General features: G+C 62.6%; 49 protein-coding genes (1 of these 49 running past the window's edge). 28 read left to right on the forward strand and 21 right to left on the reverse strand.

Annotated features, from left to right (window positions below):
• A protein-coding gene (locus P3C18_RS02540; RefSeq protein WP_275960303.1) for a LysR family transcriptional regulator crosses the window boundary here: on the reverse strand, positions 1 to 308 show its beginning. It extends 586 nt beyond the left edge of the window; only the first 308 of its 894 coding nucleotides appear in the window; it begins with the start codon at positions 306 to 308; the stop codon falls past the left edge of the window.
• 194 nt (positions 309 to 502) lie between these two features.
• Between P3C18_RS02540 and lysM the strand changes: the two genes are divergently transcribed.
• Positions 503 to 940: a peptidoglycan-binding protein LysM gene (lysM, locus tag P3C18_RS02545; protein ID WP_257776685.1), complete on the forward strand. Its 438-nt coding sequence runs from the start codon at positions 503 to 505 to the stop codon at positions 938 to 940.
• 77 nt (positions 941 to 1,017) lie between these two features.
• Here lysM and yrfG read toward each other — a convergent pair whose 3' ends face one another.
• Complete coding sequence (yrfG, locus tag P3C18_RS02550) at positions 1,018 to 1,692, reverse strand: GMP/IMP nucleotidase (RefSeq protein ID WP_275960304.1); 675 nt, start codon at positions 1,690 to 1,692, stop codon at positions 1,018 to 1,020.
• A gap of 133 nt (positions 1,693 to 1,825) precedes the next feature.
• Between yrfG and nudE the strand changes: the two genes are divergently transcribed.
• On the forward strand, positions 1,826 to 2,392 hold the full coding sequence (gene nudE / locus P3C18_RS02555) for an ADP compounds hydrolase NudE (RefSeq protein WP_275960305.1): 567 nt from the start codon (positions 1,826 to 1,828) through the stop codon (positions 2,390 to 2,392).
• Positions 2,389 to 3,210: a 3'(2'),5'-bisphosphate nucleotidase CysQ gene (gene cysQ, locus P3C18_RS02560; RefSeq protein WP_275960306.1), complete on the forward strand. Its 822-nt coding sequence runs from the start codon at positions 2,389 to 2,391 to the stop codon at positions 3,208 to 3,210. Before nudE ends, cysQ begins: the two co-directional genes overlap by 4 nt.
• A 105-nt stretch (positions 3,211 to 3,315) precedes the next feature.
• Here cysQ and P3C18_RS02565 read toward each other — a convergent pair whose 3' ends face one another.
• Positions 3,316 to 5,226 (reverse strand): beta-ketoacyl synthase, encoded by a 1,911-nt coding sequence (locus tag P3C18_RS02565; RefSeq protein ID WP_275960307.1) that lies wholly within the window; start codon positions 5,224 to 5,226, stop codon positions 3,316 to 3,318.
• Positions 5,227 to 5,468: 242 nt separating this feature from the next.
• On the opposite strand from P3C18_RS02565, the gene P3C18_RS02570 reads away from it, so the two are divergent.
• The 9 genes from P3C18_RS02570 to P3C18_RS02610 all read left to right on the forward strand — a co-directional run bounded on the left by P3C18_RS02570 (position 5,469) and on the right by P3C18_RS02610 (position 19,299).
• Positions 5,469 to 7,118: an acyl-CoA synthetase gene (locus P3C18_RS02570; RefSeq protein ID WP_275960308.1), complete on the forward strand. Its 1,650-nt coding sequence runs from the start codon at positions 5,469 to 5,471 to the stop codon at positions 7,116 to 7,118.
• Positions 7,119 to 7,230: 112 nt separating this feature from the next.
• Entirely contained in the window at positions 7,231 to 8,232 is a 1,002-nt protein-coding gene (locus P3C18_RS02575) for an extracellular solute-binding protein (RefSeq protein WP_170048611.1), read from the forward strand.
• A gap of 167 nt (positions 8,233 to 8,399) precedes the next feature.
• On the forward strand, positions 8,400 to 10,016 hold the full coding sequence (locus tag P3C18_RS02580; protein WP_275960309.1) for an iron ABC transporter permease: 1,617 nt from the start codon (positions 8,400 to 8,402) through the stop codon (positions 10,014 to 10,016).
• A 195-nt stretch (positions 10,017 to 10,211) separates the two neighbouring features.
• Entirely contained in the window at positions 10,212 to 11,294 is a 1,083-nt protein-coding gene (gcvT, locus tag P3C18_RS02585) for a glycine cleavage system aminomethyltransferase GcvT (RefSeq protein ID WP_275960310.1), read from the forward strand.
• A gap of 142 nt (positions 11,295 to 11,436) precedes the next feature.
• Positions 11,437 to 11,826, forward strand: a complete 390-nt coding sequence (gcvH, locus tag P3C18_RS02590; protein WP_275960312.1) for a glycine cleavage system protein GcvH — start codon at positions 11,437 to 11,439, stop codon at positions 11,824 to 11,826.
• Positions 11,827 to 12,156: 330 nt separating this feature from the next.
• Positions 12,157 to 14,463: an Orn/Lys/Arg decarboxylase N-terminal domain-containing protein gene (locus P3C18_RS02595; RefSeq protein ID WP_275960313.1), complete on the forward strand. Its 2,307-nt coding sequence runs from the start codon at positions 12,157 to 12,159 to the stop codon at positions 14,461 to 14,463.
• A gap of 182 nt (positions 14,464 to 14,645) precedes the next feature.
• On the forward strand, positions 14,646 to 16,946 hold the full coding sequence (locus P3C18_RS02600) for an Orn/Lys/Arg decarboxylase N-terminal domain-containing protein (protein WP_275960314.1): 2,301 nt from the start codon (positions 14,646 to 14,648) through the stop codon (positions 16,944 to 16,946).
• A 73-nt stretch (positions 16,947 to 17,019) separates the two neighbouring features.
• Positions 17,020 to 18,348 carry a putrescine-ornithine antiporter gene (gene potE, locus P3C18_RS02605; protein ID WP_275960315.1) on the forward strand — a complete coding sequence of 443 codons (1,329 nt, stop codon included), beginning with the start codon at positions 17,020 to 17,022 and terminating at the stop codon, positions 18,346 to 18,348.
• A 45-nt stretch (positions 18,349 to 18,393) separates the two neighbouring features.
• Entirely contained in the window at positions 18,394 to 19,299 is a 906-nt protein-coding gene (locus P3C18_RS02610; RefSeq protein WP_275960316.1) for an amino acid ABC transporter substrate-binding protein, read from the forward strand.
• Positions 19,300 to 19,367: 68 nt separating this feature from the next.
• Here P3C18_RS02610 and P3C18_RS02615 read toward each other — a convergent pair whose 3' ends face one another.
• The 3 genes from P3C18_RS02615 to P3C18_RS02625 form a co-directional block, all read right to left on the reverse strand.
• The gene (locus tag P3C18_RS02615; RefSeq protein ID WP_275960317.1) at positions 19,368 to 19,814 is read right to left on the reverse strand and encodes an NfeD family protein; all 447 of its coding nucleotides are present in this window, start codon (positions 19,812 to 19,814) and stop codon (positions 19,368 to 19,370) included.
• Positions 19,815 to 19,817: 3 nt separating this feature from the next.
• Positions 19,818 to 20,738: an SPFH domain-containing protein gene (locus P3C18_RS02620; RefSeq protein ID WP_275960318.1), complete on the reverse strand. Its 921-nt coding sequence runs from the start codon at positions 20,736 to 20,738 to the stop codon at positions 19,818 to 19,820.
• Positions 20,739 to 20,861: 123 nt separating this feature from the next.
• Positions 20,862 to 22,448 (reverse strand): L,D-transpeptidase family protein, encoded by a 1,587-nt coding sequence (locus P3C18_RS02625; protein ID WP_275960319.1) that lies wholly within the window; start codon positions 22,446 to 22,448, stop codon positions 20,862 to 20,864.
• 160 nt (positions 22,449 to 22,608) lie between these two features.
• On the opposite strand from P3C18_RS02625, the gene P3C18_RS02630 reads away from it, so the two are divergent.
• Positions 22,609 to 23,277 (forward strand): murein L,D-transpeptidase catalytic domain family protein, encoded by a 669-nt coding sequence (locus P3C18_RS02630; protein ID WP_275961563.1) that lies wholly within the window; start codon positions 22,609 to 22,611, stop codon positions 23,275 to 23,277.
• Between the two features lie 14 nt (positions 23,278 to 23,291).
• Here P3C18_RS02630 and P3C18_RS02635 read toward each other — a convergent pair whose 3' ends face one another.
• Both P3C18_RS02635 and rpiA read right to left on the reverse strand, forming a co-directional pair.
• Positions 23,292 to 25,076, reverse strand: a complete 1,785-nt coding sequence (locus P3C18_RS02635; protein WP_275960320.1) for a type II/IV secretion system protein — start codon at positions 25,074 to 25,076, stop codon at positions 23,292 to 23,294.
• A gap of 117 nt (positions 25,077 to 25,193) precedes the next feature.
• Positions 25,194 to 25,868 (reverse strand): ribose-5-phosphate isomerase RpiA, encoded by a 675-nt coding sequence (gene rpiA / locus P3C18_RS02640; RefSeq protein ID WP_275960321.1) that lies wholly within the window; start codon positions 25,866 to 25,868, stop codon positions 25,194 to 25,196.
• A gap of 159 nt (positions 25,869 to 26,027) precedes the next feature.
• On the opposite strand from rpiA, the gene ilvA reads away from it, so the two are divergent.
• Entirely contained in the window at positions 26,028 to 27,542 is a 1,515-nt protein-coding gene (ilvA, locus tag P3C18_RS02645) for a threonine ammonia-lyase, biosynthetic (RefSeq protein WP_275960322.1), read from the forward strand.
• Positions 27,543 to 27,568: 26 nt separating this feature from the next.
• Entirely contained in the window at positions 27,569 to 28,009 is a 441-nt protein-coding gene (locus P3C18_RS02650; protein ID WP_275960323.1) for a DUF2269 family protein, read from the forward strand.
• A 223-nt stretch (positions 28,010 to 28,232) separates the two neighbouring features.
• Here P3C18_RS02650 and P3C18_RS02655 read toward each other — a convergent pair whose 3' ends face one another.
• Positions 28,233 to 28,886 carry an HAD family hydrolase gene (locus P3C18_RS02655; RefSeq protein ID WP_275960324.1) on the reverse strand — a complete coding sequence of 218 codons (654 nt, stop codon included), beginning with the start codon at positions 28,884 to 28,886 and terminating at the stop codon, positions 28,233 to 28,235.
• Between the two features lie 155 nt (positions 28,887 to 29,041).
• Between P3C18_RS02655 and P3C18_RS02660 the strand changes: the two genes are divergently transcribed.
• From P3C18_RS02660 to P3C18_RS02670, 3 genes are read left to right on the forward strand one after another with little or no spacing between them, the layout of a single operon-like run.
• Entirely contained in the window at positions 29,042 to 29,521 is a 480-nt protein-coding gene (locus P3C18_RS02660; RefSeq protein WP_090251327.1) for an RNA pyrophosphohydrolase, read from the forward strand.
• A gap of 18 nt (positions 29,522 to 29,539) precedes the next feature.
• Positions 29,540 to 31,819 carry a phosphoenolpyruvate--protein phosphotransferase gene (gene ptsP, locus P3C18_RS02665; RefSeq protein WP_275960325.1) on the forward strand — a complete coding sequence of 760 codons (2,280 nt, stop codon included), beginning with the start codon at positions 29,540 to 29,542 and terminating at the stop codon, positions 31,817 to 31,819.
• Positions 31,820 to 31,832: 13 nt separating this feature from the next.
• Positions 31,833 to 32,702, forward strand: a complete 870-nt coding sequence (locus tag P3C18_RS02670) for a hypothetical protein (protein WP_275960326.1) — start codon at positions 31,833 to 31,835, stop codon at positions 32,700 to 32,702.
• Between the two features lie 149 nt (positions 32,703 to 32,851).
• On the opposite strand, the gene P3C18_RS02675 is transcribed toward P3C18_RS02670, so the two are convergent.
• Together P3C18_RS02675 and P3C18_RS02680 are read right to left on the reverse strand one after the other, a co-directional pair.
• Positions 32,852 to 33,598, reverse strand: coding sequence for an NRDE family protein (locus P3C18_RS02675; RefSeq protein WP_275960328.1), 747 nt, complete (start codon positions 33,596 to 33,598; stop codon positions 32,852 to 32,854).
• Positions 33,599 to 33,601: 3 nt separating this feature from the next.
• On the reverse strand, positions 33,602 to 33,970 hold the full coding sequence (locus tag P3C18_RS02680; RefSeq protein WP_275960329.1) for a hypothetical protein: 369 nt from the start codon (positions 33,968 to 33,970) through the stop codon (positions 33,602 to 33,604).
• Positions 33,971 to 34,091: 121 nt separating this feature from the next.
• Here P3C18_RS02680 and P3C18_RS02685 point away from each other — a divergent pair, with 121 nt between their 5' ends.
• From P3C18_RS02685 to P3C18_RS02695, 3 genes are read left to right on the forward strand one after another with little or no spacing between them, the layout of a single operon-like run.
• Positions 34,092 to 34,874 carry a sulfite exporter TauE/SafE family protein gene (locus P3C18_RS02685; protein WP_275960330.1) on the forward strand — a complete coding sequence of 261 codons (783 nt, stop codon included), beginning with the start codon at positions 34,092 to 34,094 and terminating at the stop codon, positions 34,872 to 34,874.
• Positions 34,875 to 34,883: 9 nt separating this feature from the next.
• Positions 34,884 to 35,687 carry a prolipoprotein diacylglyceryl transferase gene (lgt, locus tag P3C18_RS02690; protein WP_275960331.1) on the forward strand — a complete coding sequence of 268 codons (804 nt, stop codon included), beginning with the start codon at positions 34,884 to 34,886 and terminating at the stop codon, positions 35,685 to 35,687.
• Complete coding sequence (locus tag P3C18_RS02695) at positions 35,684 to 36,478, forward strand: thymidylate synthase (RefSeq protein ID WP_275960332.1); 795 nt, start codon at positions 35,684 to 35,686, stop codon at positions 36,476 to 36,478. Before lgt ends, P3C18_RS02695 begins: the two co-directional genes overlap by 4 nt.
• 104 nt (positions 36,479 to 36,582) lie before the next feature.
• Here the strand turns inward: P3C18_RS02695 and P3C18_RS02700 are convergent, their stop codons facing one another.
• Positions 36,583 to 37,950, reverse strand: coding sequence for a DUF3482 domain-containing protein (locus tag P3C18_RS02700; RefSeq protein WP_275960333.1), 1,368 nt, complete (start codon positions 37,948 to 37,950; stop codon positions 36,583 to 36,585).
• Positions 37,951 to 38,046: 96 nt separating this feature from the next.
• The gene (locus P3C18_RS02705) at positions 38,047 to 39,441 is read right to left on the reverse strand and encodes a DUF2868 domain-containing protein (protein WP_275960334.1); all 1,395 of its coding nucleotides are present in this window, start codon (positions 39,439 to 39,441) and stop codon (positions 38,047 to 38,049) included.
• A gap of 171 nt (positions 39,442 to 39,612) precedes the next feature.
• Between P3C18_RS02705 and P3C18_RS02710 the strand changes: the two genes are divergently transcribed.
• The 3 genes from P3C18_RS02710 to P3C18_RS02720 all read left to right on the forward strand — a co-directional run bounded on the left by P3C18_RS02710 (position 39,613) and on the right by P3C18_RS02720 (position 42,169).
• Entirely contained in the window at positions 39,613 to 40,788 is a 1,176-nt protein-coding gene (locus tag P3C18_RS02710; RefSeq protein ID WP_275960335.1) for a GGDEF domain-containing protein, read from the forward strand.
• Between the two features lie 64 nt (positions 40,789 to 40,852).
• Positions 40,853 to 41,365 (forward strand): dihydrofolate reductase, encoded by a 513-nt coding sequence (locus tag P3C18_RS02715; RefSeq protein ID WP_275960336.1) that lies wholly within the window; start codon positions 40,853 to 40,855, stop codon positions 41,363 to 41,365.
• A 156-nt stretch (positions 41,366 to 41,521) separates the two neighbouring features.
• Entirely contained in the window at positions 41,522 to 42,169 is a 648-nt protein-coding gene (locus tag P3C18_RS02720) for a YitT family protein (RefSeq protein WP_160085839.1), read from the forward strand.
• Between the two features lie 46 nt (positions 42,170 to 42,215).
• Here the strand turns inward: P3C18_RS02720 and ilvD are convergent, their stop codons facing one another.
• From ilvD to P3C18_RS02755, 7 genes are all read right to left on the reverse strand, one after another.
• Positions 42,216 to 44,063, reverse strand: coding sequence for a dihydroxy-acid dehydratase (gene ilvD, locus P3C18_RS02725; protein ID WP_275960337.1), 1,848 nt, complete (start codon positions 44,061 to 44,063; stop codon positions 42,216 to 42,218).
• Between the two features lie 265 nt (positions 44,064 to 44,328).
• Positions 44,329 to 45,675 (reverse strand): magnesium transporter, encoded by a 1,347-nt coding sequence (gene mgtE, locus P3C18_RS02730; RefSeq protein WP_275960339.1) that lies wholly within the window; start codon positions 45,673 to 45,675, stop codon positions 44,329 to 44,331.
• Positions 45,676 to 45,953: 278 nt separating this feature from the next.
• The gene (locus P3C18_RS02735; RefSeq protein ID WP_275960340.1) at positions 45,954 to 46,808 is read right to left on the reverse strand and encodes an ABC transporter permease; all 855 of its coding nucleotides are present in this window, start codon (positions 46,806 to 46,808) and stop codon (positions 45,954 to 45,956) included.
• Positions 46,809 to 46,941: 133 nt separating this feature from the next.
• Positions 46,942 to 48,174 (reverse strand): ABC transporter permease, encoded by a 1,233-nt coding sequence (locus tag P3C18_RS02740; protein WP_275960341.1) that lies wholly within the window; start codon positions 48,172 to 48,174, stop codon positions 46,942 to 46,944.
• Positions 48,175 to 48,228: 54 nt separating this feature from the next.
• Positions 48,229 to 49,302, reverse strand: a complete 1,074-nt coding sequence (locus tag P3C18_RS02745; protein WP_275960343.1) for an ABC transporter substrate-binding protein — start codon at positions 49,300 to 49,302, stop codon at positions 48,229 to 48,231.
• 26 nt (positions 49,303 to 49,328) lie between these two features.
• A complete protein-coding gene (locus P3C18_RS02750) occupies positions 49,329 to 50,441 on the reverse strand; it encodes an ABC transporter ATP-binding protein (protein WP_275960344.1) in 1,113 nt (370 codons plus the stop codon).
• Positions 50,442 to 50,716: 275 nt separating this feature from the next.
• Complete coding sequence (locus tag P3C18_RS02755; protein ID WP_275960345.1) at positions 50,717 to 51,913, reverse strand: class I SAM-dependent rRNA methyltransferase; 1,197 nt, start codon at positions 51,911 to 51,913, stop codon at positions 50,717 to 50,719.
• 185 nt (positions 51,914 to 52,098) lie between these two features.
• Between P3C18_RS02755 and P3C18_RS02760 the strand changes: the two genes are divergently transcribed.
• The 4 genes from P3C18_RS02760 (at position 52,099) to P3C18_RS02775 (ending at position 54,876) form a co-directional block, all read left to right on the forward strand.
• Positions 52,099 to 52,911 carry an HDOD domain-containing protein gene (locus P3C18_RS02760; RefSeq protein ID WP_275961564.1) on the forward strand — a complete coding sequence of 271 codons (813 nt, stop codon included), beginning with the start codon at positions 52,099 to 52,101 and terminating at the stop codon, positions 52,909 to 52,911.
• A 74-nt stretch (positions 52,912 to 52,985) separates the two neighbouring features.
• Positions 52,986 to 53,798: a bifunctional DNA-formamidopyrimidine glycosylase/DNA-(apurinic or apyrimidinic site) lyase gene (mutM, locus tag P3C18_RS02765; protein WP_275960346.1), complete on the forward strand. Its 813-nt coding sequence runs from the start codon at positions 52,986 to 52,988 to the stop codon at positions 53,796 to 53,798.
• Between the two features lie 84 nt (positions 53,799 to 53,882).
• The gene (locus tag P3C18_RS02770; protein ID WP_275960347.1) at positions 53,883 to 54,461 is read left to right on the forward strand and encodes a lysophospholipid acyltransferase family protein; all 579 of its coding nucleotides are present in this window, start codon (positions 53,883 to 53,885) and stop codon (positions 54,459 to 54,461) included.
• 76 nt (positions 54,462 to 54,537) lie between these two features.
• Entirely contained in the window at positions 54,538 to 54,876 is a 339-nt protein-coding gene (locus tag P3C18_RS02775) for a multidrug transporter (RefSeq protein ID WP_275960348.1), read from the forward strand.
• Between the two features lie 73 nt (positions 54,877 to 54,949).
• Here P3C18_RS02775 and ggt read toward each other — a convergent pair whose 3' ends face one another.
• Positions 54,950 to 56,647, reverse strand: a complete 1,698-nt coding sequence (gene ggt / locus P3C18_RS02780; protein ID WP_275961565.1) for a gamma-glutamyltransferase — start codon at positions 56,645 to 56,647, stop codon at positions 54,950 to 54,952.
• Between the last annotated feature and the right edge of the window lie 40 nt (positions 56,648 to 56,687).

The following is a 56,687-nucleotide window of genomic DNA, read 5'->3' on the forward strand; positions in this document are numbered from 1 at the left end:
AAACCGGCCAGCGGCACCACGCCCAGGCGCAGGGTGCCGACCAGCTGGCCACGGCAGGCGGCCGCTTCTGCATACAGGCCATCGTGGGCGGCCATCAGGCTGCGCGCCCAGGCCAGAATGCGCTCGCCCTCGGCACTGAAACCCTCGAAACGCTGACCACGGCGGACCAGCTCCAGGCCCAGCTCGTCTTCCAGCTGACGCAGGCGCATCGACAGGGTCGGCTGGGTGATATGGCAGCGCGCGGCGGCTTGGCCGAAGTGGCGGGTTTCATCCAGGGCGATCAGAAACTTCAGCTGTTTGATATCCACGATGAATCCTTCAACGCCCTGAGTTTTGCCGATTCTAGCAGGCAGTGGAGTACGTTCTTGAGCTGAATACGGCCTATGGCGCGACCTGCAGCGACAGCGCCGGGTCTGGCACCTTTGTCACGAATCCGGGTCTAGACTTCTGGCTCCGGGCGGCGTCGCCCGGCCACTTTCCAAGGAATCAAGAGGAAGCGTTTATGAGTCTGTTTGCCTTTGTTAAAGAAGCCGGGACCAAACTCTGGGAGTCGCTGGTCGGTCAGGAGGCCCAGGCGGCCGAATCACTGACCGCGCATGTGGCCAAGGTGGGCTTGGGTAACCCGAATATTCAGGTCAGCGTCGAGGGTGAGAAAGTCATCGCCCGTGGCGAGGTGGCCAGCCAGGAAGAGAAGGAGAAAATCCTGCTGGCCCTGGGCAACGTCGCTGGCGTCGCTGAAGTGGAAGACCATATCAGCGTAACCACGCCGGCCCCGGCGGCACGTTTTGTCACGGTGAAGAAGGGCGATACCCTGAGCGCGATTGCCAAAGCCGAATACGGCAACGCCAATGCCTACCCGAAAATCTTTGAAGCCAACAAGCCGATGCTCAGCCATCCAGACAAGATCTATCCGGGCCAGGTGCTGCGTATTCCCGAGTAGGTGACACCTGTGGGAGGCGCTGGGCGGCACCCCGCTTCAGCGGCGACAGTCGCGGCTAAAGCCCCTCCCACAAATTATCAGTCGCTTCCCTCAAGGTTGCGCAACAGCTCCCGATAATCCTCGACCGCCGCAAACTCCTCGGTGTCCTTCGGCCCCGCCTGGCTATCGGGCTGGCGCACGGCGAGCAGGTGGCTGACGCCAAAGCGGCCGGCGCTGCGCAGGATTGGCAGGCTGTCATCGATAAACAAACTGCGCGCAGGTTCGAAGCTGATGTCCTGCTGCAGGGCGTGCCAGAACTGCTGGTCTTCCTTGGGAAAGCCATAGTCGTGGGAGCTGATCAGCCGGTCGAAGTAGGGCGCCAGTTCGATGCGTTCCAGCTTCAGCGATAGCGAATCGCGGTGCGCGTTGGTGATCAGCACCACCTGTTTGCCGGCCTGGCGCAGGGCCTGGATAAAGGTGTCGGCGTCCCGGCGCAGGGCGATCAGGTGCGCCACTTCGCGTTTGAGGTCACGGATCGACAGGTTCAGCTCGCGGCTCCAGAAATCCGTGCAGTACCAGTTGAGCGTACCGGCATGCTCGCGAAACAGCGGCAGCAGTTCAGCTTCGGCCAGCGCGCGGCTGACGCCATGGTGCTCGGCATAGCGCTGCGGCAGGTGCTGCAACCAGAAGTGGTTGTCGAAGTGCAGGTCGAGCAGGGTGCCGTCCATATCCAGCAGGACGGTGTCGATGGCGTTCCAGGGCAAGGCAGGCATGCGCAGTTCTTCTGGTAGATGCGCAGGCGGTCGCGATTTGCGCCGTGGGCGTCGTGATCGCGCAATCTCCTACGCAGATAATAGGAAAAGCCGCGCTATGATAACCCGCTATGTCCTGCCCAGGAGCCGCCCCATGCGTCAGAAACCCACCGTACTCGCCCGCGAAATCGTCGCCAGCAGCCGCCTGTTCCGCGTTGAGGAGTTGCAACTGCGCTTCAGCAACGGCGTGGAACGCACCTATGAGCGGTTGGTGGGCAAGGGTTCCGGCTATGGCGCGGTGATGGTGGTGGCGATGGTCGATGCCGAGCACGCGCTGCTGGTCGAGGAATACTGCGGCGGCACTGATGACTATCAGTTGTCGCTGCCCAAAGGGCTGATCGAACCGGGCGAGGACGTGTTGGACGCGGCCAACCGCGAGCTGAAAGAAGAAGCCGGCTTTGGCGCGCACAAGCTTGAGTTGCTGGCCGAGCTGAGCCTGTCGCCGGGTTATATGAGCCAGAAGATTCAGGTGGTTCTGGCCTCGGACCTCTATGAAGAACGCCTGCCCGGCGATGAGCCGGAGCCGATGCGTGTCGACAAGGCCAGCCTGCGCGAGCTGTCGAGCCTGATCCAGCATCCGCAATTTACCGAAGGCCGCGCTCTGGCCGCGCTGTACCTGGCCCGCGATGTACTGACCCAGCGTGGGATCTTTAAGCCATGAGCCATCCACTGATTCCTGCAGTCATTGAGCTGGTGCGCGAAGCCGGCGCGGCGACCCTGCCTTTCTGGCGCGCCGATGTAACGGTGAATAAAAAAGCCGACGCCTCGCCGGTGACCGCCGCCGATATGGCCGCGCACCATATCCTCAATGATGGCCTGCTGGCCCTTGCTTCAGATATTCCGGTGCTGTCTGAAGAGGCGGCCGATATTGCCCTGAGCGAGCGCGGGCAGTGGAGCCGCTGGTGGTTGGTCGATCCGTTGGATGGCACCAAGGAATTTATCGCCGGTAGTGAGGAGTTCACCGTCAACGTTGCGCTGATCGAGCAGGGCCGCGTGGTATTCGGCGTGGTCGGCATTCCGGCCACCGGCCTGTGCTATTACGGCGGCGCAGGGCTGGGTGCCTGGCGCGCCGATGCGGCGGGTGTCAGCGAGGCGATCAGTGTGCGTCTGGCCCCGCAGGAGGCCTTTACCCTAGTGGCCAGCCGACGCCATTCCAGCCCCGCGCAAGAGGCCCTGCTGGCCGGTTTGAGTGAGCGCTTTGGTGATCTGCAACTGGCCAATGTCGGCAGCTCGCTGAAGTTCTGTTTGCTGGCCGAAGGCAATGCCGATTGCTACCCGCGTTTGGCGCCGACCTCGCAGTGGGACACCGCGGCGGCGCAAGGCGTGCTGGAAGGTGCGGGTGGTGAAGTGCTGACGCTCAAGGGCGAGGCGCTGACCTATGAGGCGCGTGAGTCGCTGCTTAATCCGTACTTTCTGGCTCTGCCAGCGGCCGCCGCTTGGCGCGCCGAGCTGATTCAGCTGGCCCGCGCGCTGGATTAAGCGACGAGTCTAGCGTTGTGGGCAGGCACAATCGCGGCTAAAGCCCCTCCCACAAATCGCGGCGCTATATGGCCCGTAGCCCGGAGTATTCGGCGATGGCTCGGCTTAGTCGAGCATATCGCCGAAGCGCTCATCCTTCTTGAACACCAGCGGCTGGGCGAAGCCCGGCACCTTGATCTGCTCGGCGCTGATCTCGATCTGCTGGTCGTCGATCAGGTCGTTACCGAAGTTATAGATAATCCCCAGATCCCCCAGCAGTGCTTGCGCGTCGTAGGCTTGCGCTTTGCTGCGGGTGGCCTCGCGGCGTTGTAGGTAGGCGGCGAACGCGGTTTCACCATGACGCTTGCGCAGCATACGTTCGGCCACATGCGGGGCCAGCAGCAGGGCGCTGGCGTTGTTGCCGCCAAAACCCTTGGAGTTGATTACACACAGATCCAGCTGCTCGGGGGCGCGTGAGCGGTCGGCGGTGGCGAAGCTCAGGTGCTGCTGGTGCACGTCTTCGGCCACCGCGTCGATGGTCTTGATCCCCGGGATAATGCCGTACTTGAAGCTGCCCAGAGCGGAGATCACCTGATCGCCACTGGCGGTGGCCAGGGAGTGGCCGACAAAGGCTTTCACCGCTGTCACCGGCCATTGCTCGATGGCGAAGGCGCTGGCCACGCGGTCGAGGATTTCCGATTCGGTCACGCGGTTGGCCGGGGTGCTGGAGCCGTGGGCATGCACAAAGCTGCGCTCGCGTACCGCGTCGATGCCCAGCAGTTGCACGGCGCTGGCCACGGCCTTGGCCACGGTCAGGTAGTTGCCGGGGCCGGGTGCGGAAATGGACTTCTTGAAACCGTCGGCGTTGATAAACACATCCGGCACTGCGCCGTGGATATCCGCACCCAGCTCCAGGGCTAGTTCGTCATCCATCAGCACGACGAACTGGCAGGCTTCAGCCAGGGTGAAGCCACAGTTTTCGCCAAACGGGCGGCTGGCGCGGCGGAAATCAACGGTGTCGTTGCCTTCGATCTGCCGCAGGCCGTCCTCGGTGGCCAGCGCGCCCATGGCGCCGTAACCCTCGATACATTCCTGATTGATCGGTGCTTCGCTGTTACCAACGATGGCCACCCGCGCCTTGCCCGAACTGATCAGCTCGATGCCTTTCTGCAGGTTATAGAGGAAGGTGGCGCAGGCGCCGGTGACGCTGCCTGTGGTGCCGACGCTGCCCAGCACATAGGCGTTGATAAAGTCCGCCGGCATGGTGTTGAGGCCCAGGGCCAGCTGCTTGGCGGTGACGCGACCGCCCTTGAGGCGCGACTGCATCAGGCCGCCGAAGCCGTTCTCGTCGAGCTGGCTCATGATGCTACCGGCGAATACCGCGACTTCGTCGGGGGCCACGTGCTGCATGATGGTCTGCCAGTCGATGCCGGTGGCGCGCAGCGCATCGGTGACGCCGACGATGGTCATGGCCAGACCGCGCGGATGGAAGCGTGCGTTGTACAGCTCGCTCGGTTCGAAGCCGGTGGGCAGCTGGCCGGCGGATTTCACCGGCAGGGCGCGGTAGCTGTCGACCTTGAATTCACAGTTGTCGTGCAGGGTTACCAGCACTTCGCTGGCGTTCAGCTCGTCCACCGTCCAGTCGCTCGGCAGTGGCTCGGGCAGGTGCTTGCGCAGGGTGATAAAGCTCAGCGGCTGGCCGGCAGTGGCGCTGATGTCGATGGTTTTTTGCCAGTGCGCCGCGTCGACATCCAGGTGCTGTTTCTCGATGCGGCGCACCAGGGTCGAGGCGAGAATCTGCTCGGCGAAGCGGCTGTCGATCTCGGCCAGGCTTAGGGCAGTGCCGGCGTCATCCTGATAGCCGCCATCGACCACCTTGACCAGCTTCATCATCACCGCCAGGCCAGCGAGGGTCTGCTGGCGCGCGGGCGTGTCCATGGACTCGATCACGGTACGGCGGAAACCGTGGTGGAAGGAGCTGCGCCCAGCCGCGTTATAGCCACCAAAACCAACGATCACAGGTAAACGTGAAGTCACTCGATAACTCCTTGAAAAGAGGGCGCCAGACAAGCCGAGATAAAACTATGGAGGCCTGTCACGCAGTCTAGAGCGCTCTGCGGCGGTTATTACGCCGCGATCAAGCGCCCAGCATGGCTGTTCGGATGCCTATGCTGACGTGATTGCTGACTTGCAAGTCACGGTTTCGACCAAGGTAGCGCATCGCTAAAACCTTACGGCTGCTATGGTCTCTGCGCACAACGCCCAGCTGGAGAACAACAATGCACAGCGTCAATCCCTACGAATACGGCATGCCCCGCGATGCGGCAAATTTTCAGGCGCTCAGCCCGCTGAGCTTTCTCGAGCGCGCCGCCAGCGTCTATCCGCAGCGCCTTGCGCTGGTCAATGGCAGCCTGCGCCAGACCTGGGGCGAAACCTACAGCCGCAGTATTCGTTTGGCCTCGGCCCTGGCCCAGCGCGGCATCGGCCTGGGCGACACGGTGGCGGTGATCGCGCCGAACGGCCCGGCGATGTTCGAGGCGCATTTCGGCGTGCCGATGTGCGGCGCGGTGCTGAATGCCATCAACACCCGTCTGGATGCCGAAGCCATCGCCTTTATCCTGCAGCACGGCGAAGCCAAGGTGCTGCTGGTGGATAAGGAGTTCGGCGAACTGGCACAGCGTGTGGTCGGTCACTTGCCACAGCCGCCGCTGGTGATTGGCATCGACGATGCGGAATATACCGAGGGTCTGCTGATCGGCCAGCTGGAATACGAGGCGCTGCTGGCCGAAGGTGACCTGGACTATGCCTGGCAGTTGCCGGCGGACGAGTGGCAGGCGATCTCGCTCAACTACACCTCCGGCACCACCGGCAACCCCAAGGGCGTGGTCTATCACCACCGCGGCGCACACCTGAACGCGCTGTCCAACGCCATGTGCTGGGACATGAGCCGCTTCCCGGTGTACCTGTGGACGCTGCCGATGTTCCATTGCAACGGCTGGTGCTTCCCCTGGGCGCTGGCCGCCTATGTCGGGGTCAATGTGTGCCTGCGCCATGTGCGCGCCGAGGCGATTTATCCGGCCATCGCCGAGTATGGCGTCGACCATTTCTGCGGCGCGCCCATCGTGCTGAATATGCTGGCCAACGCCGATGACGCGCTGAAAGCCCTGAAAACCCGTCCGGTAAAAGTGCTCACCGCCGGCGCCGCACCACCCGCAGCGGTAATCGAGGCCATGGAAGCCTTGGAGTTTCGCGTTACTCACGTTTACGGCCTGACCGAAACCTACGGGCCCAGCGTGGCTTGCGAGTGGAAAAGTGAATGGGACAGTGAAAGCCCGGAACAGCGTGCGCGCCTGAAATCCCGTCAGGGTGTGCGTGCGCCGCTGCTCGACGGCCTGATGGTAGCCGACCCCGATACCCTGCAACCGGTGCCGAAAGACGGCCAGACCATCGGCGAAATCATGATGCGCGGCAATGTGGTGATGAAGGGTTACCTAAAGAACCCCTCAGCCACCGCAGAGGCCTTTGCCGGTGGCTGGTTCCACTCCGGCGACCTGGCGGTGTGGCACGCCGACGGTTATGTGGAGATCAAGGATCGCAGCAAGGACATCATCATTTCCGGCGGCGAGAACATCTCCTCCATCGAGGTGGAAGACGTGTTGTATCGCCATCCACTGATTCTGGAAGCGGCCGTAGTGGCCATGGCCCATGCCAAATGGGGCGAAACGCCCTGCGCCTTCGTCACCCTCAAGCCGGGCGCCGAGTTGACCGCCGAGGAAGTCGTCGCCTTCTGTCAGCAGCGCATGGCGCGTTTCAAGGTGCCGGGCTGCGTGGTGTTTACCAGCCTGCCGAAAACCAGCACCGGCAAGGTGCAGAAGTTCGTGCTGCGCGAGCAGGCCAAGCAGTTGGCCGCCCAGCAGGCGGTGGCATAAAGGAGGGTTGAAGGCACTTGTTACAGGTTTAAATGGATAGCGAGTTGAGAAGCTAAATGTCATTCACTACTATTTGGCACCTTAACTCGTCTATACCAAGAGGCACTACACCATGCAGGTAAGCAAAGGCTTGTTCGCCGCACTCTCTCTCACCGCGCTCGCCAGCACTGCGCAGGCCGCCGATGAAGTGGTGGTTTATTCCTCGCGTATCGACGAGCTGATCAAGCCGGTATTCGATGCCTACACCGCGAAAACCGGGGTCAAGGTCAAGTTCATCACCGACAAGGAAGCGCCGCTGATCGCCCGTCTGAAAGCCGAAGGTGCCAACACCCCGGCTGACCTGCTGATCACCGTAGACGCCGGCAACCTCTGGCAAGCCGAGCAGGAAGGCGTGCTGCAGCCGACCAAATCCGAGCTGATCACTGCCAATATCCCAGCCCAGTACCGCTCCAGCACTGACAGCTGGACTGGCCTGTCGCTGCGCGCGCGGACCATCTTCTACTCCACCGAGCGGGTTAAACCGAGCGAGCTGAGCACCTACGAAGCCCTGGCTGACAAGAACTGGGAAGGCCGCCTGTGCCTGCGTACCAGCAAGAAGGTCTACAACCAGTCGCTGACCGCCACCCTGATCGAAACCCATGGCGCGGCCAAAACTGAAGAAATCGTCAAGGGCTGGGTCAACAACCTGGCCACCGACGTGTTCGCCGATGACACCGCGCTGCTGCAAGCCATCGACGCCGGCCAGTGCGACGTTGGCATCACCAACACCTACTACTATGGCCGCCTGCACCAGCAGCAGCCTGACCTGAAAGTGAAGCCGTACTGGCCGAACCAGAACGACCGTGGCGTGCACGTCAACCTGGCCGGTGCCGGTGTGACCAAGTACGCGCCAAACGCCGAAGCCGCGCGCAAGCTGCTGGAGTGGATGACCACCGAAGAAGCGCAGACTATCTTCGCCGGCGTCAACCAGGAGTTCCCGGCCAACCCGGCGGTTGCACCGTCCAAGGAAGTCGCTGCGTGGGGCACCTTTAAGGCTGACTCGATTGCCACCGAAGTCGCCGGCAAGCGCCAGGCTGAAGCGACCATGTTGATGGATCGCGCTGGCTGGAACTAAGCGCAGATCGTCAGCAGCTAGTGCGTAGGATGGGTTGAGCGCAGCGATACCCATCGCATCCAACACGATGGGTATCGCCGCTACGCGCCTCAACCCATCCTACGCCGTTATACTCGACGCCCCGGCTCAGTCCGGGGCGTTGTGTTTTCCAGTTTTGAGGACTTTGCGTGGCCCATCCTGCCCAGCGCCGCTGGTACCCCATCGCCTTTGCCGTTGCCTTGCTGGTGCTGCTGCCGCTGAGCGTGCTGATGTTCAGCTGGCACGAGGTCGACCAGCAGATCTGGGCGCACCTGTGGCAAACCCAGTTGCCGCGCCTGCTTGGTAATACCCTGGTGTTGGTCCTCGGAGTTGGCGTGGGTGTGACGCTGCTTGGCGTGAGCCTGGCCTGGCTTACCAGCCTCTGCGAGTTCCCCGGTCGGCGCTGGCTGGACTGGGCGCTGATGCTGCCATTTGCCATTCCCGCCTATGTGCTGGCGTTCGTGTTTGTCGGCCTGCTGGATTTCGCCGGCCCGCTGCAGACTCTGCTGCGCGAGTGGTTCGGCAGCGGGGTGCGTTTCCCCCGGGTGCGTTCCACCGGCGGGGTGATCATCGTTCTGGTGCTGGTGTTCTACCCCTACGTTTACTTGCTTGCGCGCAATGCCTTTCTGGCCCAGGGCAAGGGCTTGATGGAAGCCGCGCGGGTGCTCGGCTTGAGCCCGTGGCGAGCGTTCTGGCGCGTAGCGCTGCCGATGGCGCGCCCGGCGATTGGTGCCGGCCTGGCGCTGGCAATCATGGAAACCCTGGCGGATTTCGGCGCGGTCTCGGTGTTCAACTTCGACACCTTTACCACGGCCATCTACAAGACCTGGTACAGCTTCTACAGCCTGACCAGCGCCACTCAGCTGGCAAGCCTGCTGCTGCTGGCGGTGATGCTGGTGCTCTACGGCGAACGCCGCGCCCGCGGAGCCGTACGCCCGGTGAATGAACGGCCGCGCGGCAAGGCGCTGTATCACCTCAAGGGCGGTCAGGCGTTGGCCGCCAGCGCCTGGTGCGGCCTGGTATTCGCCTGCGGCTTTGTCATTCCGGTGCTGCAGCTGATCGTCTGGTTCTGGCAGCGCGGCCGTTTTGATCTGGATGAGCGTTACAGCGCCTTGATCCTGCACACCCTCTACCTAGGCGCGATGGCGGCGCTGATTACCGTCAGCGTGGCCTTGCTGCTGGCCTTCTCCCGACGCCTGGCGCCGACCCGGCTGATGCGCTCCACCGTCGGCGTAGCCAACCTTGGCTATGCCTTGCCCGGTTCGATGCTGGCGGTGGCGATTATGCTGGCGTTCAGTTACCTGGACCGCGAGCTGGTGATTCCGCTGTCCAGCTGGTTGGGCGGTGCGGGCAAGCCGACTCTGCTCGGCAGCCTGTCGGCGCTGCTGCTGGCCTATATGATCCGCTTTATGGCGGTGGCCTACGGGCCGTTGGAAAACAGCCTGGCGCGCATTCGCCCGTCCTTGCCGGAGGCCTCGCGCAGCCTGGGTGTCGGCGGCGTTGGACTGTTCTTCAAGGTCTATCTGCCCTTGCTGGTGCCGGGGGCGTTGTCGGCGGCGTTGCTGGTGTTTGTCGATGTGCTCAAGGAAATGCCCGCCACCCTGCTGATGCGCCCCTTTGGTTGGGACACGCTGTCGGTACGGGTGTTTGAAATGACCAGCGAGGGCGAGTGGGCGCGCGCTGCGCTGCCGGCCCTGACGCTGGTACTGGTCGGTCTGCTGCCGGTGATTTTGCTGATCCGCCGTTCGGCGCGGCGTCACGGGTAGGGTGGGTTAGCCGCGTAGCGGCGTAACCCGCCAGGCTCCTTCAGTACAGCCAAGACCAAGATGACCGCCCCCGGTGTTGCGGCTACAATGCGCGCCATTCGCAGCGGCCGATCATCTTGATAGCCCGTGCCAGTGCCCGATTGTCTGGGCTCAGCCAGGTTGCCGCTGCACTGCCCAGCCCGCAAGGAGACACTTATGGGACAGCGCACACCGCTCTATGACCTGCACCTCGCCTTGGGTGCCAAGATGGTCGACTTCGGCGGTTGGGACATGCCGTTGCACTATGGCTCGCAGGTCGAGGAGCACCATCAGGTGCGTCGCGACTGCGGGGTGTTCGATGTGTCGCACATGACCGTGGTGGATGTCAGTGGCAGCCAGGCCAAGGCCTATCTGCAACACCTGCTGGCCAACGACATCGAGCGCCTGCAAAGCATCGGCAAAGCCCTCTACAGCGGCATGCTCAACGAGCAGGGCGGGGTGGTGGATGATTTGATCGTCTACCTGACCGACTTTGGTTACCGCGTGGTGGTGAATGCCTCGACCCGCGACAAGGACCTGGCCTGGATGCGCCTGCAGAGCGTCGACTTTGACGTACAGCTGCACGAGCGCGCCGAGCTGGCGATGCTGGCCATTCAAGGCCCGCATGCGCGCAGCAAGACCGCTGAGCTGGTCAGCCAATCGCGCGCCAACCTGATTCAGAGTCTCAAGCCGTTCGAAGGCCAGCCGGATGGCGAGTGGTTTATCGCCCGCACTGGTTACACCGGCGAAGACGGCCTGGAAATCATGCTGCCGGCCAGCGAAGTGGTGGCCTTCCTTAATGAGCTGGTCGGTGCCGGGATTTCCCCTATTGGCCTGGGCGCGCGTGACACCCTGCGCTTGGAAGCCGGGATGAACCTGTACGGCCAGGACATGGACGAAAGCGTCACCCCGCTGGCCGCCAACATGGCCTGGACCATTGCCTGGGAACCGGCCAGCCGTGGTTTCGTTGGCCGCGCCGCGCTGCAGAAGCAGAAGGCCGAAGGCGTCGCCTCCAAGCTGGTCGGCCTCGTGTTGGAAGAACGCGGCGTGCTGCGTGCGCACCAGGTGGTGCGGGTTGAAGGGGTGGGCGAAGGTGAGATCACCAGCGGCAGCTTCTCGCCGACTTTGGGTAAATCCATCGCTCTGGCCCGCGTGCCGGCAGCGACCAACGAACGCGCCGAGGTGGAAATCCGCGGCAAGTGGTACCCGGTGCGGGTGGTCAAACCGACGTTTGTGCGTAACGGCAAGGCCCTGATCTGAGCTTTGATTTGGCCATGGATGGTCGAGAGCGCCCGTTTTGGAGCGGCTCGCTAGGTTTTTAAAGACTTTCTTTCGGTATGGCCAAGGCCTGCTAAATTTCCATGACGGCGTGGTCGCCGTCATGTCAGATGAGGAACGACACATGAGCAATATCCCCGCCGATCTGCGTTACGCCGCCAGCCATGAGTGGGCGCGCCTGGAAGCCGATGGCAGCGTTACCGTTGGCATTTCCGATCACGCTCAGGAAGCCCTGGGTGATGTGGTATTCATCGAGCTGCCGGAAGTCGGCAAGACCCTGAATGCCGGTCAGGAAGCCGGGGTGGTGGAATCGGTCAAGGCCGCCTCCGACATCTACGCACCGGTCTCCGGTGAAGTGATCGCGATCAACGACGGCCTGGCCGACAGCCCGGAAAGCGTCAACAGCGATCCTTACGGCAGCTGGTTCTTCAAGCTCAAGCCGAGCGATGCCAGCGAGCTGGACAAGCTGCTCGATGCGGCCGCTTACAAGGCCAGCGCCGACAGCGACGCTTAAGCCGCCTGCTTAGCTGCACAACCAAGCCCCGCCTCGCGGGGCTTGGTTGTTTATGGGCCTTTATTTGTCTTGCGTAATGGCACTGTGCCGCTCTAGCACGGCGATTTGTCGCACTCAGCTGTTTGTTCGGTCAGAAAGTTTGCGCGGCCCGCGATGCTGACTAGGCTGTTGATCCATGTCACAAGATGTTTCCCCACTCGGCGCATAGTGGGGTGATCGGGCATGCAGCAATTCCCCGGTTTCTATGCACTAACCCCTGCACGGTTACTGGGTGCCAGGGTATGGACAGTGCGACTGCGTTTGCGCAAAAAGGACGATGGAGGCAGGTTGATGATTGGACGAACCAACAAACCCCTGAAAATGCGCGTACTGATGGTCGACGACGACCTCGGCAGCCCAGCCAGCATGCGTGGCCGCGTGCTCAACGAACTGGTCGACGAATTTGCCAGCCGCAATGCCGAGCTGATCAAGGCCACCTCCTACGAGGATGGCTTGGCGGCGGTGATGTCCGATGCGGCGCTGCATTGCATCTGCGTCGACTGGACCCTGGGCAAGAATGACGATAGCTCTCACGCCCAGGCGCTGGAGTTGCTGCGCAGCATTCGCCAGCGCAATGAAAACGTCCCGGTATTTCTGATGGCCGACCGTAATGCCAAGAAGAGCATCACGGTGGAGGCCATGGGTCTGGCCGACGAGTTCGTCTGGATGCTCGAAGACACCGCGCCCTTTGTGGTCGGTCGGGTGATTGCCGCGATCAACCGCTACCTCGAACACCTGCTGCCGCCGTTTACCGATGCACTGCTGCGCTACACCATGAAGGATGAGCACTCCTGGGCCGCGCCGGGGCATCAGGGCGGGATTGCCTTTACCAAGTCGCCGGTTGGCCGGGTGTTCTTTGATTTCTTCGGGGAAAACCTGTTTCGCACCGACAGCGGTATTGAGCGCGGCAGTCTCGGTTCAGTGCTCGACCACAGCGGCCCGGTGGCAGACTCCGAAGCCTATGTGGCGCGGATCTTCGGTGCCCACGCCAGCTACTCGGTACTCAACGGCACTTCTGGCTCCAACCGGGCAATCTTTATGGCCTGCGTCGGTGAAAACCAGTTCGCCCTGTGCGACCGCAATTGCCACAAGTCCATCGAGCAGGGCCTGGTACTGACTGGCGGCCTGCCGCTGTATATGACGCCGACACGCAACCGCTACGGGATTATCGGCCCACTGCTGCCCGCGCAGTTCGATGCGCAGCGCATCCAGGCCGCCATCGCCAACCATCCGCTGCGTGCTCAGGCCAAGGGCAGCAAGCCCGTGTATGCCGTGGTCACCAATTGCACCTATGACGGCATGTGCCTGCACGCCGAACGCGCCGAGGGCCTGCTCGCGCAGAGCAGTGAGCGCATTCACTTCGATGAGGCCTGGTACGGCTACGCGCGCTTTAACCCGCTGTATCAGAACCGCTTTGCCATGCGCGGTGAGCCCAGTAGCCACAAAGCCGATGCGCCCACGGTGTTCGCCACCCATTCCACCCACAAGCTGTTGGCCGCGCTGTCGCAGGCCTCGTTTATCCATATTCGCAATGGCCGCAACCCGGTCGAGCACAGCCGCTTCAATGAGTCCTTTGTGATTCAGGCCAGCACCTCGCCGCTGTATGCGCTGTTCGCCTCCAACGAGGTGGGCGCGGCGATGATGGATGGCAACGGCGGCTATAGCCTGACCCAGGATTCGCTGCGCGAGGCGGTGGATTTCCGCCAGGCGCTGGCGCGTACCCACCGCGAGTTTGCCAGCCGCGGCGACTGGTTCTTCCAGCCGTGGAACGCGCCGCAGGTCTGCGATAGCAAAACTGGCAAGACGGTTGATTTTGCCGACGCCGATGCCGAGCAACTGACCAGCGATCCCGCCTGCTGGGAGCTGGAGCCCGGCGCCGAATGGCATGGGTTCGCTGGTCTGGAAAAAGGCTGGTGCATGCTCGACCCGATCAAGGTCGGCATCATGGTGCCGGGCATGGGCGCCGATGGCCAGCTGTTGGCGGAGGGCATCCCTGCGCCCATCCTCGGTGCCTTTCTCTACCGCAACAATATCGTGCCGTCGCGCATCACCGACTTTATGGTGCTGTGCCTGTTCAGCATCGGCGTAACCAAGGGCAAGTGGGGCACGCTGATCAACGTGCTGCTGGCCTTCAAACGTCACTACGACAGCAATGCTCCGCTGCAGCGGGTGTTGCCTGATCTGCTCGCCCAGGCGCCTGAGCGCTACCACGGCATGGGCCTGCGTGACCTCAGCAACGAGATGTTCGAGTACATGCGCAGCAGCCGCATGGACGCCCTGCAGGCCGAAGCCTTCGGCAACCTGCCGCTGATCGAAACAACCCCGCGTGCTGCATTCCAGGCGCTGCAAACCGGCGAGGTCGAACTGCTGCCGCTGCAACAGGCGGCAGGAAGGGTTACTGGGGTTGGCATCATGCCCTATCCACCAGGCATCCCGATTGTCATGCCCGGCGAGAACCTCGGGCCGCTGGATGGCCCATGGATTCGTTATATCCAGGCCCTGCAGGATTGGGGCAAGCACTTCCCCGGTTTCGAGAAAGAGGTAGAGGGCGCCGTGCATCAGGACGGCGGTTACCACTTCTGGTGCCTCAAGCGCTAGCAGGCTGTTGAAAAACGTTGGCGAGGCAGCCAGCGCAAGGCAAAAACAGGCGAAAAAGCGGAGTTTACGAGTTGTAAATGAGCATTTTGAGTCTGTTTTTAACGCCGCGATGGCAACGCAGGTAGTTTTTCAACAACCTGCTAAGGCTTGGCACCCATCAGGTCTAATACAAGGAGTTCATCATGAGTCACGCGAAAGTGCCGTTGCCGGCATCCCTAGCCCAGCGTTACCCGGTGCTGATTGTGGTCAACACCCTGGAACACCCGGACAGCATCGTTCTTCGCAGCGCCGAGGAGGTGGGTCGGGCCTTGCAGCAACATGGCCTGGAGGTTGAGCGAGTCAGCTCGCTAGATGACGCGGAAATCGCCTTTCGCGCCGACCCAGCCTATTGCTGCGTCATCCTCGGCTGGGGCTTGTGCGAGGAGAACTTGCCGTTAGCGCTGCAGCTGATTCAGCTGATCCGCCAGCGCACCGCGCAGCTGCCGATCATGCTCGGTATGAGCCAGGCGCATCAGAGCCGGGTGCCGCTGGAGTTTGTTGAAAATATCGACGGGTTTATCTGGCAGCCGGAAGACAGCCCGGCGTTTGTCGCCGGACGCATCGAAGCCGCTGCCCGGCGTTATCTGGACAGCATCCTGCCGCCATTTTTCGGCGCCCTGGTGAACTTCGCCGACACCCATGAATACTCCTGGCACACCCCTGGGCATACCGGCGGCACTGCCTTTATGAAGACCGCAGTGGGGCGCAGTTTTCTCGACTTCTACGGTGAGCAGATGTTGCGCTCCGACCTCAGCGTGTCGGTGGGTGAGCTGGGCTCGCTGAATGATCACTCCGGGCCGATTGCCGAGGCGGAAAAGAATGCCGCGCGGGTGTTTGGCGCCGATTACACCTTCTTCTCGGTCGGTGGCAGTTCAGCCAGCAACGAGATCGTCCTGCACTCGGCGGTGACTGATGGCGATGCGGTGCTGGTCGATCGCAACTGCCACAAGTCGCTGAACTACGCGCTGAATATGTCCGGCGCGGTGCCGCTGTACCTGCGGCCACGGCGTAACGCACGCGGGCTGATCGGCCCGGTGCCACGCAGCGAGCTGACGCCCGAGGCGGTGGCGCAGAAAATCGCCGAAAGTCCGCTGATGACCGACAAGCAGGCCCGTCCAGTACTGGCGGTGCTGACCAATTCGACCTACGACGGCCTCTGCTACAACGTGCAGACCACCACCCGCGAACTGAGCCAGAGCGTCGACCGGATTCACTACGACGAAGCCTGGTATGCCTACGCGCGCTTCAATCCGCTGTATGAAGGCCGCTACGGCATGCACCGTGGCGAACGGCATGCCGATGACGCCACGGTGACCGTTACCCACTCGACCCACAAACTGCTGGCGGCGCTGTCGCAGGCCTCGATGATCCATATCCGCTCGGGCAAGGTGCCGGTCAAGCCGGCACTGTTCAATGAAGCCTTCATGATGCACACCTCGACGTCGCCGCAGTACAGCATCCTCGCCTCCACCGATGTGTCGGCGAAGATGATGGACGATGCCGGCGAGTACCTCACCGATGAGTCCATCGGCGAAGCCATCGCCTTCCGCCAGGCCATGGTGCGTCTGGGTAATGAGGTGCGTAAGCGCAAGCCGCAGGATTGGTGGTTTGGCGTGTGGCAACCGGATGAGGTCAACGGCGTGCCCTTTGCCGACCTCGACCCGCAGACCTTGCGCCAGGGCGATGCCTGGGTGCTCAAGCCGAACGCCAGCTGGCATGGTTTTGGCGACCTGGGCCGTGATTACTGCATGCTCGACCCGATCAAGGTCACCGTACTGACCCCAGGGCAGACCCTGGAAGGGCAGATGGAGGCCAGCGGTATTCCCGCGCCGCTGGTGTCGTCGTTTCTCGCCAGCCGCGGCATCGTGGTGGAAAAGACCGAGCCGTATTCGATTCTGCTGTTGTTCAGCCTGGGCGTAACCAAGGGCAAGTGGGGCTCGCTGGTCGCCGGGCTGATGGAGTTCAAGAAGCATTACGACAGCAACGCCTCGCTGGAATTGGTGATGCCTGAGCTGGTCGCCAACCACGGCGAGCGTTACGCCGGCATGGGGCTCAAGGACCTGGCCGACGCCATGCACCAGGACATGCTCGCCTCCAAGCTGCTGCACAACATGGACGCCGCCTTCAGCCTGTTGCCCGACGTTGTTTCATCGCCGCGGGCGACCTACGCCAAGCTGGTCAAAGGCCAGATCGAGCAGATCGCCGTGCGTGACATGCAAGGCCGCACCGTGGCCGTGCAGGTCGTGCCCTATCCACCGGGTATCCCGCTGATGATGCCGGGTGAGAAGGCTGGCGCGGACAAGCAGGCGATCATCGATTACCTGCTGGCGATGGAACTGTTCGACAGCCACTTCCCCGGGTTTGAGCACGACAACCATGGCGTCGAGATTGAGCGCGATGGCCAGGGTGGGCTGACGTACAGGGTCTATGTGGTCAAACAGTAACGTTTAGCCACTCCCGGCCGGCAGCCTTGGCTGCTGGCCGCGCCAGTGCCACGCAAAGAACAAGGAGAGGTCGATGGCTGAGTCAAGCAAGAAGATGAGCCTGGTGGGGCTTACCACCCTGGTGTCGGTCAACATGATGGGGTCGGGCATCATCATGTTGCCGTCGAGCATGGCCCAGCTGGGGGCCGTTTCGCTGCTGTCGTGGATCATCACCGCCGTCGGTTCCATGGCCATCGCCTACTGTTTCGCCCAGTGCGGCATCTACTGCCACCGCTCGGGCGGTATGTCGGCGTATACCGAGGAGGCGCACGGTAAGTCGGCGTTTTTTCTCTGTTCGTTTCTGTATTTTCTTTCGCTGGCCATCGGCAACGTGGCCATCGGTATTTCTGCAGTGGGTTATCTCACGCCGTTCTTCCCCTGGCTGGGCAGTGGCGCGATTCCGCTGTTTGTCGGCACAGTCGGGCTGATCTGGCTGACCACGGTGGCCAACTTCGGCGGCCCGCGTATCACCGGCAGAATTGGCGCGATCACTGTCTGGGGGGTGATCATTCCAGTGGCAGGGCTCAGTCTGATCGGCTGGTTCTGGTTTGACCCTGCGGTGTTGAAGGATGCCTGGAACCCGCACAGCCTGAAGATCAGCGATGCCATTGCGCAGAGTATTCCGCTGACTCTGTGGGCCTTCCTCGGCATGGAGTCGGCGGCGCAGAACTCCGATGCGGTGGAAAATCCCGAGCGCAATGTGCCGCTGGCCTGCCTGTTCGGCACCCTCGGCGCGGCAGTGGTGTATGTACTGTCGACCACGGTGATTCAGGGCATTGTGCCGAATGCCGAGTTGGCCAACTCCACCGCGCCATTTGCCTATGTCTATGCGCAGATGTTCAACCCCTTTATCGGCAACATCATCATGGGCCTGGCTGTCATGGCCTGCATTGGTTCGCTGCTGGGCTGGCAGTTCACTTTGGCGCAAACGGCCAAGGTCACGGCGGATCAGGGCATGTTCCTCAAACTGTTCGGCAAGGTCACTGCGGCCAATGCGCCAGTGATCGGCATGATCGTGTGCGGGGTGCTGCAAACCCTGCTGGCGCTGTCGACCATCTCGCCGAATGCCAGCGCGCAGTTCAGCAAGCTGGTGAACCTGGCCGCGGTGACCAACCTGATCCCCTATGTCACGGCGCTCTCCGGCCTGCTGGTGATCATGTACAAGGCCCGCGTCAGCGCGGCGATCTATACCCGCAACGTGGTGGTGCTGCTGGTGGCGATGGTTTATTGCTTCTACGCCCTGTATGCCTCGGGCAAGGATGCGGTGTTCGGCGCGATGCTGGTACTGGCGCTGGGTTATCTGCTGTACGGCTTTATCGCCAAGCGCTTTGTCGCTGAGCCGCCCGCGCCTGGTCAGGCGTGAGTGTGCATGCGGACTGCCAAGCCATCTGAATCTGGGGATATGGACATGAACGGACAACTGCTAAAACCCATCAACCTGCTGCTGGCCTGTCTGCTCGCCCTGCCGCTGCTGGCCAGCGCCAGTACGCTGGAGCGCGTGCGCAGCAGCAACAGCCTGACTCTTGGTTACCTGCCGGATATTGCGCCCTTCAGCAGCCAGCAGGACGGCCAGCCCAGCGGCTATGCCATCGAATTGTGCGAGCAGGTGGCTGCGCATATTAAAACCGAGCTGGGCCTGACCGAACTGCAGGTGCGTTACCAGGCGGTGGAGGAGGCCGAGAGCATCGCTGCGGTCAGCTCGGGCAGCATCGACATTCTCTGCTCGCCGACCCTGGAAACGCTGACAGAGCGCAAGGCGGTGAGCTTTTCGCTGCCGATCTACACCGCCGGCCTTGCCGCGCTGGTACGTGAGGATGCCTCGCCGGCGCTGATCAATGTGCTTAACGGCAAGGTGGCGCACAGCGGCCCGACCTGGCGGGCCACCATCAACCGTGGCCTGGCCAACCACACCTATGCGGTCACCGAGGGCGGTGCAACCGAGGCCTGGGTGCGTCAGCAGCAGAACCAGCTGGGGGTGGTCGCCACCCTGGTGACCGTCGCTAACCCAGAGCAGGGCGTGCAACTGGTGGCGGAGGGCAAGGCTGATGCGTTCTTTTCCGAGCGCATCCTGCTGCAGAACTACCTGGCCAAGAACAAGGATGCCAGCGAGATGAGGGTGCTGGAGCGCATCTACGAGTTCGCCCCGGTGGCCATGGCCCTGGCCCGTGCTGATGAGGACCTGCGCCTGCTGGTGGATACCGCGCTGAGCGAAAGCTACCGCTCCGGCGAACTGGAGAACATCTACCGCCGCCACCTGGGGGAGCCGGGTGAGATGGTCAAGGTGCTGTTCAAGGTTTACGCGTTGCCCAGGTAGCAGCCGATAAGAGCATTAACCCCTGTATGGCCGGGGCCAACCGGCTATACAGGATGTGCTCGACCGCACTATGCGGCCTCAACTTTCAGCAGCACGCCATCCTGGCCGACTACGCGCACTGGCGTGCCCGCCGGTAGGTCAGCACCGCTCACCAGCCACAGGCTGTCGCCGGCCTTGATCTTGCCGCGGCCACCATGGATGGCTTCGTGCAGGACAAAGGTGCGACCGACGAATTCGCTGCCGCGCTGGTTCAGCCCCGGCTGGTCGGAAGGTTTGGCTGCGCTGCGCTGGCGCTGCCACCAGAACACCGCCGTGAGTATCGACAGCAGGCCGAACAGGATGAACTGCGCAGCCCAGGGCAGGCTTGGGAAGATAAAGGTCAGCAGGCCGACGCTGGCGGCGGCCAGGCCGATCCACAGCAGGTAGCCACCGGCACCGAACACTTCGAGAATCAGCAGCAGCGTGCCGAACGCCAGCCAGTTCCAGTACGACAGGTGCTGTAAAAAGTCCCACATGGCTTAACCCTTCTTCTCACCGAAGGTGGCTTTGACAATTTCGCTGATGCCGCCGACGGCGCCGATTACCTGGCTGGCTTCCAGCGGCATGAGGATGACCTTGCTGTTGTTGGCGCTGGCCAGCTGGCCGAGGGCTTCGATGTACTTCTGCGCGACGAAGTAGTTGACCGCCTGCACGTTACCCTGGGCGATGGCTTCGGAAACCATGCGCGTGGCTTCGGCTTCTGCCTGGGCGGCGCGTTCGCGCGCTTCGGCTTCGAGGAAGGCGGCCTGGCGCTGGCCTTCGGCTTTGAGGATGTCGCCCTGCTTCTGCCCTTCGGCGGTGAGGATGGCGGCGGCACGCAGGCCTTCAGCTTCGAGAATCTGTGCGCGCTTGATCCGTTCGGCTTTCATCTGGCCGGACATGGCGGCCATCAGGTCGGCGGGTGGGCTGATGTCCTTGATCTCGATGCGGGTGATCTTGATGCCCCAGGGCGCGGTGGCTTCGTCGACGGTGCGCAGCAGTTTTTCGTTGATCGCGTCACGCTGGCCGAGCATGGCGTCCAGCTCCATGGAGCCGAGCACGGTGCGGATATTGGTCATCACCAGGTTGCGGATGGCGTGTTCGAGGTTGTTCACCTCGTAGGCCGCCTGGGCCGAGTTGATGATCTGGAAGAAGCAGATGGCGTCGATCTGCACCGTGGCGTTGTCGGCGGTGATCACTTCCTGCGGCGGAATATCCAGCACGTTTTCCATCACGTTGAGCTTGCGGCCGACCTTGTCCATGATCGGCACGATGATGTTCAGGCCCGGCTTGAGGGTGTTGGTGTAGCGGCCGAAGCGCTCCACTGTCCATTCGTAGCCCTGCGGCACAACCTTGAAGCCCATAAAGACGATGGCGACGGCGAGGCCGACAAAAAGAAAAATGACGCTGCCGATTTCCATGTGATGTAGCTCCTTGGCGAGTGAGGTCTGCTGATTAGCGGTTCAGGTATCTAAGCACAGTTGGCGTTGGCGCAGCTGTCGATGGTGTTGCAAGGTGCGCCGATCAACGGTCATGCGTGCGAATCAGTGCACGCTTGGCGCCAGGGCGTTGATCAGGCGGGCGTCACGCGCATAGATATCCGGGTAGTAGCGCAGGGCTCCGCCCTTTGTGGCTTCGGCGGTCCAGTAGGCAATCAGCAGCGGCGCCGGGTGTTGCAGGCGGTACTGCTGCGTCTCGCCGCTGGCGATGCGCGTCTGCACGCTGTTCAGCTCATCCGGGCTGAGCAACCAGGCGAGCAGGGTGTCGACGGCTTCGACCCGCACGCAGCCCGAGCTGAACGCGCGCGGCGCCTTGCTGAACAGCTGCTGGCTGGGAGTGTCGTGTAAATAAACCGCAAACGGATTGTCGAAGCGCACGGCCACGCGGCCGAGTGGGTTATGGCTGCCGGCGGACTGGCGCAGGCGAATCGGTCCGGGGTTGTCCCAGTCGATGCTGTGCGGGTCGAGCAGGTTGCCGTCGCGGTCGAGCACGCTCATCTGCTGGCGTTCCAGGTAGCTGATGTCGTCGCGAATGGCCGGCAATTTGTCTTCGCGCAGGATGGTCGGCGGCACGGTCCAGGTTGGGTTGAGGGTCAGCCGCACAATGCTTGAGGCGAGCAGCGGCGTTTGCCGTTCGGCGCGGCCGACCTGGGTACGGCTGCGCCAAAGCAGCTGGTTATCGCGCTGCACCTGGATTTCGGCGGCCGCGACATTGATCAGTATTTCGGCATCGCCCATTGAGTCGGCCAGCCAGCGCAGGCGCTCAAGGTTGGCGCGCAGCTGCTCGCGACGCATCTGTACGCTGATATTCAGCTCGGTGAGGCTGGCGGGGCCGAGAATGCCATCCGGGTTAAGGCCGTGGTCGCGCTGAAAATTCTCCAGGGCACTTTGCGTGGCCAGGTCGTAGGTGCTGCCCAGCTCTTCCAACGGTGCAACCAGGTAGCCTTGGGCGATCAGGCGTGCGCGCAATGCTGGCAGTCGCACATCCTTGCCGCCGGGCTTGAGCAGCGTACCGCTGGCCAATGTCGTCCACTCCCGCAGAGGCAGCAGGCGTTGTTGCGCGTAGGCGCTACGCAGCCGCTGGTAGTGCACGGTGGCCGGCCGCGCACTGGTAAAGGCCAGGGCCGGTGTGTGCAGATGCAGCAGGGCCAGCGACAGGGTCGCCAGTTGCGGGTCCGGGTTGGTCTGCCCAGGCGCCTGCCACAGTGGTTCCAGGCGCTGTTGCAGCAAACGGCCGCGACGCAGGTGCAGCAGGGCCTGCAGGTAGCTGTGGCTGGTCAGCAGTTCGGCGCAGTCGCGCTGCTCGGCGAAGCTTTCCGCAATCAGGCTGGGCAGCAGATAGTCGTTGGGCTGCAGACCGTCATCGGCCAATTGCGCCAGCTGTTCGCGCAATTGCAGCAGTTGTTCGCTGCTCTGCCAGGCCGGTTGGCCGTCGCGTTGCGTATAAAAAGCCTGCAGCAGGCGCTGAGCATTCTCGTCTAGGCTTGTCGGTAATGGGCTGCAGTGCTGCGTTAGCTGGGCCAGCAATGGGCGCAGATCGGCGCTGGTGGCAAAGGGCGCGTCGGCGGCATTGGCGACCAATGGCAGGGTGAGCAGAGCGGCGCTCAGGTAGAGTGTGCGTTTTTTGAACAATCTACTGCTCCATTCCATGGGCTAAGAACAACTTGGCCGCAGCCAGTATAGGCGGGCGATGGTTGGATCTTGTGACAGGACGTCCGAAGGTACTAGAGGTATTTGCGCAATGTTTGGACGTCTTGGCAGGTTCTGCCTGATCGGCTTATGGCTTTCGTGGATGCCGTTGTCGGCGACCGCCGCGGAGCAGGATGGGCTGCTCAGGGATTTGGTGCGGATTGCCCCTGGGCTTAATCAGCAGGCATTGCAGCATGCGCTGGCGGCCATGCAGTGCGCTGTCAATCATGGTGCTGAGCCTGCGCGCCGACTGGCGGTGATCGATTATTCGCGGCCTTCCACCGAGCGGCGGTTGTGGATCTTCGATCTGCAGCGCAAGCGTTTGCTGTTACGTGATTTTGTCGCTCACGGCCGCAAGTCCGGGGAGAACTTTGCCGAGGCGTTCTCCAATCGGTTGGGCAGCCATCAAAGCAGTCTGGGGTTATTCCGCACCGCTGAAAGCTACAGCGGCAAGCATGGTTATTCCCTGCGTATGGATGGTCTGGAACCCGGCCTGAATGACCTGGCCCGCGAGCGTGCCATCGTGATTCACGGCGCCGGTTATGTGAACCCCGGCTGGGCGCAGAAGCATGGCCGTATCGGCCGCAGCCTGGGTTGCCCAGCGGTGCGCCCGGAAGTGGCGCGGATGGTGGTCGATCAGCTCAAGGGCGGGCAGTTTCTCTTCGCCTGGCATTCCAACCAGCGCTTGCTGCAAGCCTCTGCCTACCTGGACTGCAAGCCGCAGCGGGTCGCAAGTATTCTCGCCCGCCAGCAGCGCCTGCCCAGAAGCTGAGGCGTGCGCCGGCGCTATTTCTGCTCGCTCTGCGGAGTCACCCGCAGCACTTCCTCAATGGTGGTCAGGCCGGCGGCGACTTTCTGCGCGCCGGACAGGCGCAGGCTGCGCATGCCTTCCTTGAAGGCATGCCGACGCAGCGCAATCAGGTCGGTGTCGGCAGTGATCAGCGGTTTCATCGCATCATTGATCAGCATGATTTCATACACCCCCGCGCGGCCGCGGTAGCCGGTGTCGCGGCACTCCAGGCAGCCGACGGCGCTGCAGGCCTGAGTCGGCAGCGGCGCACTCCAGGGTTTGGTCAGGCTCTGCCAGCCGTCTTCATCCAGGGTCTGCGGCGCCTTGCAGTGCGGGCACAGGGTGCGCACCAGGCGCTGCGCCATCACGCCGAGCAGGGTGGCCTTGAGCAGGTAATGCGGTACGCCCAGCTCCAGCAGGCGAGTGATGGCGCTGGGTGCGTCGTTGGTGTGCAGCGTCGAGAGCACCAGGTGCCCGGTCAGCGCCGCCTGGATCGCCATCTCGGCGGTTTCCAAGTCGCGGATCTCGCCGACCATGATGATGTCCGGATCCTGGCGCATCAGGGCGCGTACGCCGCTGGCGAAGGTCAGGTCGATATTGCTCTGCACCTGCATCTGATTGAAGGTGCCTTCGATCATCTCGATCGGGTCTTCGATGGTGCAGACGTTGACCTCAGGCGTGGCCAGTTGCTTGAGCGTGGTGTACAGCGTGGTGGTTTTGCCCGAGCCGGTAGGGCCGGTGACCAGAATGATGCCGTTGGGCTGGCTGGTCATGTTCTGCCAGCGTTTCAGGTCATCGGCGGAGAAACCCAGTTGGTCAAAGCTTTTCAGCAGCACTTCCGGGTCGAAAATCCGCATCACCATCTTTTCGCCAAAGGCGGTGGGCAGGGTCGACAGACGTAGCTCCACTTCGCCGCCGTCCGGGGTCTTGGTCTTGACCCGGCCGTCCTGCGGTTTGCGCTTTTCCGCAACGTTCATCCGCCCGAGGCTCTTTAGGCGGCTGACGATGGCAACGGTCACCTGCGGTGGGAATTGGTAGACGGTGTGCAACACGCCGTCGATGCGAAAGCGCACGCTACCCTGTTCGCGGCGCGGCTCGATATGGATATCGCTGGCGCGCTGGGTAAAGGCGTACTGGAACAGCCAGTCGACGATATTGACGATATGCGCGTCGTTGGCGTCGGGCTCCTGATCCTGGGCGCCGAGATTCAGCAACTGCTCGAAGTTGCCCACACCGCTGATCTTAGTGTCGCCGGCCGAGGCGCCGCTGACCGATTTGGCCAGGCGGTAGAACTCTACGGTAAAGCGCTGGATATCCGTTGGACTGGCTACCACGCGCTTGATCGGGCGCTTGAGCACATGGATCAGATTGGCTTCCCAGCTGTGCACCAGTGGTTGGCTGCTGGCAATGGTTACTCTGTCATTGTCCACGGCCACGGCGAGAATCTTGTGGCGCTGGGCGAAGGCGTAGGACATCAGCGGGGTGATGGCGGCGACATTGATCTTCAGCGGGTCGATGCGCAGGAAGGGTTGGCCGCATTGTTCCGCGAGCCAGCTGGTCAGCGTTTCCAGCTCGAGCTTTTTGCCTGGGTTTTTCAGATCATCGAGCTGCTGGGCCGCGAGAAACTCCAGCGGGTGTTGCTGGTTGCTGGCGGCGCTGCGGCGGATCGCCAGGCATTGCTCTGCATTGTCCTGATTGGTCCGGCCCTGTGCCACCAGTTCACGCAACAGGTCGCCGAGGTCGAGCTGGCGATCATGGGCGGATGAGACGAATGCGGACATAGAACTCCCTGATGATCCTGGTAACTAAGCAATGCTGACAGCATGACTCCCGGGGCGCGGGCTGTCTGCCGACTTGATCCATTTTTGCACAGCCGCCAGCTTCTGCCGCCCTAGGCGTCAGGTGCGCTTGAGGGTTTTTACCCCTTCAGCGGTGCCGAGCAGCAGCAGGTCGGCCGGGCGGGCAGCGAACAGGCCATTGGTGACCACACCGACAATGGCGTTGATCTGACTTTCCAGCTCGGCCGGGTTGGTGATCGACAGGTTGAACACGTCGAGGATGATATTGCCGTTGTCGGTCACCACGCCTTCGCGATACACCGGGTCGCCGCCGAGCTTGACCAGCTGGCGCGCCACATGGCTGCGCGCCATCGGGATCACTTCCACTGGCAGTGGGAAGGCGCCGAGCACTGGCACTAGCTTGCTGGCGTCGGCGATGCAGATAAAGGTCTGCGCCACGGCGGCGACAATTTTCTCGCGGGTCAGGGCTGCGCCGCCGCCCTTGATCAGGTTGAGGTGCTCGTCGCTCTCGTCGGCGCCGTCGACATAGAACTCCAGGTCGCTGACGGTATTCAGCTCATACACCGGAATGCCATGGCCTTTGAGGCGTGCGGCGGTGGCTTCGGAACTGGCGACGGCGCCATCGAATTCCATCTTGTGCTTGGCCAGGGCGTCGATAAAGCAGTTGGCGGTGGAGCCGGTGCCGACTCCGATCACACTCTTGGCGTCGAGTTTGGGAAGAATAAAGTCGACGGCAGCCTGGGCGACGGCTTGCTTGAGTTGATCCTGGTTCATCATGGGGCCTGGCGTGGGAGTGAGGAAAGGCGCGAATTATAGCGCGGCTGGGCGGCCAACGGACGTAGGTCGGGGAAAACCCCGTGGCTTGTATGGTCGTTCGGCGCAACGCTGGGGTAGACTCGCGGACTCCCTGAAAAGCCGCCTGCGATGCCCGCCATGCTCGAACAGTACGTCAAGAAGATCCTCACCTCGCGCGTCTATGACGTGGCAGTGGAAACCCCGCTGCAAGCCGCCAACCAGCTTACCGAGCGTCTGGGTAACCAGATTCTGCTCAAGCGCGAAGACCTGCAGCCGGTGTACTCGTTCAAGATTCGTGGCGCCTACAACAAGCTGGCGCAGCTCTCGGCCGAAGAGCAGGCGCGCGGCGTAGTTACTGCCTCGGCTGGCAACCATGCCCAGGGGCTGGCGCTGGCGGCCAAGGTGCTGGGGGTCAAGGCCACCATCGTGATGCCCAAGACCACCCCGGAAATCAAGGTGCAGGGCGTGCGTTCGCGGGGCGGCAAGGTGGTGTTGCATGGCGACAGCTTCCCCGAAGCGCTGGCCTATTCGCTGAAACTGGTGGATGAGAAGGGCTACATCTATATCCACCCTTACGACGACCCGCACACCATCGCCGGCCAGGGCACCGTGGCGATGGAAATCCTCCGCCAGCAGCCGGGCCAGCTCGACGCGATCTTCGTGCCGGTGGGCGGCGGCGGCCTGATCGCGGGGATCGCCGCTTATGTGAAATACCTGCGCCCGGAAATCAAGATCATCGGTGTCGAGCCGGACGACTCCAACTGCCTGCAGGCCGCCATGGCGGCCGGCGAGCGCGTGGTGTTGCCGCAGGTTGGGCTGTTTGCCGATGGCGTGGCGGTGGCGCAGATCGGTCAGCACACTTTTGATGTGTGCAAAGACCATGTCGACGAGGTGATCACCGTCAGCACCGACGAGATCTGTGCGGCGATCAAGGACATCTACGACGACACCCGCTCGATCACCGAGCCGGCCGGTGCGCTGAGCGTGGCTGGGATCAAGAAGTACGTGGAGCGCGAAGGCTGCAGCGGTCAGGTGCTGGTGGGTATCGACTCGGGGGCCAACGTCAACTTTGATCGCCTGCGTCATGTCGCCGAGCGCGCCGAGTTGGGTGAGAAGCGCGAAGCGATCATCGCCGTGACCATCCCCGAGCAGCCCGGAAGCTTTAAGGCGTTCTGCGAAGCCATCGGCAAGCGGCAGATCACCGAGTTCAACTACCGCTACCACGAGGATAAGGAAGCGCACATCTTTGTCGGCGTGCAGACCCACCCGGAAAGCGACCCGCGTGCGGCGCTGGTGCAGGGCTTGCGTGAGCAGGGTTTCCCGGTGCTGGATCTGACCGACAACGAACTGGCCAAACTGCATATCCGCCATATGGTCGGCGGTCATGCGGCGGCGGTGCCGGATGAGTGTGTGTACCGCTTCGAGTTTCCCGAGCGGCCGGGCGCACTGTTTAATTTCTTACAGAAATTGGGTGGGCGCTGGAATATCTCGATGTTCCACTACCGTAACCACGGCGCTGCCGATGGTCGGGTGGTCGCGGGCCTCCAGGTGCCGCAGGGCGAGCGCCATCTGGTGCCAGCGGCGCTGGAAGCCATCGGCTATCCCTACTGGGATGAGAGCGATAACCCGGCGTACAAACTCTTTCTTGGATAAGCCGGAAACCCGGTAGGACTGAAACAATGGAACATTACCCATTGCTGAAAATGCTGCACATGCTGCCCGGCATCCTCTTGCTGGTTGGGGTGCCCGTGCACCTGTTTATGCTCTGGAAGGCCTCGCGCAGTGGCGATTCCGCTGTTCTGCAGCGCAAGCTCAAGCGCACCCGCCTGATCAGCCTGCCGGTGCTTGGTCTGCTGGCTCTGAGCCTGCCGGTCACCGGTTGGTTGCTGGTTGACCTCATCGGTTGGCCGCTGAGTCAGACCTGGTTGCTGTTCAGCAGTGTGCTGTTCGCTGTGTTGATGCTGATCGGACTGTTGTTGGCGGGCCGTCTGGGCGCCTGGCAAGCCCTGAATGGCGCACCTGCACCCAAGCGTCTGCTGGGTTTCTGCGCGACCTATGCCGGGCTGATTATGTTGCTGTTGCTGATCATCATGGGCCTGATGGGCGCCAAACCGGCCTGATATGCGCGCACATAAAAACGCCGCCTGATCAGGCGGCGTTTTTATTGGATGGCTGTCAGCCTCGTAGCCCGGATGCAATCCGGGGAAACAATGTCGGCTGCACAACCTATCCCCGGATTGCGCCGGAGCTTATCCGGGCTACGGGTCTATGCCCGAGTGTTCACGGAAAACGCCATAGGATGGGCCGGGCGGCGCAGGTTGAGAGCAGTGATACCCATCAATCTCAGCGCAGCGAGATAACCGGCCAGCCGCGCTTCTCTGCTTCGGCGCGCAGCTTCGGGTCGGGGTCGACGGCGAATGGGCGAGTGACTTGTTCCAGCAGCGGCAGGTCATTCATTGAGTCGCTGTAGAAGCTGCTATCAGTCAGGCTCAGGCCGGTTTCGCCGAGCCAGCGGTTGAGGCGGGTGACCTTGCCTTCCTTAAAGCACGGCACATCGGTGGTACGCCCGGTGTAGCGGCCGTCCTGCATTTCACATTCAGTGGCCAGCAGGGTGTCGACGCCCAGGCGCGCGGCAATCGGCGCGGTAACAAAACGGTTGGTGGCGGTGATGATCAGCAGCTTGTCGCCGGCTTCGCGGTGCTCGGCGAGCAGTGCTTCACCTTTGGCGAGGATGATCGGCTCGACGCAGTCGCGCATAAACTCGCGATGCCACTGCTGCAGCTGGGCCATTTCCGTGCGGCCGAGAATCTCCAGGCTGAAATTCAGGTAGTTGGTGATATTCAGGTTGCCGGCCAGGTAGTCCTGATAAAACGCATCGTTGCGCGCCTTGTAGGCGATGCCGTCGAGGATGCCGCGCTCACACAGGTAATCGCCCCAGGCGTGGTCGCTGTCGCCGCCGAGCAGGGTGTTGTCGAGATCGAATAAAGCCAAACGCACGGGAGCACCTTTGATTGCCAGCCACGAAAGGCGGCCAGAATAACGGCTTTTATAAGGCTTTCCTATTACACGGGCCGCTCGCGTTGCTGCTGCCGCGGCCTTTGTGGAACAATGCCCGCATGTCTTAAATTCAGGCGTTTACGAGGTTGTGTGCCGTGATCGATTCCGATGGTTTTCGCCCGAATGTCGGCATCATTCTGACCAATGATGTCGGCCAGGTGCTGTGGGCGCGTCGGATAAACCAGGACGCTTGGCAGTTCCCGCAGGGCGGGATCAATGACCATGAGTCGCCGGAAGAAGCGCTGTACCGCGAATTGAACGAAGAAGTCGGCCTGGAACAGCAGGATGTGAAAATTCTCGCCTGCACCCGGGGCTGGTTGCGTTATCGTCTGCCTCAGCGCTTGGTGCGCACGCACAGCCAACCGCTGTGTATCGGGCAGAAACAGAAGTGGTTCCTGCTGCGTCTAACGGGCGCAGAAGACCGGGTGCGCATGGACCTGACTGGCAAGCCGGAATTCGACGGCTGGCGCTGGGTCAGCTACTGGTACCCGCTGGGCCAGGTGGTGACATTCAAGCGCGAGGTTTACCGTCGCGCCCTCAAGGAACTCGCTCCGCGCCTTTTGGCGCGGGACTGACATAGGCTAGAGCCAAGCATGCTCAATACGCTGCGCAAGATTGTCCAGGAAGTAAACGCCGCCAAGGACCTCAAGGCGGCGCTGGGCATTATCGTGCAGCGAGTGCGCGAGGCCATGGGCAGCCAGGTCTGTTCGGTCTACCTGCTCGATCCGGAAACCAACCGCTTTGTGCTGATGGCCACCGAGGGCTTGAACAAGAAGGCTATCGGCAAGGTCAGCATGGCCCCCAACGAGGGCCTGGTCGGCCTGGTCGGTACCCGCGAAGAGCCGCTCAACCTCGAACACGCCTCCGAACACCCGCGCTATCGCTACTTTGCCGAGACCGGTGAGGAGCGTTACGCCTCCTTCCTCGGTGCGCCGATCATTCACCACCGCAAGGTGATGGGCGTATTGGTTATCCAGCAGAAAGAACAGCGCCAGTTCGACGAGGGCGAAGAAGCCTTCCTGGTGACCATGAGTGCGCAGCTCGCTGGGGTTATCGCCCACGCCGAGGCCACCGGCTCGATTCGCGGCCTGGGCCGGCAGGGCAAGGGCATTCAGGAAGCCAAGTTCGTCGGCGTGCCGGGCTCGCCTGGCGCTGCCGTGGGCACGGCGGTGGTGGTATTGCCGCCGGCCGACCTGGAAGTGGTGCCGGATAAGACCGTCGATGACATCGCCGCCGAGCTGACTCTGTTCAATAACGCCCTGGAAGGCGTGCGCTCTGACATGCGCGCGCTGTCGGCGAAGATGGCCACCCAGCTGCGCCCCGAAGAGCGTGCGCTGTTCGACGTGTACCTGATGATGCTGGAAGACGCCGCTCTGGGTAACGAGGTGGTCAAGGTCATCCGCACCGGCCAGTGGGCCCAGGGCGCACTGCGCCAGGTGATTGGCGAGCACATCAACCGTTTCGAACTGATGGACGACGCCTACCTGCGCGAGCGCGCCAGCGACGTCAAAGACCTCGGCCGGCGCCTGCTCGCCTATCTGCAGCAGGCGCGTCAGCAGACCCTGGTGTACCCGGACAACTGCATTCTGGTCAGCGAAGAGCTGTCGCCGGCGATGCTTGGCGAAGTGCCGGAAGGCAAGTTGGTCGGCCTGGTTTCGGTGCAGGGCTCGGGCAACTCCCATGTGGCGATCTTTGCCCGCGCCATGGGTATTCCCACGGTGATGGGTGTGGTTGACCTGCCGTATTCGAAAATCGACGGCATTCAGCTTATCGTCGACGGCTACCACGGTGAGGTGTTCACCAACCCCAGCGAAGTGTTGCGCAAGCAATACGCCGAAGTGGTTGAGGAAGAGCGCCAGCTGGCTCAGGGCCTCGATGCGCTGCGTGCCTTGCCGTGCGAAACTCTCGATGGCCACCGCATGCCGCTGTGGGTCAACACCGGCCTGCTCGCTGATGTAAAGCGCGCTCAGGAGCGCGGTGCCGAAGGTGTCGGTCTGTACCGCACCGAAGTGCCGTTTATGATCAAGGAGCGCTTCCCCAGCGAGAAAGAGCAGCTGGCGATTTATCGCGAGCAACTGGCCGCCTTCCACCCGCTGCCGGTGACCATGCGCAGCCTGGATATCGGCGGTGACAAGGCGCTGAGCTATTTCCCGATCAAGGAAGACAACCCCTTCCTCGGCTGGCGCGGTATCCGCGTCACCCTCGACCACCCGGAAATCTTCCTGGTGCAGACCCGCGCCATGCTCAAGGCCAGCGAAGGGTTGAACAACCTGCGCATCCTGCTGCCGATGATTTCCGGCATTCAGGAGCTGGAAGAGGCGCTGCACTTGATTCACCGCGCCTGGGGTGAGGTGCGCGATGAAGGCACCGACGTGCCGCTGCCGCCGGTCGGGGTGATGATCGAGATTCCGGCGGCGGTCTATCAGGTGCGCGAGCTGGCACGCCAAGTCGACTTCCTCTCGGTCGGCTCGAATGACCTGACCCAATACCTGTTGGCCGTGGACCGCAACAACCCGCGCGTCGCCGACCTCTACGACTTCCTCCATCCGGCCGTGCTGCAGGCGCTGCGCCTGGTGGTGGCCGGTGCCCATGCCGAAGGCAAACCGGTGAGCATTTGCGGTGAGATGGCCGGTGACCCGGCGTGCGCCGTGTTGCTGATGGCCATGGGCTTCGATGGCTTGTCGATGAACGCCACCAACCTGCCCAAGGTGAAATGGCTGTTACGGCAGATCAGCATGGGCAAGGCCCAGGAGTTGCTCGGCCAGGTGATGAGCATCGACAACCCGCAGGTAATCCACAGCACCCTGCAACTGGCCCTGCGCAACCTCGGCCTGGGCCGCATGATCAATCCAGCGTCAGATATCCAGGCATGAGCGCCCGCCGCTCGTGCTGAACCCTGCAGATAAGCTCCTGGCGCTGCGCCAACTGGCCACCCTGCGCCTGTCGGCGGCCAGCGCACTGGTGCGTCAGGGCCAGAGCCTATGGGTGCTGGCCGACGATGCGCTGGTGCTGCAACGCTACAGCCTGAGTGGCGACTGGCAGGCCGAGCTGACCCTGCTGCCCGGCGAGTTGCCCGAGGATGCCAAGCAGCGCAAACGTCTTAAACCTGACTTCGAAGCGTTGCTGTCATTACCAGGCGACTGCCTGCTGGCCCTCGGTTCGGGTTCGACCAAGCGCCGCTGTCGCGGCTGTCTGGTTGAGGCCGGCAGCGTGCGCGTTATCGACCTCGGCCCCTTGTACCACGCGCTCGCCGAGCACTTTCAGGACCTGAATATCGAAGGCAGCGTGGTCTATCGCGAGCAGTTGCTGCTGGCGCAACGTGGCAACGGTCGTGGTCGGGAGAATGCCCTGGTGCTGCTCGATTTACCCCAGGTGCTGCGCGATCTGCAGGATGGGCAACTGAGCGCCGCCGCGCTGCAGCGGATTGTGCCGCTGCAATTGCCTGAGCTGGATGGCGTACCGTTGAGCCTGACCGACCTCAGCGTGGCGCCCAGTGGCGCGCTGTATTTCACCGCGACGGCGGAGGCCACCGATTCCAGCTACCTCGACGGTGCCTGCGTTGGCAGTGTACTCGGGCGGCTGGATGCACAGCTGAGCATCGTCGAGCTGAGCCGCCTGACGCCGGTGGTGAAAATCGAGGGGCTGGCTTTCCAGGCCGATGGTCGGCCGCTGCTGGTGGCCGATGCCGACGATCCGACGATTGCCTCGCCGCTGTTTACCCTTGATAAATTCAGCGAGCCTGCCCACAGCAACTAGCAGGCCGTTGAAAAACTACCTGCGTTGCCATTGCGGCGTTAAAAACAGGCTCAAAATGCTCATTTACAGCTCGTAAACTCCGCTTTTTCGCCTGTTTTTGCCTTGCACTGGCTGCCTCGCCAACGTTTTCAACAGCCTGCTAAGCGGCTTCAGCAGTGCACAACCACCTCACCTAAACAGCTGCCATTGCTGCCGAACGTGCGCTCGGCCAGCACGCGGCTGCCGTCGGCATTGACGATCAACGCAGTACTGGCGCGCGTGCCATAGGTGACGCTGGCAATAAACACACTGGAGAGCAGGCGTTCGCCGGTCAGGCCGATGCCGGTTTGCGGCAGCTCAGCATCCGTCGCGCGGGTGGGGTCGGCCAGCAGCTTGAGCAGCATCTGCGGCTGTGGCTCATGCAAGCCGTTGTGCAGTGCCTGCTTGGCCCGTTGCAGCTTGGGCCAGGGCGTGTCCAGGTCGGCATTTGACAGGCCGTGCACGCCTTCCGCCAATGGTGTGGCGCGCCCGGTCAGGGAGTTGAAGTGCCAGAGCTGCTGGCTGTCACCGAGCAGCAGGTTAAAGCCGCTGTAGTGCCGGCGCCGCTCATGCAGGTCATGCAGAAAGTCTTCGATGCTATGGCTGCCAGCGAGAAAGGCCACTGGCAGCTCGCCCCGTGAGCGGCTGCCTTGAGCCTGGCCGGGGTCGCGAATATTGGTCAGGGCGGCAAAACGTCCGTCAGGGCCGACGCCTAGCCAGGTGCCGCCGGCCTGCAGGTCGCGACCGGCAATCACTCCCGGCACATCGGGCCATTCGGCCAGTGGCTGGCTGGGGCGTTCGTAGAATTCATCGCGATTGGCGGCCAGCAGCAGCGGCTGGGCATGGCCCGGTCGCCAGGCCAGGACGATCAGGCACATGAGTTAGCTCCTTAACTTGGCCAGCACGCCGGCGTTGTCCAGTTCGTTGCCCAGGTGCAGGCGCACCTTGCGCGCGCCGCAGCCGAGGCCGAGTTCCAGCAGAATGCGCTCCTCGACCTGCGACAGACCGCCTTCCAGGCGCTCCAGTGGTTGAATCAGCAGCTGCGGCGGTCGGCTTAGGCGCAAAAAGCGCTTGGGCAGGATTTCCTCGACGCCGCGCTGGAGCAGTTGCTGCGCCGCGGCAAAGTCCGCCACCAGCAAGCGCTGATTGCTGAACGCCGGGTCGGCCTGCAGGTGCAGCGCGCGGCCACTTTGCAGGTGCGTCAGGTGCATCTGGTTACAGCTCAGCTTCAGGTACAGGGTCGGGCGCATGCTGGTCTATTCCACAGGCGATGCTGGCACTTTACGCAAAGCCTGAGCGGACATCCATCGCCCAAAGTAGAGTCCGGCCCTGTGCATCCGTTACCATGCCGGATTGTTTGCGGGGGTGCTGATGGAACTGCTGCTGTATTTGATCCTGGGGGCTGCAGCTGGAACGCTTGCCGGGTTATTTGGCGTAGGCGGCGGCATTATCATCGTGCCGGTGCTGGTGCTGAGTTTTGCTGCGCAGGGCTTTGATCCGATGATTTTGACGCATCTGGCGGTAGGCACCTCGCTGGCGACCATCATCTTCACCTCGATCAACTCGGTGGTCGAACATCAGCGTAAAGGTGCCGTGCTGTGGCCGGTATTTGCCTGGATGACCCTGGGGATTCTGCTCGGCGCCGGGCTTGGCGCGATGACCGCCGCCGCGATTCAGGGGCCGCTGTTGCAGAAGATCATCGGCGTGTTCGCGATCATTATTGCCGTGCAAATGGCCCTGGAGCTGAAACCCAAAGCCAGCCGCACTGTCCCAGGCAAGCCGGCACTGACCCTGGCCGGTGGGGTGATTGGCTGGGCCTCGGCAATTTTCGGGATTGGCGGCGGTTCGCTGACCGTGCCGTTCCTGACCTGGCGCAGCGTAGCGATGCAGCAGGCGGTGGCTACTTCTTCGGCTTGCGGCCTGCCGATTGCGATAGCCAGTGCCCTGAGTTTTATCTGGCTGGGCTGGGATAAACCCGCGCTGCCGGAGTGGAGCCTGGGCTTTGTCTACCTGCCGGCGCTGGTCGGTATTGCCATCCCCAGCATGTACTTTGCCCGTGTCGGCGCACGCCTGGCGCACAAGCTGTCGCCGCGCCTGCTCAAGCGTCTGTTTGCCCTGCTGCTGTTTAGCGTGGGCCTGAGTTTTCTGATTTGAGGAATTGAAATGCTGCCTTACCCGCAGATTAACCCCGTAGCCCTGGACCTTGGGCTGATCAAAATTCATTGGTACGGCCTGATGTACCTGATCGGCATCGGCGGCGCCTGGTGGCTGGCTTCGCGCCGGGTCAACACCTTCGCGCCAACTTGGAACAAGGAGAAGCTCTCCGACCTGGTGTTCTGGGTCGCCATGGGCGTGATTCTCGGCGGCCGTCTGGGTTATGTGCTGTTTTACGATCTGGCCGCCTATATCGCCGAGCCGGTACGCATGCTGCGCATCTGGGAAGGCGGCATGTCGTTCCACGGCGGGTTGATCGGCGTAATGCTGGCCACCTGGTGGTTCGGCAAACGCAACAACAAGAGTTTCTTCGAGCTGATGGACTTTATCGCGCCGCTGGTGCCGATTGGTCTGGGCGCCGGACGCATCGGCAACTTTATCAACGCCGAGCTATGGGGCAAGGCCACCGACGTGCCCTGGGCGATGGTCTTCCCCACTGACCCCGAGCAGCTGGCGCGCCATCCCTCGCAGCTGTATCAGTTCGCTCTGGAAGGCGTGGCGCTGTTCACCATCCTCTGGTTCTACTCGCGTAAGCCGCGCCCGACCATGGCGGTGTCCGGCATGTTTGCCACGTGCTACGGGATCTTCCGCTTTATCGTCGAATTCGTCCGCGTGCCGGATGCCCAGCTCGGTTACCTGGCCGGCGGCTGGCTGACCATGGGCCAGATCCTCTGTGTGCCGATGATCCTCGGCGGCCTGGGTCTGATCGCCTACGCCTACAAACGCCAGGCTGCGCAGGAGGCCGTGCAATGAAACAGTACCTCGACCTGATGCGCTTGGTTCGTGAGACCGGCACCTTCAAGAGCGACCGCACCGGCACCGGCACCTACAGCATTTTTGCCCATCAGATGCGCTTCAACCTGGCCGACGGCTTCCCGCTGGTGACCACCAAGAAGTGCCACCTGAAATCGATCATCCACGAGCTGCTGTGGTTTCTTGCGGGCGACACCAACATCAAGTACCTGAAGGACAACGGCGTACGCATCTGGGACGAGTGGGCCGACGAGAACGGCGACCTCGGCCCGGTGTACGGCTACCAGTGGCGCAGCTGGCCGGCGCCGAATGGCGAGTCGATTGACCAGATCAGCAAGCTGATCGAGATGATCAAGAAGAACCCGGACTCGCGCCGTCTGATCGTCTCCGCCTGGAACCCGGCCCTGGTTGAGCAGATGGCCCTGCCGCCATGTCATGCGCTGTTCCAGTTCTATGTGGCCGACGGCAAGCTGAGCTGCCAGCTGTATCAGCGCTCGGCGGATATCTTCCTCGGGGTGCCGTTCAATATCGCCAGCTATGCGCTGCTGACCTTGATGGTGGCGCAGGTCTGCGGCCTGCAACCGGGCGACTTTATCTGGACCGGCGGCGACTGCCACCTGTACGCCAACCATATCGAGCAGACCGACCTGCAACTGAGCCGCGAGCCGCTGCCGTTGCCGGTGATGAAGCTCAATCCTGAAGTGAAGGACCTGCTGGCCTTCAAGTTCGAGGACTTCGAGCTGGTCGGCTATCAGGCGCACCCGCATATTCCGGCGCCTGTCGCGGTCTAATCTGCGCTGTTTGATTCGCGGCTAAAGCGGAGCGCCGCCCGGTCCTTCCCACGGATAGATGCTGTCCATGTGGGAGGGGCTTTAGCCGCGACATCTGAAAACTGCTAGAGCAACTCTGCCGCCAACTGCTGTACCTGCTCCTGTCGCTCGCCGTCTTCCAGTTGTGCGTTGGGGTTAAGCGATGACCATTCCGGGTGGGCGCGGGCTTTGTGCAGGGCTTCCGGCAGTTTGCCTTCGCGCCAGCTGGCGTCCTGTGGAGTGTTCAGGCTGATGGCCTCAACCGCGGCATGGCCGCGGGCTTCCAGTGCTTGCAGCAGCAGTTGCTGACGCAGGGCGAGCAGGCGCAGCACTGCGTCGTCCACAGTCAGCTCGCGTTGGCCCTTGAGTTTGCCTTTCAGCCGGGCGCCGTAGCCGCGTAGGGTCTGCGCGCTGCCGCCGAGCACGGCGCCGATCAGCGCCGCCGCGCCTAGGGTGATGCCGCCGACCAGCAGATCGACGCCGACCCCGGTGGCCGCGCCCGCCGCCATGCCACCGCCGATATTGATGCCCAGCTGCTTAAGGGTTTCCGGGTTGAACAGGTCATCACCCCAACGGCCGTCGAGCAAAGGCAGGTCGCCGGCCTTGGCGTCGTCCTGGCGGAAGGCGTACAGGCGCAGCAGGGCTTCCACGCAGCGTTGCTCGCGTTGCCGGATGGTTTGATGCAGTTCGCGGATGGCGCCTTGTTCCAGCACGGCTTGCGCGGCCACGCTACGCCTGCAGGCGGCGCAGTCCAGCAGCAGTTCGGCGATCAGCCGCGCGCCGCTGCTTTTGCGTAATTGGCGTTGCGCCAGGTGATCGTCAATCAAGCGTTGCAGTTGCGGGCGGGCTTTTTCCTGCAGCAGCGCCAGGCTGTCGTATAGGCGGCGTTCGCCATCCAGCGGCGGTGCCACGCTGTCGAAACACACCAGGGCATGCAGGCCGAGGCGGGCGAGAGCGTCGCGCCAGTCCTGCTCGCGGTGCTGGCTGCTACTGACGAAGTTCAGCACCGGCAGCAAGGGCCGGCCGCACATGCTCAGCACGGCCAGCTCATCACGGTATTTGGCCAGCACCGGCTCGCGCGCGTCGATTACATAGAGGCCGGCGTCCGAGGCCAGCAGCTGGCGCAGCACCTTGGCTTCCTGCTCGAAACGCTGGCGCGCTTCGCTGCCGTCGAGAAAGCGCGCCAGCCGTGCCGGGCCATCCAGCCGCTCACCGGGGCGATCCAGGCGCTCCAGATAATCCAGCAGGGCGATGGCGTCTTCCAGGCCGGGTGTGTCGTACAGTTCCAGCAGCGCCTCGCCGTCTACTGACAGCCGTGCGCCTTCGACGTGGCGGGTGGTGCTGGGGCGATGGGACACCTCGCCGAAGCCGACGTCGCGGGTCAGGGTGCGCAGCAGCGAGGTCTTGCCGACATTGGTGTGGCCGACCACGGCCAGCTTCAGCGGGCTGTTCATGACAGACCTCCGGTAGCCCGGATAAGCCTTGGCGTAATTCGGGGCCATGGTTCACCGGATTGCGCTGCGCTTATCCGGGCTACGAAGTGATCGATGTCAGTCATGACCATGCTCCAGCCAGCTGAACGGCGCGCTGTCGCTGTAGCTCAGTTGCAGGTGCTCCAGCGCGCGGTGCCAGTCGCCCAGGCGGGCGCTGTCGAGGGCTTCGCCGGGTGGCGGTGGCAGTAACCAGATCCGCGTGGCGCTGGCCGTGCGCGCCAGCTCGCCGAGCAGTGCCAGGCTGCCACGATCCGGCGAGCGGCGTGGGTCGCAGGCAATCAGCAGGCGCGCCGGCGGGAAGCGGTTGAGTTGGTCGAGCAGCTGATTGCGCTGCTCGCGGCTGTCGATCACCCCGGCATCACCGATGCCCTTGGGCAACGCGGGTGGCCAGCTGCGCTGTGGGTCCAGTTCGACCGCCACCAATAACGCGCCCTGGCTGCCTTCGCTGTGGTTGCCGGCTTGGGGTTCATGCAGCTGCGTGGGCGCTGCATCGCATACGCCGAGGCGTTCGCTGCTCGGTTGCAGGCATTCGCGCAGCAGGTTGTAGCCGGGCAGGCTGAGGTCCAGGCTTAGTGCCGCGCAACCGCGGCGCCAGCGCCATAGGCAGAGCAGTAGGAGAGCCAGGCGCGGCAATATGCCGTAGACCACCAATACGCCGACCAGCCAGCCGGCCCAGCTCAGCCGCGCGCTTTCGTTGGCCAGGGCGCTGTCGCCGCTGGCGCGGATCAGTTCAGCATCCGGCAGGCTGAAACCGAGCAACGCCGGCAGGCTGCCGATGGCCTGAGTCATGGCGATAAAGCTGTCGCCGCCGAGCAGGGTGCTTTCCCAGACAAAGCCGTAACGGCGGGTGGCCAACAGGGCCAGCAGGGTCAGCAGGGCGGTGATTAAGGTCAGCAGCCAGAAACCCTGCACCAGTACGCCCAGGCCCCAGCGACTGAGGCGCTGGCGTTGCAACATCAGCAGCAGGGCGGGTGCCAGTTGTGCGGCCTGGGCATCGCGGGCAAGTTTGGCGCTCAGCCATAACCACAGATGGCCGAGGACGCCCGCGCTGTCGCGGCTTAGCAGCAGGCCCAGTGCCCAACCCAGCAGCAGAAGCAAATTCAGCCCGAGCAGACTGCCCAGGGCCCAGAACACATTGACCGGACGCAGGCCATCGCCCAATGCCGCCACCGCCAGGCCGCTGCCGCTAAGGATGGCCAGCAGTACCAGCAGCAACCCGGCCAGGCGTGCGCCCTGTAGCCAGTGCTGCAGCGCTTGTACCTGGCCGTCGCGCTCGCCCAGCCACCAGGCGCGGGTCTGGATGCGTTCGTCGAGTGCGCCGCCTTGGGCCTGGGCGCGGCGGTTGGCTTCGCTGTCCTCCAGCGGGCCAGCATGCTCCTCACGCAGGCGGATGCTTTCACTGAGCCAGAGGCGTTGCAGGCGGCTGGGCGTGGGGTGGTCGAGTGGGCTCACGCGGTGTTCCATAAACGAGTGGAAAGCAGAGCATAACCGCAGCGGCCGGCACATGGCACAGCACTGCGCGCGTGTACTCCTGTGGCCAGTCCGGCTAGGCTGCTGGTAGTGGGCGGCCGGGTGTCTCGGTCAGCAGCCGCTGAACACATAACAATAAAAGCGAGAGCCATCGTGAAGTTACCGCATCTGGAGTGGGTCAATCAGGATTCGCCGTACCTGCGTCAGCATCAGCAGGGCTTTCGCGCGCTGAGTTTTGACGATGAACTGGAGCAGGCGTTCAAGCGCTATCACGCCAATGTGTTCCTGCGCCGTATGCGCTGGTCATTGCTGGTGGCCACGCTGCTGGCGCTGCTGTTTGTGCTGCTGGATGCGATCAATCTGCCGGACCCATTGCGCGGCCGGATACTCGCTCTGCGCCTGGGGGTAATTCAGCCGCTGCTGCTGTTGGCCTGGCTGGCCACCTATCGACCGGGCTTGCGTGATCACTTGCAACTGATCGGCGGCATTGTGGCGCTGCTCTCCGGCCTCGCGGTGGCGGGCATCATCGGCTTGGCCCGTTATCACAGCTTTGCCTTGCCCTATGAGGGCATCATCCTGGTTACGGTGTTCTTCTACTTTCTCACCGGTCTGCGTTTTGCCACCGCCGTGCTGTGCGGCTGGGGGACCTTCGTGGCATATCTGGCGGTGGAGTTGAGCATCGGCCTGGCGGGCGAGGCGCTGCTGAACAATGCCTTGTTTCTGGCCCTGGCCAATGTCATCGGCTCGGTGGGCTGCTATTCCCTGGAATATGCCACGCGGCAAAATTTCCTCGCCCATGGCCTGCTGCAGGACCTGGCTGAGAAGGATTTCCTCACCGGGCTGCTCAATCGTCGCGCCTTTAGCGAGCGTGCCGAGCGCAGCTGGCGCCAGGCGCAGCGGGAAAAGCAGGCCTTGGGCGTGGTGATGATGGATGTGGACTTCTTCAAACGTTACAACGACCACTATGGCCACGCGGCCGGTGACGAGGCGTTGCGCCAGGTGGCCCGGGTGATCGGCGAGTTTGCCCGGCGGCCGCTGGATTGCGCAGCGCGTTATGGTGGTGAGGAATTTGTCGGCGTCTGGTATGGCCTGGATGAAGCGCAACTGCTGGCGATTCTGCAGGACATCCGCAGCGCCATCGAAGCCCTGGGCCTGACGCATGCCCATTCGGATGCCGCCGGCGTGGTTACGCTGAGCATCGGCATGGCCTACCTCACGCCACAGCCGCATCAGAGCCTGGGCGATGCCCTGCGCCTGGCAGATGTCGCGCTCTACCTGGCCAAGGAGCAGGGGCGCAACCGTGTGGTGGGCAAGCGTCAGGATGGTTAAACGCACTGAACCGGTTCTGAGGCAAGGCTTCAATGATCGCCACGCAGACGGTATTCTCGCGGCTATGAAAAATTCCCTGCCTCTCTGCATGATCGCCGCCCTCGCGGAAAACCGCGTGATCGGCCGCGATAACCAACTGCCCTGGCATTTGCCGGCGGATCTCAAGCACTTCAAGGCGCTGACTCTGGGCAAGCCGATCATCATGGGTCGCAAGACCTGGGATTCCCTCGGCCGGCCCTTGCCGGGTCGGCTCAATCTGGTGGTCAGCCGTCAACCCGGGCTGCAGCTGGAGGGCGCGGAAGTGTTCGCCAGTCTCGACGCCGCGCTCGAACGTGCCGAGGCCTGGGCGCGCGAGGAAGATGCCGAAGAGCTGATGCTGATCGGCGGCGCGCAACTCTACGAGCTGGGCCTGGCCCAGGCCGAACGCCTGTACCTGACTCGCGTCGGCATCAGTCCCCAGGGCGATGCCTACTTCCCCGAAGTGGCCGATGCTGACTGGCACCTGTCGTCCGCCATCGAACACATGGAAGGCCTGGAAACGCCGGGCTATGTGTTTGAGGTGTGGGATCGCAAATAGCCCGTTCGGGCTGAGTTTTTCCGCGCTGCATTGATTTCCGCCAGGGTGGGCGCCGGTAGGGCGTGCCACCCTTTGGCTCGTGTTGCGTAGCGCTAACACATGCCTTGCTGGCCGCTACGCTGTCTATTGCCGTTTGCCCTCTACAGGTTGTTCCCCATGCATGACGCTGATGCCGATCACGCCGAGCCGGATCGTATTGCCGCGATCTTTATTCGCCACCCCCTCTGGGAAGACGGCCTGGCGCTGCTGCTGGGTACGGCCATGGTGGCGCTGGGGATCACCCTCTACAGCCAGGCTGGTTTGCTGACCGGCGGCACCGTGGGCTTGGCCTTTCTGATGAAATACTTGCTTGGCTGGCCGTTCGGTCTGGTGTTCTTTCTGATCAACCTGCCGTTCTACGCCCTGGCCATCTGGCGCATGGGCTGGCCGTTCACCCTGCGCACCTTCTGCGCGGTGGGGATGGTTTCGCTGCTGGCCGAATTGACGCCGCAGTGGATTGGCTTCACCCACCTGAACGTGGTGTATGCCGCGCTGTTCGGTGGTTTCGCCATGGGCCTGGGCTTACTGATGCTGTTCCGCCACCGCGCCAGCCTCGGCGGGGTGAATATCCTCGCGCTGTACCTGCAGGAGCGCTTCGGCCTGCGCGCTGGCAAGGTGCAGATGGCCATCGACGTACTGATCGTGCTGGGTGCGGTAATGGTCGTACCGCTGGACAAAGTGGCACTGTCGATCCTCGGCGCGTTGGCGCTGAACATGGTACTGGCGATCAACCACCGTGCCGGGCGCTACATGGGCGTCAGTTGAAAGCAAAAACCCGGCATTGAGCCGGGTTTTGTTTACAGCGACTGACTTACGGCACCAGTTTGTCCAGCAGCGCCTTGTCACGGACCGCGCCCTTGTCGGCGCTGGTGGCGAGCAGGGCGTAGGCCTTGAGCGCCGTGGTGACTTTGCGCGGGCGCACTTCCACCGGCTTCCAGCCTTTCTTGTCCTGTTCCACGCGGCGTGCGGCCAGCTCTTCATCACTGATCAGCAGGTTGATCGAGCGCTCGTGGATGTTGATCAGGATCTTGTCGCCTTCGCGCACCAGGCCGATGGCGCCGCCAGCTGCGGCTTCCGGCGAGGCGTGGCCGATGGACAGGCCCGAGGTGCCGCCGGAGAAGCGGCCGTCGGTGAGCAGGGCGCAGGCTTTGCCCAGGCCTTTGGATTTCAGGTACGAGGTCGGGTAGAGCATTTCCTGCATGCCCGGGCCGCCTTTCGGGCCTTCGTAGCGGATGATGACGATATCGCCGGCCTGCACTTCGTCGGCGAGGATGCCGCGCACGGCGCTGTCCTGGCTTTCGAAGATTTTCGCGTTGCCTTCGAAGACATGGATCGACTCATCCACACCGGCGGTTTTCACCACGCAACCGTCGAGGGCGATGTTGCCGTAGAGCACGGCCAGGCCGCCTTCTTGCGAGTACGCATGCTCGACGCTGCGGATACAGCCGTTTTCACGGTCGTCATCCACGGTGTCCCAGCGGGTGCTTTGGCTGAATGCGGTCTGCGTCGGGATACCGGCCGGGCCGGCGCGGAAGAAGGTGTGTACGGCTTCATCGTCGGTCTGGGTGATGTCCCATTTGGCGATGGCTTCAGCCATGGACTTGCTGTGTACGGTCGGCAGGTCGGTGTGCAGCAGGCCACCACGGGCCAGCGAGCCAAGGATGGAGAAGATGCCGCCGGCGCGGTGTACGTCTTCCATATGGTATTTCTGGATATTCGGCGCGACTTTGCACAGCTGCGGCACTTTGCGCGACAGACGGTCGATGTCGCGCAGGTCGAAATCGACTTCGCCTTCCTGGGCGGCGGCCAGCAGGTGCAGGATGGTGTTGGTCGAGCCACCCATGGCGATGTCCAGGGTCATGGCGTTTTCGAACGCCTTGAAGTTGGCGATGTTGCGCGGCAGCACCGACTCGTCGCCTTCACCGTAGTAGCGTTTGCACAGCTCGACGGCGGTGCGACCGGCTTGCAGGAACAGCTGCTCGCGGTCGCTGTGGGTTGCCAGGGTCGAACCGTTGCCCGGCAGGGCCAGGCCCAGGGCTTCCATCAGGCAGTTCATCGAGTTGGCGGTAAACATGCCGGAGCAGCTGCCGCAGGTCGGGCAGGCGCTGCGCTCGTATTCGGCGACTTTTTCGTCACTGGCCGAATCGTCGGCAGCGATGACCATGGCGTCGACCAGGTCCAGGCCGTGGCTGGCCAGCTTGGTCTTGCCCGCTTCCATTGGGCCGCCAGACACGAAGATCACCGGGATATTCAGGCGTAGCGAAGCCAGCAGCATGCCGGGGGTGATCTTGTCGCAGTTACTGATGCAGACGATGGCATCGGCGCAGTGGGCATTGACCATGTACTCCACGGAGTCGGCGATGATTTCGCGCGATGGCAGCGAATAGAGCATGCCGTCGTGGCCCATGGCGATGCCGTCATCGACCGCGATGGTGTTGAATTCCTTGGCGACGCCGCCGTGTTTCTCGATCTCGCGGGCGACCAGCTGGCCCATGTCCTTCAGGTGCACGTGGCCTGGCACGAACTGGGTGAAGGAGTTGGCGATGGCGATGATCGGCTTCTTGAAGTCTTCGTCCTTCATCCCGGTGGCACGCCACAGGGCGCGAGCGCCGGCCATATTGCGGCCGTGGGTGGAGGTCTTCGAGCGGTAATCAGGCATGGCGATAAATCCTGCAAAGGCTATTCAGGTCACGCGTGCACAGGCAATAACGCTGTGCGGGCAACGGGCTGTTGCTGCGTATGTTGAGCCGGGATCAGGCCCAAGGCAAACGCAAGTGCGCATTTACCGGGCTGGGGCGCTGCCTGGCGCGGGGTGGGCGCTGGCGTGGCTGGGCTACAAGGTCCGCCTGGATAGGGCAGGAGAGCGCCGATTCTAATCCTTCGGCGCGCTCGCAAGGAAGGCCGGTATGCCCAGCGGTGTGGGCTCAGTTCAGGCTCAGCACCTGGCTGGCGATGGCGAAGTACACCAGTACGCCGGAGGCGTCGGCAATCGAGGTGATCAGCGGGGCGCTGGCGGTGGCCGGGTCGAGGCCCAGGCGGTGCAGCACGAAGGGCAGGCTCATGCCGATCAGGCTGCCGACTATGACAATCACCACCATGCTGCTGGCAACCACCAGGGCGATCTCCGGGCCACCGCGCAGCAGGCCGAGCAGGGACACGGCAACAGCCATGGTGATGCCCAGCGCCAGGGCTACCAGGCATTCGCGGCGCAGCAAGCCGAGCCAGTCACGCAGCACCACCTCGCCAGTGGCCAGGGCGCGGACCATCAGGGTGGCCGATTGCGAGCCGGCGTTGCCGCCGCTGTCGACCAGCAGCGGGAGGAAGAACACCAGGGCAATATTGGCCGCGATCACGTCCTCGAAGGCGGCGATGCCGGCCCCGGAAAACAGATTGCCGAATACCAGCAGCACCAGCCAGAACACCCGCTTGCGGTAGAGCAGGCTGATGCTGGCATCTTTCAGGTTGCCGATCAGGGTGCTGACGCCCGCGCCTTTGTGGAAGTCCACCGTGGCTTCTGCGGTTACCACATCCATGGCGTCGTCGTAGGTGACGATGCCCACCAGTTGCGCGCCGCCATTAGTAATCGGCAGGGCCAACAGGTCATAGCGCTCGATCAGTTTGGCCACCTGCTCCTGAGGCGTGTCGACCTGGGCGCTGATCACCTCGCGCACCATCAGCTGGCTGATCGGCGTGTCGGCCGGTGCCAGGATCAGTTGGCGCAGTGACACGGTGCCGAGCAGGCGTCGCTGTTCATCCACCACATAGCTCTGGTACAGGGTTTCGGCGTCCGGGGCGGCATGGCGCAGGCTGTCGATGGCCTGTGCGGCGTTCAGACCGACTGCCAGAGTGGCGTAGGCCGATGTCATCAGTGCGCCGGCGCAGCCTTCGGGGTATTCGGCCAGCTTGCACAGGTCCTCGCGTTCGGCCTGGGCCAGGGCGGGCAGCAGGGTGGCGCGCAGTTCGCTATCCATCTGGTTAAACAGGTCAGCGCGCTCGTCAGCAGACATGGCGGCGACCAGCTCCACCAGCTCTGTGCGTTGCAGGTGATGACTAAGCGCCAGTTGTTGGGGCGTGGCGCAGTAGCCGAAGACTTCGGCGCGGCGTTTGCCGGGCAATTGCTTGAGTACCTGCCAGGCCAGGTGGGTTTCCAGCAGGTCGAGGGTCTCGGCGAGGTCGGCCGGGCGCAGGCTGTGCACGGCTGCCAGGGCGTTGCCTGGGTCGTTCTGTTGCAGGGCGACGCGCAGGTTTTGCGCAAGGGTGAAGACATTCATTGTTGCTCTCCTGGGCACGCGCCACGGGCGCCTGGAGAGCCGTGATCAGAACGTGCTGATACGGGCCTGCAGGCGTGCCGCTGACGGGTACGCCGGTTGCCAAGTTGTAGCCGCTAAGGGGCAATAACTGGGAAGGTCCATTAAGGTCTGATCTCTGATACCGCTTATGCGGCGGCGCGATGGTAGGCAGCGAGGGGCGACAGGTCAATCGGTTGCAGAGGCTTTGGTGCAGTCGTTCAGGCCTGGTTCAGCAAGCCTGAACGATGCGGGGCAGGGGGCTATTCGATCAGCTCGATTCCGCGCATGCGCTCGGCGCGGCGGCGTAGCAGTTCGATGGTCACCAGCAGGGCGATGGACACCAGGATCAGCAGGGTGGCGATGGCCAGGATGCTCGGGTTGATCTGCTCGCGCAGGCCCGAGAACATCTGCCGGGGGATGGTGCGTTGCTGCGGGCCGGCCATAAACAGGATCACCACCACTTCGTCGAACGAGGTGATAAAGGCGAACAGCGCGCCGGAAATCACCCCCGGGCGGATCAGCGGCATGATGATGTCGAAGAACACCCGCAATGGCGTGGCACCCAGATTCAGCGCCGCGCGGGCCAGGCTGTAGTCGAAGCCGGTGAGGGTGGCGGTGACGGTGATGATCACAAACGGCGTACCCAATGCGGCGTGGGCGATGATCACCCCGAGGTAGTTGCCGGCCAAACCCAGATCCGAATAGAAGAAGAACATCCCGGCGGCGGTGATGATCAGCGGCACGATCATCGGTGACAGCAGCAGCGCGGTGATCAGCCGGCGCATCGGCATGTCGTCGCGCGCCAGCCCCACTGCCGCGCAGGTGCCAAGCACGGTGGCAATCAGCGTGGCAAAGATGCCGATCAGAAAGCTGTTCTTGATCGCCAGCAACCACTTGTCGTCGTTGAAAATGGCCGTGTACCAGCGCAGCGAATAGGCCTCGGGCTGCAGGGTGAGCATGCCTTCGGTAAAGCTGAAGAACGGCTCGACGTTGAACGACAGCGGGATGATCACCAGGATCGGCAGGATCAGAAACAGCAGCACCAGCCAGGAGCTGGTCTTCAGCAGCCAGGCGCCGAGGTGGTGCCAGAAACCGTAGTAGGCGGGAATCTTCATAGGCAAGCGTCCAGTGTCAAACAGTCGGACGAAGGGGTAGCCCGGATGCAATCCGGGGACGGTGTCGTGGCGAGGTGCGCGTCCCGGATTTCATCCGGGCTACGGTGCGCGCGGCAAAAGAATCTAAGCATGTTCATCCCAGCTTGATATTGCTGGCGCCGACAAAACGGTCGTACAGCCAGTACAGCAGCAGGATCAGGCCGAGCAACAAGGAGCCCAGCGCGGCGGCCAGTTCCCAGTTGTTCGAGCGCTGCATATGGAAGGCGATGATGTTGCTGATCATCTGCCCATCGGTGCCGCCGACCAGCGCCGGGGTGATGTAGTAGCCCACGGAAATGATGAACACCAGCAGCGCCCCGGCGCTGAGGCCCGGCAGGGTCATCGGGAAGTAGATGCGCAAGAACGCCGGAATCGGCCGCGCGCCCAGCGACAGCGCCGCGCGCAGGTAACTGGGGTCGATGCCGCGCATCACGCTGTACAGCGGCAAAATCATAAACGGCAGCAGGATATGGGTCATCGCCACCACCGTGGCGAACGAGGTGTAGAGCATCTCGATGGGTTGGCCGATCACGCCGATGCCGAGCAGGAAGGAGTTGATCACCCCGTTGGTCTGCAGCAACGCGATCCAGGCCGTGGTGCGCACCAGCAGCGAGGTCCAGAACGGCAGCAGCACCAGCACCAGCAGCAGGTTGGCACGGTTCTCCGGCAGGCCGGCCAGGTAGTAGGCCAGTGGGTAGCCGAGCAGCGCGCAAAAAATGGTGATGACCAGCGCCATGCTCAGGGTCTTGCTGTACAGCTGCAGGTAGATCTGCGTGTCTTCGCGTACCTGAATGCCTTGCTCGGGGTGCAGTTCCAGGTCGAGGGCGGTCAGGTAGTAGTCATAGGTGTAGGGTTTGCCCGCGCGCTGGATGGAGTACCAGATTTCCGGCTTGCTCCAGTTGCGGTGCGACTTGAGCAGGATGTCGGCGCCCTCTTGCTGCAATTGCGCATCTTGCAGTCGGCTGAGCTTGCGCGCGCTGGCTTTGACCACGCTGGACATGCCTGCCGAGGCGCGGTTGAACTCTTCGGCCAATTTGCCGGACTGGCGCTCTTTGGCCAGGCTGTGCAGCTCCTGGGCGAACACGCTCAGGGTCTGTTGGTCGGGTGTGGCTTTGCCGTCCCAGCGTTGCAGCTCGTGCAGGGTCAGCGGAATCAGGGCGGCCACCGTCGGGTGATGGACGCTGCGCCAGAGCATGCTGGCAATCGGTGCGACGAAGGTCAGCAGGATAAACACCAGCAGCGGCACGACAAACAGAAAGGCGGTGAGGCGTTTCTTGTTGCGGGCGCTGGAGGCTTGGCTGGCTTCGGTAGACGTGAGGGAGGACAAGGCGTTACTCCGAAAATCCTGACCCCTCTCCCGCAGGAGAGGGGTCATAGCGGGTTACTTCAACAGCCACTCGTTGAATTTCTCACCGAGGGATTCGCCATAGTCAGCCCAGAAGTCCGAACCGGCCTGGATGCCTTTGCTCAGGTGAGCGGTCGGCAGGTGCGGTGCGGCGCTCTGGTCAGCCAGCGGCATGGAGGATTTACGGGTCGGGCCGTACGCCACATCCGGCATGCCGGCTAGCGGGGTAGAACCGGTGGCGTAGGCAATGAATTTCAGTGCCAGGTCTTTTTTCGGCGAGCCTTTGACGATGGCCCAGGCGTCGAGGTCGTAGACGTGGCCGTCCCAGACAATAACGAAGGGTTTGTTTTCCTGGCGGATGGCGTCATAGAAGCGGCCGTTGGCCGACTGCACCAGCACTGCGCCGCCATCGTTGAGCAGCTGTGGAGCCTGGGACCAGGAGTCGAACCAGACGATGTCCTTCTTGATGGTGTCCAGTTTGGCGAAGGCACGGGCCTGGCCTTCCGGGGTGGACAGCACGTCATAGACTTCGGCCGGTGGCACGCCATCAGCCAGCAGTGCCCATTCCATGTTCACCTGTGGGCGTTTGCGCAGGGCCCGCTTGCCGGCAATTTTGCTGGTGTCGAAGAAGTCGCTGATGCTCGCGGCCTTGGTGCCGCCGATGGTTTTCTCGTTGTAGGCGAACACCACCGACCAGACGATATTGCCGACCGCGCACTCACTGGCCAGGGCTTCGGGGATAAAGTCCTTCTCGGCCGGTACGCCGTCCACGCCTGGTGGCAGGATGTCACGCGGGATGCTTTCCAGCAGGCCTTCGGAGCAGGCGCGCTCAAGGTCGATTACCTCGAAGTCGACCACATCCCACTGGATATTGCCGGACTCGACCTGGGCTTTGATCTCGGCCACACCGCCGGTGTAGTCCTCGAACAGCACCTTGTTGCCGGTGTCTTTCATAAACGGGTCGATTACGTGTTTCTGCTGGGCCGCGCCGTAGGCACCGCCCCATGACACCACGGTGAGAGTTTCCTGCGCGCTGGCGGCGAAACTTGCCGTGCCTAGCGCGGCAGCTAAAGCGAAGGTGGAAAAGCGGGTGGTCAGTGTTCTAGCCATTGCTGTGCTCCATTGCTTCTTATAGGTCAGGGGGTTGTTACGGGGCGATCCAGGGCCTGGCTGTCTTGCGGCAGCCAGGCTAGGGCGACTTCTTCCTTGGCACTGAGTTGCGGGGCGCTGCTGTCATTCATGTTCTTCACCACCAGCTCGGTGCCGTCGGCGGTTTCGAAGTGGTAGCGGATGTATTCGCCGACATAGTGGCGGGTGACGAAACGCGCCATGACTTGGTTGCCGGCGGCGCCCAGGCGGTCGGTAAAGGTGAGTTTTTCCGGGCGTATCGACACCGTGGTGGGCAGGCCGACTTCCGTGCAGTTGGCCTTCAGCGAATTGACCATGGCGCCGTCGTCCAGGCGCACTTCGACGGTCTCAGAACCGACCGATTCGATCACGCCCTTGAGCTTGTTGCTCTCGCCGATAAAGTCAGCGACGAACAGGTTGGCCGGGCGCTCGTAGAGCACATGGGGCGGCGCGCATTGCTGAACGATGCCGTTATTGAACACGGCGATGCGGTCGCTCATGGTCAGCGCTTCGGTCTGGTCGTGGGTCACGTAGATCACGGTGAAACCGAGCTGTTCGTGCAGGCGCTTGATCTCGAACTGCATCTGCTCGCGCAGCTTCTTGTCCAGGGCGCCGAGGGGTTCATCCATCAATACGATATCGGGGGCGAAGATCAGTGCGCGGGCCAGGGCCACGCGTTGGCGCTGGCCGCCGGAGAGTTGCCCGGGGAAGCGGTTACCGAAATCCAGCAGCTCGACCAGCGACAGGTACTCATCGACCTTGGCGCGAATTACTTCTTTGGGCTGCTTGCGGATTTTCAGCGGGTAGGCAAGGTTTTCGCGCAGGGTCATATGCGGGAACAGCGCGTACTGCTGGAACACCATGCCGATATTGCGCTGGTAGGGTGCGATGCTGGTGACCGAGCGGCCGTTGATCAGAATTTCGCCGCTGGTCACGTCCTCGAACCCGGCGAGCATCATCAGGCAGGTGGTTTTACCCGAGCCGGAAGGGCCGAGCAGGGTGATAAATTCGCCCTTGGCCACATCCAGGTTGAAATCCTTGACCACTAGGTTTTTGTGGTCGTAAGTCTTCTTGACGTTGGTGAATTGCAGGAACGGTTTGTCCCCAGCCAGGTCAGCCATACCCCTCCCCAAATGTGCTCTGAACAGACAGCAGCTTGTGGCCGTTATCTGAATGCTTGAATCCGCGCGCCCGTTTCTATGCTGTAACGGGTACTTGTTTGAATGTTCAAGTTACGCAAGCACTGTGCCAGGCAGCTGCGGCACATCGCGAGCGCTGCGGTGCTGGGGTCTAAGCCTAGTCCAGGCGCGGGGTTGCGCCAGGCGGGTGTGGGGAGTGGTAACAACGCGGGAGAGAAAGAAGCACCTGCCAAGACGCACTCGGCAGGTGCAGGTGCTCAGCTATTGGGCAGCAGGCGCACGGTCAGGCTCTTGATATAGCGGGTCTCGTTGATGGCCGGGTGCACCGGATGATCCGGGCCCTGGGCGCCGCGTTCGAGCAGCTGAATATTGCGGTCCAGGTGGCGCGCGCTGGTCAGCAGGATGTTCTGCAGGTTGTCTTCTTCCAGGTGCATGGAGCAGCTAGCGCTGATCAGGATGCCGTCCTTGTTGAGCAGGCGCATGGCCTGCTCGTTGAGGCGGCGGTAGGCGCCTTCACCGTTCTTCTGGTCTTTCTTGCGTTTGATAAAGGCGGGTGGGTCGGCGACGATCACGTCGAAGCGCTCTTCCGCGGATTTCAGCTGTTTCAACGCCTCGAACACATCACCCTCTACGCAGGCGACCTGGTCGGTCAAACCGTTCAGCGCGGCGTTGCGCTCCACGCCGTCGAGGGCGAAGCCGGAGGCATCCACGCACATCACATCGCTGGCACCGAAGGCCGCCGCCTGCACGCCCCAGCCGCCGATATAGCTGAACAGGTCGAGCACGCGCTTGCCTTTGACGTAAGGCGCCAGGCGCGCGCGGTTCATGCGGTGGTCGTAGAACCAGCCGGTTTTCTGCCCTTCGATCACTGGTGCTTCGAACTTCACGCCGTTCTCTTCCAGGGCGACCCACTCCGGCACCACGCCGAACGGGGTTTCCACATAACGCGCCAGGCCTTCGGCATCGCGGGCGGCGGAGTCGTTCTTGAGCAGGATGCCGCTGGGTTTGCACACTTGGATCAGCGCGGCGAGCACGTCGTCCTTGTGGCGTTCCATGGTGGCGGAGGCCAGTTGCACCACCAGAATGTCGAAGAAACGGTCGACCACCAGGCCCGGCAGCAGGTCGGAGTCGCCATACACCAGGCGGTAGCAAGGCTTGTCGAACAGTCGCTCACGCAGCGACAGGGCCACATTGATGCGGTGCACCAGCAGGGATTTGTCCAGCACGTGTTTGACATCACGCGACAGCAGGCGGGCGCAGATCAGGTTGTTCGGGCTCATCGCGACGACGCCTAGCGGCTTACCGCCGGTCGCCTCAAGGATGGCCTGGTCACCGGCAGCAAAGCCGCTGAGCGGGGTGGCGGCCACGTCGATTTCGTTGCTGTAGACCCACAGATGGCCGGCGCGCAGGCGTCGATCGGCGTTGGCTTTCAGGCGCAGGCTGGGCAGGGACATGCTGGGGACTCCGAAAAAAGAGCGGAATTATAGCGGGTTCGCTGGCCTTACGGCGGTTACAAAAGTCGCCTGTGGAAGTGCCGAGGGTTTAGCTAGACTGTGGCTCACTTCTCATTCCGGTTGTCCCCGTCATGTCCCAAGAGCTTTCCGCCGAATATATCCAGCAAGTGCTGCAGGGCATCAGCGTGCCGCCGCAGCCGCAGATCATGGTGGATTTGCAGATGGAACAGGTGATGCCAAGCCCGGACCTGCGCGCCATCGCCAAGCTGATTGGGCAGGATCCGGGCCTGTCCGGCGCGTTGTTGAAACTGGTGAATTCGCCGTTTTTCGGCCTGACCAACCGCATCGCCTCGATCCAGCAGGCGGTCAACCTGCTGGGCTGCAACACGGTGATCAACCTGATCAATGCGCAGTCGATCCGTGGCGAGCTGACTGATGAGGCCATCGTCACTCTCAACCGTTTCTGGGACACCGCCCAGGATGTGGCCATGACCTGCCTGACCCTGGCCAAGCGCATCGGCTACCACTCGCCGGATGAGGCTTACACCCTCGGCCTGTTCCACAATTGCGGCATCCCGCTGATGATCAAGCGCTTCCCCAATTACATGGCGGTGTTGGAGGAGGCCTACGCCAGCGCCACCGGCGAGCGCCGCGTGGTGGATACCGAAAACCGCTTGCTTAACACCAACCACGCGGTGGTCGGCTACTTCACCGCCAAGTCCTGGAACCTGCCGTTGCACCTGTGCGAGGCGATTGCCAGCCACCACAATGCCCTGGCGATTTTCACCGAGGACGCCAGCCGCGATGCCCAGCTGAAAACCCTGCTGGCGATTCTGAAAATGGCCGAGCACATCTGTGAAAGCCATATGGTGCTGGGCAATCAGCCGGACGACCATGAATGGCAAAGCATCGAGCAACTGGTGCTGGAGTATGTCGGCCTGTCCGAATATGACTTCGAAAACCTGCGCGAGAGCATTCGCGACCTGGGGGCGAACTAACAGGCTGCCTCGTCGCTGCGGGGCGATCCTGCTAAGGTAGGCGCCCGCTCGGATTGCTCAGCTGATCACTTGTTATGCCAGAACTTCCTGAAGTAGAAACCACCCGCCGTGGCATCGCGCCATTCCTTGAAGGTCAGCGCGTCAGCCGGGTAATCGTGCGTGAGCGGCGCCTACGTTGGCCGATCCCCGAAGATCTGGATATTCAGCTGTCCGGGCAGCGTATCGAGTGCGTTGAACGGCGCGCCAAGTACCTGCTGATCAAGGCCGAAACCGGCAGTTTGATCAGTCATCTGGGCATGTCCGGTAGCCTGCGTCTGGTCGAGGCAGGTTTGCCAGCGGCCAAGCATGAACATGTGGATATCGAGCTGGAGTCCGGTTTGGCCCTGCGCTACACCGATCCACGGCGCTTCGGCGCGCTGCTGTGGAGCAGTGATCCGTTGAGTCATGTGCTGCTCAGCAAACTCGGCCCCGAGCCGTTGACCGAGCTGTTCGATGGCGAGCGATTGTTCCAGCTGTCCCGTGGTCGAGCCATGGCGATCAAGCCCTTTATCATGGATAACGCCGTGGTCGTTGGGGTCGGCAATATCTACGCGAGCGAGGCGCTGTTTGCTGCTGGTATCGACCCGCGCCGAGAGGCTGGCTCGGTGTCGCGGGCGCGCTACCTAAAGCTGGCGGATGAGATCAAGCGCATCCTCGCCCATGCCATCGAGCGCGGCGGTACGACGCTGCGTGACTTTGTCGGCGGCGATGGCCAGCCTGGGTATTTCCAGCAGGAACTGTTCGTCTACGGGCGCGGCGGTGAATTCTGCAAGCACTGCGGCAGCACCCTGCGCGAGGTCAAACTGGGCCAGCGCGCCAGCGTTTATTGTCCGCGCTGCCAACGCTAAGACGTTTTCGTCGGGCTAAGTTTGGCCGTCAGGCACGGTTCTCTGAACTGATTACACAACAATAAGAAAGACCGAGGTTTTTTGATGTCCGGTAACTATCTGCCCCGCAACCCTCTGGCTGAGTGGGTCGGCCGTGTGGCGCTGAAACTGATGGGCTGGCGTATCGAAGGCCAGCTGCCGAAGCTAGACAAGTTTGTGGTGATCGGCGCGCACCACACCTCCAATTGGGACTTTGTGATTTTTATCGCAGTGAAATTCGTGCTGCGTCTAAATGCCCGCTGGTTTGGCAAGCACACGATCTTCCGCTGGCCCTTTGGTGCGCTGATGCGGCTGTGGGGTGGTATCGCCATTCGCCGCGAACGTCAGGGCAATACGGTTGAGCAGGCAGTGCGGGCCTTTAGCGAACATCAGCAGTTTATGCTGATCCTCTCGCCGGAAGGCACGCGCAAGAAGGTCGAACGCTGGAAGATGGGCTTCTATCACATCGCCCTCGGCGCAGGCGTACCTATTGTGCTGGGCGCGCTGGACTATCAGAACAAGCGGGTTTTTATCAGCCCGACCTTTATGCCTACGGGGGATGAAACGGCCGATCTCAAGGCGATTCTGGCGTTTTACCGGCCCTTTATTCCGAAAAAACCTGAATACGCCTTTTATGGCGATTGACGGCCGTCACGCTGACAATTACCAATGCGCTGTTATAGTTAGTCTTACCGCCTCCTAATAGCTGAAGGATCGCCCCATGAAACTGTTCCGCTCAACCGCTGCTGCTCTGGCGCTGACCACTGGCCTGCTGGCGCTGCCGGCTTATGCTGACGTAGCGCAGCAGAACTCTAGTGGAGACTCTCTTTATATGGTCGAAGCGCCAAAAGCGTATTCAATGGTTGCTGACTTAGTAATTGCTCGTCCGTTCTTGATTGCTGCCACTGTTATCGGTGCGGGTGCATTTGTTGTAACGTTGCCCTTCTCCGCAGCTGGCGGCAATATTGGCGAAGCTGGTAAGTCACTGGTTGTTGAGCCTGGTATGGCTGCTTTTGTACGTTGTCTCGGCTGTACTACCAGTGGTTATCGCAAAGACTAGTAGCTTCCGGGCTGCTGCGGTGTTTGGTTTGGCAGCCCTGAGAGGTTCTCGTCTGGCGCATCAGTGATCCGCATTACTGCGGCATGGTTGGTGTGACCATCGCAGTACCGATCCCGCGTGGATCGCTTGCCGCTGCAACTTTCCCGTCTTGCTTGTCCCAGTACAGCACCTGCTGATTGCCGTATTGCCTGCCTGTCGACTTCAATTGATGCCCGAGCGCCTCTAGTGCCGTGATTTCTGCTGGGCTGAATGTGTCCGGCTCATGCTCGATCAGGTCCGGACGGAACTGGTGGTGGTAGCGCGCGACGTTGGGCCAGTGCTCAATCGGTTGCTGATCCAGGTACTGCAGCATCGCCAGCAGCACCATGCTGGGAATTCGGCTGCCGCCCGGCGTGCCGAAGGTGGCGAAGTTCTCGGTGCTTTCGATAAAGCTTGGACTCATGCTCGATAGCGGCCGTTTTCCGGCGACGATGCTGTTGGCCTGACTACCCGTCAGACCGTAAGCGTTGGCCCCCTGAACATCGGCGGCAAAGTCATCCATTTCATTGTTCAGCAGCACCCCGGTACCGGGTGCGGTAAAGGCGGCGCCGAACGGCAAGTTGACCGACAGGGTTGCGGCCACCGCATTGCCCTCGGTGTCGAGTACCGAGAAATGGGTGGTGTGGTCGCCTTCCTGCCAGGTTTTGCCGGGCGGCAAGCTGTCGCTCGGCGTTGCGCGTTGCGGGTCGATGCTGCTGGCCAGCTGCTTCAGGTAATCAGGGGCCAGTAGCTGGCGCATCGGGTTCTCGACAAAGTCAGGGTCGCCCAGCAGGCCTCGATCTCGGTAGGCGCGGCGCAGCGTCTCCACCACCAGGTGGGTACGCTGCACGCTATCAGCCTGTTGCCAGGGTAGTTGTTGCAGCATCAGCAGGCTTTGCCCCAGGGCTATACCTCCGGCTGAAGGCGGTGGTGCGCTGATCAATTCACGGCCTTGATCCAGCTGGACGCGCAGCGGCTGGCGTTCAACGATGCGGTAGTCGGCCAGGTCCTTGAGGGTCCAGATGCCGCCAGCATCACGTACTGCCTTGACCAACTGTGTGGCCACCGTTCCGGCGTAGAAGCCCTGAAGGCCCTTCGTGCCCAGTTGCTCCAGGGTGCGTGCCAGCTCCGGCTGACGCAGCAGGCCGAACTCTTCGGGTATTTCGCCTTTGTCGAGGAAAATCCGTGCGGTTTCCGGGTCGTCGCGCATGGCCGCTAAGCGCCAGCCGGCGCGTTCCCGGTAAACCCGGTCGATGCTGACGCCGCTGCGCGCCAGGCGGATGGCCGGCGCCAGTGAATCGCGCAGCGGCAGGCGGCCGAAGCGTTCGGCCAGCTCTACCAGTGCTGCTGGTAAGCCAGGAATAGCAGCGGCCAGTGCGCCATTTAGCGAAAGGTCTTTGCGGATCTCGCCGTCGACTCGATATAGGTCGGCATGCGCCGCCCGAGGCGCGCGCTCGCGGGCATCGAGAAAGCGGTAGGTTGGTTGTTCGCCGGCTTCGCGCAGCAGAAAGAAACCGCCACCGCCCAGGCCCGAGCCGTAAGGTTCGACCACGGCCAGGGCGGCGCTGATGGCCACTGCCGCGTCAAAGGCGTTGCCGCCCAGGGCCAGGGTTTCCTGACCGGCCACGGTGGCGGCTGGATGTGCGGTGGCAATGGCGATGTGTTCAGGCTGGGCTGCGGCATGCAGCTCAAGGGCGCAGAGTAGAGCAAGCGCACCGAGCAGGGTGCGCCAGGGGTGATGGCCGCGGATCAGGCGTCCCATTGTTTTGCAGACCCTTGGAAAGCGTCGCGAG

Origin of the sequence: Pseudomonas sp. 1928-m, from assembly GCF_029269135.1 — a bacterium.
Lineage (GTDB): Bacteria > Pseudomonadota > Gammaproteobacteria > Pseudomonadales > Pseudomonadaceae > Aquipseudomonas.

What these genes read in the sequence shown, in the direction of transcription:
- lysM (WP_257776685.1), top strand. Translation starts at nt 503, where the DNA reads ATGAGTCTGTTTGCCTTTGTTAAAGAAGCCGGGACCAAACTCTGGGAG.
- yrfG (WP_275960304.1), bottom strand. Translation starts at nt 1,692, where the DNA reads ATGCCTGCCTTGCCCTGGAACGCCATCGACACCGTCCTGCTGGATATG.
- nudE (WP_275960305.1), top strand. Translation starts at nt 1,826, where the DNA reads ATGCGTCAGAAACCCACCGTACTCGCCCGCGAAATCGTCGCCAGCAGC.
- cysQ (WP_275960306.1), top strand. Translation starts at nt 2,389, where the DNA reads ATGAGCCATCCACTGATTCCTGCAGTCATTGAGCTGGTGCGCGAAGCC.
- P3C18_RS02570 (WP_275960308.1), top strand. Translation starts at nt 5,469, where the DNA reads ATGCACAGCGTCAATCCCTACGAATACGGCATGCCCCGCGATGCGGCA.
- P3C18_RS02575 (WP_170048611.1), top strand. Translation starts at nt 7,231, where the DNA reads ATGCAGGTAAGCAAAGGCTTGTTCGCCGCACTCTCTCTCACCGCGCTC.
- gcvT (WP_275960310.1), top strand. Translation starts at nt 10,212, where the DNA reads ATGGGACAGCGCACACCGCTCTATGACCTGCACCTCGCCTTGGGTGCC.
- gcvH (WP_275960312.1), top strand. Translation starts at nt 11,437, where the DNA reads ATGAGCAATATCCCCGCCGATCTGCGTTACGCCGCCAGCCATGAGTGG.
- P3C18_RS02595 (WP_275960313.1), top strand. Translation starts at nt 12,157, where the DNA reads ATGATTGGACGAACCAACAAACCCCTGAAAATGCGCGTACTGATGGTC.
- P3C18_RS02600 (WP_275960314.1), top strand. Translation starts at nt 14,646, where the DNA reads ATGAGTCACGCGAAAGTGCCGTTGCCGGCATCCCTAGCCCAGCGTTAC.
- potE (WP_275960315.1), top strand. Translation starts at nt 17,020, where the DNA reads ATGGCTGAGTCAAGCAAGAAGATGAGCCTGGTGGGGCTTACCACCCTG.
- P3C18_RS02610 (WP_275960316.1), top strand. Translation starts at nt 18,394, where the DNA reads ATGAACGGACAACTGCTAAAACCCATCAACCTGCTGCTGGCCTGTCTG.
- P3C18_RS02615 (WP_275960317.1), bottom strand. Translation starts at nt 19,814, where the DNA reads ATGTGGGACTTTTTACAGCACCTGTCGTACTGGAACTGGCTGGCGTTC.
- P3C18_RS02620 (WP_275960318.1), bottom strand. Translation starts at nt 20,738, where the DNA reads ATGGAAATCGGCAGCGTCATTTTTCTTTTTGTCGGCCTCGCCGTCGCC.
- P3C18_RS02630 (WP_275961563.1), top strand. Translation starts at nt 22,609, where the DNA reads ATGCCGTTGTCGGCGACCGCCGCGGAGCAGGATGGGCTGCTCAGGGAT.
- P3C18_RS02635 (WP_275960320.1), bottom strand. Translation starts at nt 25,076, where the DNA reads ATGTCCGCATTCGTCTCATCCGCCCATGATCGCCAGCTCGACCTCGGC.
- rpiA (WP_275960321.1), bottom strand. Translation starts at nt 25,868, where the DNA reads ATGAACCAGGATCAACTCAAGCAAGCCGTCGCCCAGGCTGCCGTCGAC.
- ilvA (WP_275960322.1), top strand. Translation starts at nt 26,028, where the DNA reads ATGCTCGAACAGTACGTCAAGAAGATCCTCACCTCGCGCGTCTATGAC.
- P3C18_RS02650 (WP_275960323.1), top strand. Translation starts at nt 27,569, where the DNA reads ATGGAACATTACCCATTGCTGAAAATGCTGCACATGCTGCCCGGCATC.
- ptsP (WP_275960325.1), top strand. Translation starts at nt 29,540, where the DNA reads ATGCTCAATACGCTGCGCAAGATTGTCCAGGAAGTAAACGCCGCCAAG.
- P3C18_RS02675 (WP_275960328.1), bottom strand. Translation starts at nt 33,598, where the DNA reads ATGTGCCTGATCGTCCTGGCCTGGCGACCGGGCCATGCCCAGCCGCTG.
- P3C18_RS02680 (WP_275960329.1), bottom strand. Translation starts at nt 33,970, where the DNA reads ATGCGCCCGACCCTGTACCTGAAGCTGAGCTGTAACCAGATGCACCTG.
- P3C18_RS02685 (WP_275960330.1), top strand. Translation starts at nt 34,092, where the DNA reads ATGGAACTGCTGCTGTATTTGATCCTGGGGGCTGCAGCTGGAACGCTT.
- lgt (WP_275960331.1), top strand. Translation starts at nt 34,884, where the DNA reads ATGCTGCCTTACCCGCAGATTAACCCCGTAGCCCTGGACCTTGGGCTG.
- P3C18_RS02695 (WP_275960332.1), top strand. Translation starts at nt 35,684, where the DNA reads ATGAAACAGTACCTCGACCTGATGCGCTTGGTTCGTGAGACCGGCACC.
- P3C18_RS02700 (WP_275960333.1), bottom strand. Translation starts at nt 37,950, where the DNA reads ATGAACAGCCCGCTGAAGCTGGCCGTGGTCGGCCACACCAATGTCGGC.
- P3C18_RS02715 (WP_275960336.1), top strand. Translation starts at nt 40,853, where the DNA reads ATGAAAAATTCCCTGCCTCTCTGCATGATCGCCGCCCTCGCGGAAAAC.
- P3C18_RS02720 (WP_160085839.1), top strand. Translation starts at nt 41,522, where the DNA reads ATGCATGACGCTGATGCCGATCACGCCGAGCCGGATCGTATTGCCGCG.
- ilvD (WP_275960337.1), bottom strand. Translation starts at nt 44,063, where the DNA reads ATGCCTGATTACCGCTCGAAGACCTCCACCCACGGCCGCAATATGGCC.
- mgtE (WP_275960339.1), bottom strand. Translation starts at nt 45,675, where the DNA reads ATGAATGTCTTCACCCTTGCGCAAAACCTGCGCGTCGCCCTGCAACAG.
- P3C18_RS02735 (WP_275960340.1), bottom strand. Translation starts at nt 46,808, where the DNA reads ATGAAGATTCCCGCCTACTACGGTTTCTGGCACCACCTCGGCGCCTGG.
- P3C18_RS02745 (WP_275960343.1), bottom strand. Translation starts at nt 49,302, where the DNA reads ATGGCTAGAACACTGACCACCCGCTTTTCCACCTTCGCTTTAGCTGCC.
- P3C18_RS02750 (WP_275960344.1), bottom strand. Translation starts at nt 50,441, where the DNA reads ATGGCTGACCTGGCTGGGGACAAACCGTTCCTGCAATTCACCAACGTC.
- P3C18_RS02755 (WP_275960345.1), bottom strand. Translation starts at nt 51,913, where the DNA reads ATGTCCCTGCCCAGCCTGCGCCTGAAAGCCAACGCCGATCGACGCCTG.
- mutM (WP_275960346.1), top strand. Translation starts at nt 52,986, where the DNA reads ATGCCAGAACTTCCTGAAGTAGAAACCACCCGCCGTGGCATCGCGCCA.
- P3C18_RS02770 (WP_275960347.1), top strand. Translation starts at nt 53,883, where the DNA reads ATGTCCGGTAACTATCTGCCCCGCAACCCTCTGGCTGAGTGGGTCGGC.
- P3C18_RS02775 (WP_275960348.1), top strand. Translation starts at nt 54,538, where the DNA reads ATGAAACTGTTCCGCTCAACCGCTGCTGCTCTGGCGCTGACCACTGGC.